Raw genomic sequence first — 57,671 nt, forward strand, 5'->3', positions numbered from 1 at the left:
ACCTTGCCGTACATCTTCTTCTCGCCGAATGCACCCCACTCGGTGAGGACCTTCTTCTCGGGGTCGCTGAGCAGCGGGAACGTCAGCTCGTCACGTTCAACGAACTTGGCGAGCTTGGCCGGTTTGTCGGGGGAGATGCCGATCACCGCGATACCGGCGTCGTTCAGCTCGGCGAGATTGTCGCGGAAGTCGCACGCCTGCTTCGTGCAGCCCGGGGTCATCGCGGCGGGGTAGAAGTAGATGATCACCTTGCGTCCGGCATAGTCGGACAACGAGACCGGGTTCTCCCCAGCGTCGAGAAGGGTGAAGGCGGGCGCCCTGTCACCGGGCGCCAACCGCGTCGTTTCAGCCATACAGGCAGGCTAGTGCATGCGCCGCGCGACACGTGCGAGCATACGATCGGGCCGTGTCCGGCGCGTAGCTCATCGCGAGGCGACCGATACCGTAGTCTGCAATGTGACCTGATCAGTGCACCGTGACCGGTGACCGTGACCAGTGACTATGACCGATGACTGCACTAGCGGCGCCTGGAGGATGACGTGGCCGATACCGAACGCATTGAGCAAGAGATCGCGGCGGCTCGCGAGGACCTGGCCAAGACCCTCGACGCTCTCGCGGTGCGGGCCAACCCGCAACGCCTTGCCGACGACGCCAAGTCCCGGGTGATCGCCGCCCTCAACTCCCCGGCCGTCAAGTACACCCTCATAGGCGCCGGCGTCGTGGTCACCGTCGTGGTCGTGAAGAAGGTCGTCACCTAGCTTCAGAATGGGTGAAACCGCAGGTCAGCGATACGATTTCACTTTTTCGCAAGCCTCCATGTAAGGTTTCATCTCGCAAGGCCGAGCGCCATTAGCTCAATTGGCAGAGCAGCTGACTCTTAATCAGCGGGTTCGGGGTTCGAGTCCCTGATGGCGCACCGAGGATAGCCCCTCACCTGGACAAACAGGTGAGGGGCTATCTCGTTGGCGGGGTCGACCCACGGCTTACCCACTGAAAACGATTCGCCGCACCCTACGGAAAACGATCTCGTGACGCGTCGCGTCGGGGCCCATCAGTCGGGGTTGACGTCGATGTGGGTGGTGCCGCCGTAAGTCGTGCCACCTTTGCCGGAGACTCCGCCGGCATTGGCCACGCCGAGGTGGATCAGGTCGCTGTCATCGACGTCACCAGACCAGACGATCGTCATGGTGCTCCGGGCGGCGTTGTACGCCCACGACGGTGGTCGGAACCCCGAAAGATGGAGCCCCGTGGAGTGATGGACTTCGGATCAGTTCATGTAGATGATCAACGAGGCGTGGCGAACGTTAGCTGATTGCTGCGGGAGCAGCAATCGAGGTGGCGGCTGCGCGCTCTTTGGCGGCGATGACCGCGCGTAGTTCGTCCATGGAGACGTCGGAGACGTCACGTCGGGTCACTTGCCATTCGTCGTGTTGTTCGATGACCACAGCGGTGGCCAGCCGCAGGAACGCTGCCGGGTTGGGGAAGATTTCGACGACGTCGGCGCCCTCTGCTAAATATGCGGATGATCCGAGGCTCATGGCATCTGTAGATCTGTCAGGCGGTCCGCGACAGCCACAGGCCGCGAATCTACTTCTGGCCCGCTTCCTGCTGATACGCGAGATCAGCGACACCCGCACTTGGAAGCCATCCGATTCGGACGCCCGGAGCTAACCGAACGCGCATCAGGGCTGCGCCGCCCCGGAGCTCGGGCACCGTGAATTCATTCTCTGCGACCTCGCGGTTGAGTGATCCGGCCATAAACCGACCGACAGCACTTCTGTCACCGGCAACGTCCTCCAACTCATCAGCATTCACTCCGAAGGTTGCGTGCGTGGACCTCACCCCACGCCACATGACGAACTCGGATTGAAGCTCGTGCGACACTGCCGAGAGTAGTGCGTCAGCAACATCGATCGCTTCGTCCGTAACCGAGTCGGGGTCGACAAGCGCGCGTTGCACTTGGGCATAGAACCGGTCCATTCCCTGCCAGCGGTTGAACGCACCACCGGCACGCCGTCGAGGACCGCACCGTGCTAGACCGGGTCGCCGTCGTCGAATGACATGGATGGAAGGTTGGCGGCCGAAGTCTCGTACAATTGAGCAGGTATCGGCATCCGGCGGGGTGGCGATGATTTTTTCGGCATAAGCACTGGTCATGGGAGTGAGCGGTCCTGTGGTGCCGGTGGTGGCGGAGTGAGAAGGTTGGAGTTGCAGATGAGCTTCGGGCGTTCCGGGACGACGGGTTCCGGTACAGTGCGGCGTTCGGGCGTGGTGTTGGTCACGATGATCACCGCGCTCGTCATGGTGTCGGCGGGTTGCTCGGACGATCCCAAGTACACGGACAAGGTGACCAGTTCGAGCCTTTTCGACGACATGCTCAAACCGGGCATCGAGGTGACCGAGGGCGCCAAGGCCAAGACGGTGGCCGATCAGTCGATCGGTATCTCGCCCGTCAGCCCGATCAGCGTCAAAGCCACCGAAGGCTCGGTCACCAAGGTACGCATCGACAAGGCCGACGGCTCACCCGTCAAAGGCAAAGTCGTCAACGGTGTGTGGACCATCAGCGAGCCGCTCGGCTACAGCAAGACCTACACCCTCAAGGCGGATGCTGTCGGCGTCGGCGGCACCAGCAGCAAGAGTGTCTCATTCACGACGAGCGCCCCCGATCTGCTCACGCAGGCGTACCTGACTCCGAGCCGCGGCGAGGAGGTGGGTGTCGCCCAGCCCGTCGCCGTCAAGTTCGACGAGGTCATCCCCAACCGCAAGGTCGCGCAGCGGTCCATCCACATCACCACCACTCCCCGTGTTGAGGGGGCCTTCTACTGGATCTCCGGTTCCGAGGTGCGTTGGCGCCCCAAGAACTACTGGAAGCCGGGTACCAAGGTGTCGGTCAAGGTCAACACCTACGGAGTCAACCTCGGTGACGGACTGTTCGGCCAGGAGAACGTGAGCACCAACTTCACCATCGGCCGCGAAATGCTCATCACCGCCGACGACAACACCAAGATGGTGACGTTCCGCAAGAACGGCGAGGTCATCAAGGAGATGCCGACGTCGATGGGCAAGCCCGGCGCCTATACCGACAACGGCATCTACATCGTCGCCGACAAACACGACCACATCGTGATGGACTCGTCGACCTATGGTGTTCCGGTCAGCTCCGCCGACGGCTACCGCACTCCGGTCGACTTCGCGACACGCATGTCCTATAGCGGCATCTTCTTCCACTCGGCACCCTGGTCGGTGTGGGCACAGGGCAACACCAACACCAGCCACGGTTGCCTCAACCTGAGCCCCGACAACGCCAAGTGGGTCATGGACAACACCTATCGTGGCGACCCGGTGGAGGTGCGCAACACCGCCGGCGGAACACTGCCCGGCACGGACGGTCTCGGCGACTGGAACATCCCGTGGAGCACGTGGTCCAAGGGCAACGCCTGACAGTCATCAGTACCGTTACGCGGTGGATCGGAGCCGACCACCGGCCGCTGATCCACCGCGTACGCGTTTCAGCGGACGACGAAGGTGCGGGTCGTGCCGGTGAACGGGGTCAGCTTTCCGGATGCGGCGCGCCAGTCGCCGTGATAGCGGATCCGGTAGCGGCCGGCGGCGTCGTCGGGGATCGTCCACTCGACGGTGATCACGGAAGTGTCGGTGCTGCCGCCCGGACGTGCCCAGCGCAGCGTCGTCGACCAGTCGTTGTCGTCGGCGACGGTGACCCATTCCGGACCGTCGGCGCGTTGCACGTCGAGGTAGGTGCCGCCGGTGTGGAAGTCGTTGTTCGGGTGGGCTCCGACGAACCGCACCGTCACCGTCCGGCCGGTCCGGTAGGCGGCACGGGGTGGGGTCAATACGTCGCCGAAGCGGTGGCCGGCGACCGGACGATCGGACGGAACGGGCGGCAGCAGGTCCGGCTGGAATCCTGACTTGTCGAGCGGCGCCGGGCCGCGGCCCAGATCACGTCCTGAGCGCAGCGCCGAACCCAACGCATCGAATTCCTGCAGGTAGGCGGGCAACGTGTAGCGACCGTACATCGTTTCACCGCCCTCGTACTGCTGGGCGTCGTACTCCTCGGGAGTGGTCACGTACTGCGTGTAGGCATTGGAATAGCCCTGAATCAGAACGTCGTCGACGGCCACCCGCATCGCGTCGGCGACGACCTTTCGCAGGCGTAACCCGGCCACGATCGTCATCTCGGCGGGCACCGCCACCAGCACGAGCTGACCGATCCGCATGATCTGCAGCGGGACCACATGAGGAACCCACGGCGATGGTGGCAACAGGCCAAGGGGAACCAGAATCAGCTTGGGGGACTGCATGTCTCGGATCCACGGTGCGATGGAGGGTTCGCTCGTCGCGCCGAACCGGTGAACAAGCGGATTCTTCGCGCCCTCCTGAAGGAACGCCAACTGGGAACGTGTGTTGTCCTCGGTGCTCGTGGCCGCAGCGGAAGCCCCGAACATCGCCGGAGTCGTCGCCGCGGGGCGACCGTCGGGGGTGAAATCTCCGCTCACACGTACCGCCGACATGTCGACGTAGCGGATCACCGCGTCGACGCCCCCACGGCCCATCGGTGTGGACCGTGAGTACGCGGCACGACCGGCGTCGTACTGGCGTCGGCCGATGATCTCGCAGTTGCGGGTGTGATCGTCGGTGGGACCCGACGGGCGCATCTTGATCAGGTTCAGGTTCGGCGTCATGTCACCGGCGTTGGTCTGCGGAAACGAGGCGATCACCCCGGGCTGGTCCTGTTCCCACAGGTAGCTCGCGTAGCCCTTGTTGTCGGCGGAGATCAGCCTGTTGGCGTCGGTCAGCGATGTGCCGTGGGTGGGAAACCACGTGATGGCGCCGATGTCGTTGCCGCCCTGCCGCAGCCGCAGCACCGTGACCTGCGGGTCGATCGCGTTCGGGAAATGGGCCCGGTCGGCCTTGGGATTCAGGTCGAACGCGCCACGTGAGCGGTTGCGGCTGGCGTTGTGCAGTTCGCCGCGGCCGATGCTGACGGTGCCAGGTGCGAGGTTGTCGTGGGCGGCCACGATCGCCCGGAACAAGCCGTCTACCTCGGCTTCGTAGGAGTTCTTCTTGAAACCGAACGCGGCGATGGAATATGCAAAATCCCAGGCGGTACCGCCGCACGAGTTGTGGTTGTGGGTGGCATTGAGGTTCACATTGCGCTCGGTGTACAGCCCCCCGAGACGTTTGCGCAGCCGGGGCATCAGACCCATGTGATGGGACTGGAAGATACAGGCGATATCGGCGTTGACGAAGACCACCCGCTCGCCCGTCGACGCATCGACGATCACGTAGGCGCGGGCCCAGCAGCGCTGCCGTAGTCCCTGTGTCACCTGCTCGGTGTCGGAGTAGCCCATCATTCCCTGGCCGGCGATCGCGCCGGTCATGTCCGCGCGTCCGCAGCCGACCAGGTAGCCGTCGGAGGTGGCGGCGGCCGGGGCCGGACCCAGAGCGGAGAACGTGCCGGCGGCGACGGCGCCGGCTGCGGTCCCCGCGATGACCGTCCTGCGGCTCACATCCATGGTGTGCGGTCCTTTCGTACACGGCGATTTGCCGTGAGGGTGATGCTCGGCCGGATTACCGACCTAGAGTGCGGCGAGCACTTCTCCGGCGGCACGCTTCCCGGACCGTACCGCGCCGTCCATATAGCCAGTCCAGTAGTCCGAGGTTTCCGTTCCGGCCCAGTGGATCGGCCCCACGCTCGCGCGCAGCGCTGCACCGTATCGGGTGAGGGTCCGCGGTGAGCTGACCGCGACCGGGCCACCCCGCGACCACGGTTCGAGGTCCCATTTGAACACGCCGTAGTCCAGCGGATCGCGGGCGTCGGGGCCGAAGTAGTCGGCGAAGTTCGCCACGCATTCACGCGCCAGCTGCGACATCGGAGCGTGATCGAGCCGTCGCATCGCGTCGGCGGAGATGAAACCCATCAGGATGTGGTGTCCCTCGGTGTGGCTCTCGAAAGTGACGTCGATGGGCCGGCCGTTGCCGAACACCTGTCCCGACATGCCCTTCTCCCGCCAGAACGGACGCTTGTACACGGCGGAGAACTTGGCGACGGACCCCATTCGGTAGCCCCTCTGCAATTCACGACGGGCTGCCGGCAGCCCGGGACGGAAGTCGATCTGGTCGCAGATGGCGGGCGACATCGCGACGACCACCTTGTGCCCGGTGAAGGTGCCCGCGTCCGAGTGCACGACGGCGTGGCCGGCGGTGGTGTCGATCGAGCGCACCGCGGCGTTGTAGACGATCCGCTCGTCCAGTGCAGCGGCCATCATGATCGGGATGCGCGCGGCGCCACCTACCAGCATCCGTTCCTGGGCGCCGCCGTCGGTGCTCAGCAGCCGCACCAGGGTGCCGGGGTTGTTCTCATCGCCGGAGGACGCGATGTAGTTGAGGTAGTACAGCGCCGACACCTCGTCCGGGCGGACCGACAGCGCCGCCGACATCGCGATCGAGGTCATGTTGCGTGCCATGTCGGACCGGGCGAATCGGTTGACGTACTGGGCCCAGGTGATCGAGTCCAGGTACTGGGCGTCCGGATGTTTCCACGGTTGGCCCACAGGAAACCCGGCGAGTGAGTCGGCGGTCGCGCGCAGCAGTGCCGGACCGGCCTCGGCGAGCGCCGGATGCAGCGGCAGCGGCACGTCGGCCGGCATCCGGAGAGCTGTTCCGCTGTGCCAGAACAGGCTGTCGCCGCGGTTGTAGGTGCGGATTGTGTCGATGCCGTGCTCGCGGGTGAGCGCGGCGATGTGGTTCTGGGTGGGTCCGATGAACTCTGCGCCCGCGTCGACCGTGGCGCCGAGTCCGGGAGTGGAGATGTTGTGGACACGGCCACCGGGCCGGGACCGGGCCTCCAGCACGACGACCGACGCGCCCGACCTGCGTAGGGTCGTCGCGGCGGCCAGCCCCGACAGTCCACCGCCGACAACGACGGCGTCGTAGGTGCGCGCGGTGGGCGAGGCCCCGGCCCGAGGGCCGGCGACTGTGCTCAGTCCTGCCGCCACACCTGTCGCCGCGAGCGTGCTACCGAGAAACCTTCGCCGCGACATCCCGCGTGCCCGCGCATCACTGTCCACCGCAGCCCCCATCGCGTTCGTTCACTCGTCCGCACACGATATCGGGACCGAACCGACCTGTCCGGCCGAATCTCACTGATAGTCGAGTCCCACAGCGGGCCGGTTGACCGGGCGGGCTCTACCATTGGCGACCGATGAGCAGACGTGTTTCCGATTCCGATCGATGTCCCTGTGGCTCCGGCGATGTGTTCGGCGAGTGCTGCGGTCCGCTGCTGGCCGGTTCCCGACGGGCGGGCACAGCGGAGGCGCTGATGCGGTCCCGGTTCGCCGCGTTCGCCGTCGGAAATGCCGGCTACCTGCTGGACAGTTGGCATCCGACGACCAGACCGCAGGTCCTGGACCTCGACGACACGCTCGACTGGTACCGTCTCGACGTCCATTCGGCCGGTGGGGGAACGCCGTTCGAGAGGACAGGTGAAGTGATGTTCACCGCGCACTATCGTGTCGACGGTGAACGTGCGAAGCTGCGCGAACACAGTCGTTTCGAGCGGGTCGACGGAGAATGGAAGTACCTCGACGCGCTCTGATCGACGGAAACGACAGCGGCTCGGCAACGGCGTTGCGGTTGTTACGGAGACAGGTTCGTCGCTGGGCTAGGCTGTGCGGTGCATCACAAACTCTGGGAGGTCAGGCGTTGGCGTCAATAGTGCTGGCGGACGTACGTACCGCGTGCGAGCGGCAAGTGGTGGCCGAATGGGCCGCGGCGAACCACCCCGATGCGCAGTTGCGCACGCTCGCCGAGGTCGATTTCGCCGCCACCGACGAAACCACCGAGCTGATTCCGGCACGCGTCGTGTGGTTGCCGCCGGTACGCAAGGGAGAACGCCGGGTGTCGGTGGCCGACGTCCTGGTGCTGTCCAATCCACGTAAGCCGCCCGCCTTCAGGCAGGAGTCGATCCGGAGGAAGTTCCCGGACCGGGTGCGTGTTGTTCAGGGGGCCGCGGCGAGCGTCGAGGATCTGCGGGTCCGCTATCAGCAGCAAACGGCCGAAGGGGAATCGTTCGATGCCTTCGTCGGGGTGCAGGCGTCGCTGGCGGCTGAGCGTGCCGAGCGGCAGGTGGTGGGTGATCGCTACAAGGTGCCGCGTCTGGTGGCCGAGCAGATAGGTTCGTCGGCCCGATTCCAGGCCAACGCGGCCAAACTCGCCGCCGAGCTGGGCCGTCCGGCCGCGGCGGTGGTCCGCGAGGCCACCGACAAGATGGGCACCTTCGTCGCCACCCAGAGCAGATTGATGGACGACGTGCTGTCCTCGATCCTCGGCCAGTTGCACGAACGTACCTGGACCGTGTCGGCGGACCTGGACACGATGGGCCACCTGCGCACGCTGAACAAGACCCACGGACTGGTGTTCCTGCCCTCACACCGCTCTTACGTCGATCCGTTCGTCCTGGCAGAGGTTCTACGCCGCTACGACTTCCCGCCCAACCTGGTTCTCGGTGGCGACAATTTGCAGCTGTGGCCGTTGTCGTCGATCGCGCGACGGGCGGGCACCATTTTTATCCGCCGCAAGTTCGGCTCCGACCCGGTGTACAAGTTCGCGATGCGCTCGTACCTGTCGTTCATCGTCGAGAAGCGGTTCAACCTCGTCTGGTACATCGAAGGCGGCCGCAGCCGCACCGGTAAGCTCCGCCCGCCCAAGCTCGGCCTGCTCTCGTACGTCGCCGACGCCGTCGCCCACGTCGACGATGCCGACGTGATGGTGGTACCCACCTCGATCGTCTACGACCAGTTGCACGAGATCGGCGCGATGGCCGCCGAAGCCGCCGGCGCCAAGAAGCGGCCCGAGGACCTGGGCTGGCTGCTGCGTTACGCCAAGCAGCAGCGTGAGTATCTCGGCAATGCGCGAGTGCGCTTCGGCGAGCCGTTCTCGTTGCGTCAGGCACTGGCCGACGCGGGGGAGGGCAAGGCACAGCTGGAAAAGGTCGCTTTCCGGGTGATGGACGAGATCAATTCCGCCACACCGATTTCCGCGACATCGCTGGCCGGTTTCGCGATCCTCGGTGCCGAGGACCGGGCGTACACGGCTGCCGAGATCGAGAAGATCCTCGCGCCGCTGCTGTCCTATATCGACCGCCGTGGCCTGCCCGGGCCCGACCCGAGCACGTGTCGCGGTCTCGGACTACTCAGCACCCTCGGCGAACTCACCGACGCCGGGGTGCTCACCCGCTTCGACGGCGGTACCGATCAGGTGTGGTCGATCACCCCCAACAATCATCCGATCGCCGCGTACTACCGCAACGGTGCGATCCACCACTTCGTCGACCGCGCGATCATCGAACTCGGGTTGCTTGCGGCCGACGACGGAATGTTCGATCTGGAGCGGGATGCGTTCCTGACGGCAGGGCAGGCCGAGGCGCTCCGGATCCGTGACCTGCTCAAGTTCGAGTTCTTCTTCCCGCCCAAGGATGAGTTCCTGCACCGCCTCGGTGCCGAACTCGACCTCATCGCCGCCGACTGGCGGACCGAACCGCCGACCGCCGAGCGTATCCATAAGACTCTGCTCGGGCACGCCGGCGAACTGTTCGCCCGGCGGACCCTGCAACCGTTCTTCGATGCCCAGCTCGTCGTGGCCAAACTGCTCGTGGCGGCGGGCGACAGTTCGGTCGACAAGGAGACGGTGCTCATCGAAAGTCTCGGGCTCGGGCGGCAGCTGGTGCTGCAAGGTGTTGTGCGGAGCAAGGATTCGGTGTCGAGAGAACTCTACGACGCGGCCTACCAGCTCGCCGAGAATCGAGGCCTGATCAGCCCCTCCGATACCGAGGATGTCGCCGAACGCAGGAAAGCGTGGCTGGCCGAGGTGGAGGGTATGAGACAGCGACTGGCGCGGATCGCCCAGATCGAGGCGGAGCAGGCGCGCCGCGCGGCCCGGACGGCGGCCGGCGAATGACCACGATCGCCGACCGCATCCGCGAGATCCGGGAGGCGCCCACCGGTAAGCAGGTAGCGGCGTTCTTCGACTACGACGGCACCCTCATCGAGGGGTTCTCAGCGGTGGCGATCGCCCGCGCGCGGGTCCGCAGCCTCGAATTCGGCCTGGGGGAGGCACTGGACTTCCTGCTGATCGGCCTGCGTGGCGTCGAGTCGGAGCAGGACTACGCCGAGGTACTGCGTGCCACCAAACCGACCTTCGCCGGCAAGTCGTACGCCGAGCTCCTCGATTTCGGTGCGACGCTGTTCAAGGAGGAGACCGCGGCCAAACTGCGGCCGCAGATGTGGCAACTGCTGCGGGTCCACCGCGAGATGGGGCACCGGATCGTCATCGCGTCGTCGGCCACGAGATTCCAGATCGAACCGATCGCCAAGGAGATCGACGCCGATCACGCCCTGGCCACCGACGTCGAGGTGATCGACGGCGTGGTGACCGGCGAGATCCTCGGCCGTCCGCTGTGGGGTCCGGGCAAGGCGGCTGCGGTGCGCCGCCTCGCGCACGAGCACGACCTCGACCTGTCGTCGTCGTTCGCCTACAGTGACGGCAACGAAGACGTGCCGTACCTGGAGTCGGTGGGCCACCCGGCGGCGATCTCCCCGCAGAACGGCCTGCGTGCGGTGGCCATCGAACGCGGCTGGCCGATCCTCGACATCACCAATCCCAGCCACAACAAGTGGGAGATGGCGGTGCGTACCGGCGCCTTCTACGGGTCGTTCCTGGTCGGTTCGGTGGCCGGCGCGCTGGGCGGTCTGCTCCGCGGCAACAGCGAGGAAGCCATCCAGGCAGGTGCCTCCACCGGCAATGATGTGGGCATGGCGCTGGCCGGGGTGAGCGTGAAAGTGCTTGACGGTGAGGACTATCTGACGTCGGCGCGGCCGTGCGTGTTCGTGTTCAACCACCAGTCCAAGCTCGATCTGCCGGTGCTGGTGCACCTGATCCGCAGTCACGCGACGGGTGTGGCGAAGAAGGAGGTCAAACAGGTTCCGCTGCTCGGGCCCATCCTCGACGCCGCCGGCCTGGTGTTCATCGACAGGGCCGACGCCGGCAAGGCGATCGAACAGCTTGAGCCCGCTGTCCGCAAGCTCCGCGAGGACGGCGCGAGCCTGGTGGTCGCGCCCGAGGGAACCCGTTCGGCCACACCACGTCTGGGGAAGTTCAAGAAGGGTCCGTTCCACATCGCGATGCAGGCGCAGGTGCCGGTGGTACCGATCGTGCTGCGCAACAGCGGAGAATTGATGTGGCGCGGAGACCAACTCATCAAACCCGGCACCGTCGAGGTGCGGGTGCTGCCGCCGGTGGACACGTCGTCGTGGACGGCCGAGACGATGGGTGAACACGCCGACGAGGTGCGGCAGATGTTCGTGAAGGCCCTTGCCGACTGGCCGGTAGAGGCCTTCGACGACGGCAGACTGACGAGGACTTCAGGGGTGTTCGATGAGTGACCAGGCGTCGGCGGGTCCGTACTCGCAACTGTCGGAATACGATCGGCCGCTGAATTTCGGTGCCGACGGCCAGATGAGCCCGATGGACACGCTGCTCTGGCGTGGTGACTCCGACCGTCACCATCGGGGCACGCTCAGCATGCTCGAGATCTACGACTGCGTACCGGACTGGGACCGACTGGTCGCCGCGCACGAGTGGGGTAGCCGGATGCTGCCCCGGCTGCGCCAGCGGGTGGTGGATTCCCCACTGGGAACGGGTATCCCGAGTTGGGTGGTCGACCCGGAGTTCGATCTGCACTACCACGTGCGCAGGCTGCGGCTGGCCGGGGACGGTTCGATCCGCGAACTGCTCACCACGTGCGAACAATTGGCGATGACCGCGCTCGATCCGGAACGGTCGCCCTGGGAGGTGTACCTGATCGACGGACTCCCCGACGGTAGGGGCGCCTATCTCCTGAAGGCCCACCAGGCACTCACCGGTGCGATGTCGTCGATTTCGATTCTCGCGCAACTACATTCACGACAGCGTGAGCCGCTGCCGGGTAAGCCCCAGCCGCCGGCGCCCACGCCGAGCACCACCGGTGCCGTCGACATCCTGGTGCGGCAACTGTCCCACGAGGTGCAGCGCGCCCCGCATCGTATCGACCTGGCGATCAGGGGTGCGATGGCGCTCGCCGACCCGCGTAAGGCACTGAGCCAGGTGCTGCGGTTCGGCCGTTCGGTGCCGCGAGTCGCCGGTCTGATCAGCCCGCCGGGATCGCCGCTGCTTGCCGAACGCAGCCTGTCGTGGCGTTTCGCGGCGGTCGAGGTGCCGTTCGCGGCCATAGAGGCAGCGAGCGCCGAGATCCGCGCGTCGGTCGATGAGGTGTACCTGGGCGGCCTGGTGAGCGGTCTGCGGCTCTACCATCAGCGTCTGGGCCAGCCGGTGGAGGCGATTCCCGTCGCCGTGCCGATCGTCGTGCGCGACCCGGACAATCCGAACGAGACCCGGGTATCGATCGGGCGACTGGCCGGACCCACCGGCATCGACGATCCGTTCGAGCGGGTCCTGACCGTGCGCGAACAGATCCGTGCCGCTCGCAACGAGCCCGCGGTCAACGCCTTCCACGACGTCGGTCCGATGCTGGCCTGGTTGCCGGGGCAGGTCGTGGGCCAGTTCAGCGGCGCCACCACCCGCAACGACCTGCAGGCCAGCAACGTCGGTGGTATCGAATGGGAGTCGTACGTCGCCGGGGCCAAGGTCGAGCGGATGTTCGCCTTCGGTCCGCTGCCCGGCTGCGCGATCATGGCCACGATGGTCACCTACAACGGCACCTCGTGCATCGGCATCAACTACGACGCCGCCGCCGTCACCGACCCGGAACTGTTCGCCGAATCGGTCGTCGACGGCTTCAACGAGGTGCTGGCCCTGTCCGACACCGTCGGCCGGATGACCCGCTTCACCTGATGCAGTACCTTGCCGGCGGTTCCGGATTTTCCGGAACTGTCGGCGAGATTGTCTGGGACAGCTACTCCGTTGTCCGATTTATCCGTATTCGGTAGACTCTTCGTCACCCTTGTACTGTGGGTGTTCCAGCCGGAGTCCATCCCGAGGTCGGTGATCCGATGGCAGCACAGAAACGAATACGTCACGGCGGGTCGCGGTTCGGCGACGCACCACCGGGTACAGAGGTGCAGAGACGACGACGGGTGTGGGCCAGGTGCCTGTCGGCCATGATGGCGGTGGTGATGATCACCACCGCGGCCGTGTGGATAGGTACCGAAGCGGCGAAGAATCCTGTCGAGGTCGGTTCCGGCGACGTCAAGGTCACCACGACCGCGCTCAATCCGGTCGACTACCCGGGCGCTCGTGCCCTCCTCTACGGCGCGCAGGTACGGCCGCGTCCGGTGCAACCCAACGCGTTCGACGTCTTCAAGGATTTCCCGGAGACCTCGACGGACGGGTTCATGAGTGACTTCAAGGATCCGGCGATCCACGTGGGCCGCTACGGCGATTTGCGGGCCAAGCGGACGATCGCCCTCGCCGGTGGTTCGCACGCCGAGATGTGGATCACCGCGCTGAACACCCTGGGCAAGCGGCACGGTTTCAAGGTCACCACCTACCTCAAGATGGGGTGCCCGCTGTCGGCGGACCCGAACCCGACGGTCGTGGGCAAACCGTACCCGCAGTGCGCCGACTGGAATCGGCGCGTGTGGGCCCGGATCATCAAGGACAAACCCGACGTCGTCTTCACCACCTCTACCCGGCCCCGCGACAGGGCGACGGGCGACTGGACACCGCCGGACTACGTACAGGTGTACGACAAGTTCCTGCGCGCAGGTATTCAAGTTGTGGGAGTGCGCGATTCACCGTGGCCGAAGTACCCCAACGGCCGCACCCTCGACACCCCGATCTGCCTCCAGAAGGGCGGCAACGCCCAGACGTGCGGCACGCCGCGCGCCCGTGTCCTGTCTCCGACCGACCCGGCGGCGCCGATGGCCAAGGCCCGGCGCAACTTCCACCAGATCGACCTCACGCGGGGCATCTGCACGGCCACCTTCTGCCCGGCGATCGTCGGCAACATCATCGTCTACAAGGACTGGCACCACCTGAGCGCCAGCTACATCCGCAGCCTCACCGACGAACTCGGAAACCGGATGGGTCCGGCACTGCGCTGGTGGTCGGTACGCTGACCACCAGGCAGCAGGCCTAAAAACGGAAGTCACGTGGCGATCTCCACGAGCAGGTCGGCCAGGTCGGACGTCCGGGACAGGAAGGGTGAGTGGGAGGCGGCGAACTCCGCCATGGAGTCGGCCGATGTCGCGAACTCTCGTTGCAGCTCCGGTGGGATCGCCCGATCCTCGGTGAGCACGACGTAGGTGGTCGGCGTCGATCGCCACGATGCCTGCGTGACGACGGGTGCCATGACCTGTTGCGACTGGGGCCGCAGTCGGCTCTCTGCCCACGCGGCCACGTCGGGCGTGCAGTCGGCGTAGAAGTGCCCGATTGCCTGGCCGTCCGGAACCACGAAGGTGCCGTCGTCCCGGAGACCGACGTAGGGCGGGGGTGGCCCCGGCGGAAGGTAGGAGACGTACGAGCGACCCGTGTCGGGCATGAACGCCCCGAGGTAGATCAACCGCTCGACGTGCGCTCCGAAGGATGCTTCCGCAGTCGCCGCTCCGCCGTAGGAATGCGCGACGACCACAACGGGGCCGTCGATCGCCGCGGCGGCTTCCGTGATCGCCGCCGCATCGTCCGCGTATCCGCCGAGGGCTGCCGGATCGTCGCCGACCGACGGGAGGTCCACGGCTACCGCGGTGCGGCCGCGTTCGCTCAGCGCCGTGATGAGTGGCCCGAAGCACCACGGGCCGTGCCATGAGCCGTGGACGAGCAAGAACGTCGCCGGATGTGTCATGCCTACTCCTGACGTCCAGTCGGATACTCTTGTCCAGAGTATCCGATACTATGATTCGGAGTAAATAGTGAAGTTGAACGCCACCTCCTATGCGGTCCTGGGTCACCTCGCGATGGGCCCCTGGAACATGTACGACCTCGCCGCCCAGATGCGCCGCAATGTGCACTACTTCTTCCCTCGCGCCGAGAGTCAGGTGTATGCCGAACCCAAGCGGCTGGTCGAGATGGGCCTGGCCACCGCGGAGGCCGAGGCGACAGGCAAGCGGTCGCGGACGGTCTACGCCATCACGGACGCCGGGCGCGATGAACTGCGACGCTGGCTGAGCGACGAATCCCGTCCGCCGCGGTTGGAATTCGAGGCGCTCCTGCGGGTGATCTTCGCGCCCTTCGGTGACCAGAACGACCTCGCGGCCGCCATCCGGCAGTCTCAGGACGGGGCCCGCGAGATCTTCACGCTGGGCGAACACATCTGCGACGAGTACCTCAGCGGTTCCGCGCCGTTGCAGCGATACGTCATCGCACGCTCGATGCTCCACGACTTCCTCTGGTCCTACGCCGAGTTCATCGACGCATGGGCCGAACGCAGCCTCGCGCGAATAGACGCGTGGAACGACGAGTCCGTCGCTGAGCAGCACCGTGCGGCTTTGGAGGCATATCGGGTCCACACACATCTGGCCAGGCCTGAGCCTGCTGACATACCGGTCCACGACTTCCACGGCGACTCCGTCGGGGATTCGATCAAAGGCCAGTCGTGACGACTGTCGAGACGTGGCTCAACTCCGGGTGCTCAGAGCAAGGATCAGATCCTTCTCATCGTTGGAGAGTTCCGACACTGCGAGCACTCCTGAAGGATGTCAGACTTACTACCCGCCCTCCCAAGCGTGATCCGCACACTTGCCATTCTCGCCCCAGGCGCCTATTGCATGGAACGCGAAAAGAACCGGCCCTGACTTGCGCTTCCGCAGGTCAGGGCCGGTTTTTGATTGGGGTGAGTGACGGGACTCGAACCCGCGACAGCCAGGATCACAACCTGGTGCTCTACCAACTGAACTACACTCACCATCGGCGTCGGAAACCAGGGCGTTGAGCACCGGGTTCCAGAGCCAGGAACATACTCTAGCGGGTGACCGGGCAGAAATGCCAATCGGTTATCGGGTGTCGTGTTTACGCAGGTCCGAGCGTTTTGACGATCGCGGCGAGCTCGTCGGTGTCGGGGCCGGGCTGCGGGACGAAGGCGGCGGCGCGGTAGTAGCGCAGCTCGTGGATCGACTCACGGATGTCGGCGAGGGCGCGGTGTGCGAGACCTTTCTCCGGCTGGCCGAAGTAGATCCGCGGATACCAGCGGCGGCACAGTTCTTTGATGGAGCTGACGTCGACCATCCGGTAATGCAGGTGGGTGTCGAGTTCGGGCATGTCGCGGGCGATGAAGCCGCGGTCGGTGGCGATCGAATTGCCGGCCAGGGGTACCGCGCCGGTGGTGGTGTATTTGCGTAGGTAGGCGAGGACCTGTTCCTGGGCCTGCTCGATCGTCACCGTCGACGCGCGCACCTCCTCGGTCAGCCCCGAGGCGGCGTGCATCTTGGTGACCACGTCCGGCATGGCGGCCAGATCCTCGTCGGAGGCGTGGATGACGACGTCGACGCCGTCGCCGAGAATGTTGAGGTCGCCGTCGGTGACCAGGGCCGCGATCTCGATCAACTTGTCCGATTCGAGGCGCAGCCCGGTCATCTCACAGTCGATCCATACGAGTTTGTCCTGCACACGTCGACCTTAGGGCATATCCGGCCGTGAGGGCCCGGGCGCTGCTGAACGCCGACCAACACGTGTGGTGTCCGCTCCGCGACGATTGGTGTGGTTCGGCATACCATCGTGAGGTCTGTGAACACCGCATCCGCCGATGAGAGGACCCACCGGTGACCGATCCGAACGAGGCCACACCTGTACCGGCAGGTGACGCGCCAAGCGCCGATCCCGGCGTCACGCCCGCTACGGCGGCCCAGGAGAGTCCTGCCCAGGCGAGTCCGGCCCAGAAGATCGCCGAGGGGTACGCGTTCAAAGGTGCGGCGCTCGAATTGGGCACGGTGATGGTCGACGGGCAGGTGGACTCGACCGCCAGGGTGCGGATCCCGTTGGCGATGATGAACCGGCACGGCATCATCGCCGGCGCCACCGGCACCGGCAAGACCAAGACCTTGCAGGCGATCGCCGAGCAACTCAGCTCCAACGGTGTGCCGGTGGTGATGGCCGACATCAAGGGCGACCTGTCGGGGCTGTCACGTCCGGGCGTGTCCAACGACCGGATCGTCGCGCGCGCACAGCAGACCGGCGACGACTGGGCCCCACAACAGAACCCGGTCGAGTTCGTCTCGCTGGGCGGGGAGGGGATCGGCGTCCCCATCCGGGCCACCATCACCTCGTTCGGCCCGATCCTGCTCAGCAAGGTGCTCAGCCTCAATGCCACCCAGGAATCGACGCTGGGCCTGATCTTCCACTGGGCCGACCAGAGGGGTCTGCCCCTGCTCGATCTCAAGGACCTGCGGGCGGTCATCGCCTACCTCACCAGCGACGAGGGTAAACCGGAACTCAAGGCGATCGGCGGGGTGTCGACGCAGACGGCCGGCGTGATCCTGCGGGCGCTGACCAACCTCGAACACGACGGCGGCGACACCTTCTTCGGTGAACCGGAGATCGAACCGGCCGACCTCATCCGGCTCAGCGCCGACGGCCGCGGCATCGTGACCCTCTTCGAACTCGGCGATCAGGCCGCTGGGCCCGCGCTGTTCTCGACATTCCTGATGTGGATTCTGGCCGACCTGTTCGAGTTCCTGCCCGAGGTCGGTGACATCGACAAACCCAAACTCGTGTTCATCTTCGACGAGTCGCACCTGCTGTTCAGTGGGGCGTCGAAGGCGTTCGTCGAGCAGGTGGTGCAGACGGTCAAACTGATCCGATCCAAGGGCGTCGGCGTGTTCTTCTGCTCCCAGCTGCCCACCGACATCCCGGACTCGGTGCGCTCACAGCTGGGCGCACGAATTCAGCACGCGTTGCGCGCATTCACCCCCGACGACCAGAAGGCACTCAAGACCACGGTCAAGACGTACCCGGTGTCGGACGTGTACAAGATCGACGAGGCCCTCACCTCCCTCGGTACCGGCGAGGCGATCGTGACGGTGTTGTCGGAGAAGGGTGCGCCGACCCCGGTGGCGTGGACCGTGATTCGCGCGCCGCGTTCATTGATGGATACGGTGGGCGAGGCGGGTATCAAGGCCGCAGCCACCGCGAGTCCGCTGTACGCCAAGTACGGTCAGGCGATCGACCGGGACTCGGCGTATGAGCGGCTCGCGGCCAAGGCGGTACCTCCGGAGGAACCCATGAGGAAGGCTCCCGCGCTGGTTCCCGCACCAGCCCCGGCGCCCGCGAAGAGAACGTCTCGCAAGAAGGAACCCGAGGAGAAGAGCGTCGTCACCGAGGTGTTGACGAGCAAACCGATGCAGAGCTTCCTGCGTTCGGCGGCATCGGCCGCGGGACGCGAGTTCAGCCGGGCCATCTTCGGGACCGGACGCAAGCGCCGACGGTAGCGACCGGGGCGAGCGGAGCGACGGGGGATGTCGGGGCGAGCGGAGCGACGGGGGATGTCGGGGCGAGCGGAGCGACGGGGGATATTACGGCTGCGTTTACGATGACGGCATGGCCATACCCGCACCGTCATCGTCCGCCCGCGCCGTCGTCACCGGCGCATCGTCCGGGATCGGCAGAGAGCTCGCACGGGCGCTGGCCGCGCGCGGGCATTCGCTGATCGTCGTCGCCCGGCGCGGTGAACTGCTCGAAGAGCTTGCTGCCGAACTGCGTTCGGATACGGTGGCCGTGGAGATCAGGGCCGTCGACCTGTCGGTGTCCGAGGCGGTGGAAGTCCTCGCGGCCGAACTCGCCGGTCGCGAGATCTCAATTCTGTGCAACAACGCGGGTATCGCAACGTTCGGGCCGGTCAGCGAACTCGACGCCGAGTACGAACGCGCACAGGTCCGGCTGAATGCGACCGCTGTGCACGACCTGACGCTGGCGGTGCTGCCGCAGATGGTGGAACGCGGTTCCGGCGGCATTCTGATGGTCGGGTCGGCGGCCGGCAACATGGCGATCCCCAATAACGCCACCTACGCCGCCACCAAGGCTTTCGTCAACACCTTCAGCGAATCCCTGCGCGGGGAGGTGGCCCGGCAGGGTGTGCACGTGACGTTACTGGCCCCGGGGCCGGTGCGTACCCACACACCGGCACCCGAGGACCAATCGATCGTCGACAAGATGGTCCCGGATTTCCTGTGGCACAACTCGGCGGCAGTTGCCGAGATGAGCCTGGATGCGCTGGACCGCAACAAGATGCGCGTGGTCCCCGGGATCCTGTCGAAGGGCATGTCGGTGGCCGGCGGCTATAGTCCCCGGGCGATCATCGCCCCCATCGTCGGCAGCTTCTACCGAAAACTCGGCGACGGATAGGCGTCAGCCGATGCCGGCGGCCACCTCGGTGCCCTGGCGGATGGCGCGTTTGGCGTCGAGTTCGGCGGCCACGTCGGCGCCGCCGATGATGTGGGTGCGCACACCGGCGACGGTCAGCGGATCCACCAGATCGCGTACCGATTCCTGGCCGGCGCAGATCACGATGTTGTCGACCTCCAACAGCCTTGTCTCGGTGACGTTTCCGTCGTCGTCACGGAAGCTCAGGTGCAGGCCGGCGTCGTCGATACGGTCGTAGGTGGCGCCCGAGATCTGTTCCACGCCTTTCATCTTGACGCTGGCCCGGTGCACCCAGCCCGACGTCTTGCCCAGGCCTTTACCTTGTCCGCCCGACTTGCGTTGCACGAGAAAGACTTCGCGGGTGGCGGGCAGCGGTCGGGGTTTGGTGACGAAACCGGGGCGCGACAGATCCTCGCTGACGCCCCATTCTTGTTCCCATTCCTTGAGGTTCAGGGTGGGGGATTCGTCGACGGTGAGGAATTCGGTGACGTCGAAACCGATTCCGCCCGCGCCGATCACTGCCACCCGCTTACCGATCTCACGGTGGCCGAGTACGGCGTCGGCGTACGACATGACCATCGGATGGTCGATGCCGGGAATGTCGGGGCGCCGCGGAGTCACTCCGGTGGCGATGACGACGTGATCGAAACGCTGCTCGATGATCTCGTCGGCGGTCACCCGCTTGCCGAGATGGACGGTCACACCCAGCACCTCGAGTTGCCGCGTGTAATAGCGGAGAGTCTCGCTGAATTCTTCTTTACCGGGAATCCTTGCGGCGATGGAGAACTGGCCGCCGATGGCCGATCCGGCCTCGAACAGGTCGACGCGGTGACCGCGCTGCGCGGCCGACACGGCGGCGGACAATCCGGCCGGTCCGGCACCGATCACCGCGATCCGCTTGGCGCGCCGGGTGGGGCCGAGCGTCAGCGTGGTTTCGCGGCCGGCTCGCGGATTGAGCAGGCAGGACACCTTCTTTCCGACGAACGCGTGATCGAGGCAGGCCTGATTGCAGGCGATGCACGTATTGATCTCGTCCGCGTGACCGGCTTTGGCCTTATTGGGTAGATCGGGATCGGCGAGCATGGGCCGGGCCATCGATACCGCGTCGACGCGACCGCGTTCGAGAATCTCCTCGGCCACCTCGGGAGTATTGATGCGGTTGCTGGCGATCAGTGGAATACTCACCTCGTCTCGGAGCCGTTCGGTGAATTTGACGAACGCGGCGCGGGGCACCGAGGTGACGATGGTGGGCACCTGCGCCTCGTGCCAGCCGATGTCGGTGTTGATCGCGTCGACGCCGTATTCCTCTGCTTTGCGGGCCATTTGGGCGATCTCGTCCCAGGTCTGGCCTTTGCGGACGAAGTCGGCGATGGACTGGCGCAGAATCACCGGGAAATCGCGGGGCACCTGGCGGCGGATTTCTTTGATGATCTCGACGAGGAATCGTTGCCGGTTCTCGGTGGAGCCGCCCCATTTGTCGGTGCGGTCGTTGGTGTGCGGGCACAGGAATTGATTGATGAGATAGCCCTCACCGCCCATGATCTCGACGGCGTCGTAGCCGGCGCGTCGGGCATTCTTGGCAGCCTGTCCGAAGGACCGGATGACGTGCCGGATGATCGGCTCGGTCATCCGGATGTGCTTGAACGGGTGAATGGGGGAGGGATCCGTGCCGGGAGCCACCTTGAACGGGGTGTATCCGTAGCGGCCGGCGTGGATCAGCTGCATTGCGATGCGGCCGTCGGCCTTGTGTACCGCGCGGGTGATCCGGCGATGCCGCTCGACGTCGATCCGGTTGGTGATCTTGCCCGCGAACGGCAGCAGCAGGCCGGTGCGTGAGACGCCGAATCCGCCGGTGACGATGAGCCCGACGCCTCCTCGTGCGCGTTCGGCGTAGTAGGCGCCGAGTTTGTCGGTGTCCCAGAGCCGATCTTCGAGACCGGTGTGCATCGAGCCCATGACGATCCGGTTGGGCAGGGTCAGGCCGCCGATGGCCAACGGTTCGAACAGTTTCGGGTAGTGCGGGTTGGGAGTCGTGGGGGCTGTCATGGCTCCGCCTTTCTGGGTTTACCTGTGATGGATGGCTGTCGTCGGGGGATCAGCCGTGGGAGAGTTCGCGTTCGAGGGCGGCGATGACCTCGTCGCACCACTCGACCTGACCCTGTTCGTTGCGGATTCCACCGCGCAGCACCAGATATTGGTGGAGCTTGCGGCCGGTCAGGTCGTCGGGTGCGGGGTAGTAGTCGGTTTCGAATCCGGTGAAGAGTGTGAGCAGCGCGAGGTGCTCGTCGCGGTGCTTCTTCATCTCGCCGATGATGGCGGCAAGGTCCCCGAATTCGGCGGCGCGGAGCTTGACACCGAGGTCACTGCGCAGGGGCGCGACGGGGGTGGGGCTGACTGCCCACTCAGCCAGCGCGCGGCGGCCCCGGTCCGAGAGCGTGTACACCTTCTTGTCGGGCCGGCCGTCCTGGGGCACCGCCTCGTAGGCGACCAGGCCGTCAGCGTGCAGCTTCTTGAGCGTGCGATAGATCTGCTGGTGGGTGGCCGACCAGAAATGGCCGATCGATCGCTCGAACTGACGGCCGATCTCGTAGCCGGTGCCGGGTCTTTCGGCCAGCGACACCATGATTGCGTGTTCGAGCGCCATGGCCACAACCTACCTGTGCACCTACGCACTATGCAACTACGCACATAAATACTGGATCATGTTTGCGTATACTTGTGATGTAGGGCACACTGCTATTGAACTTGAACTCAACTACGACTCGCGGCGCCCAGGGCGTCGAGAGGAGGTGTGGTGACCAACCCATTCGACGGTCAGGCGCTTGCGGACCTCGGCCGGTTCATCCAGGCGCAGCGAGAAATTGCCCAGGTTTCGGTGCGGTCTCTCGCCCGCGCGGCCGACGTGTCGGACTCCTATGTCAGCCAGTTGGAGAAGGGCAAGGAAATGGCGGCCTCGCTGCCGTCCGCGCAGGTGCTCACCGATCTCGCCAAGGGTCTCAACCTCTCTCCCGACGTGTTGATCCGGATGGCTACCTGGCTGCCCAATGCTCTCGCCGGTGACGACAAGGACGCGGTGGTCAACGCCATCTCCAAGGACAAGCGGCTCAAGGAAAGTCAGCGCAAGGCGCTCATCCAGCTGTACAAATCGATGGTCGAGGAAGATTAGCGACCACGAACACGCAGGCGATCAGGGAAACGAGGCCGCGGGATGTCCGACTATTTCGAACTCACCAATCAGTTGACCAATCAGTGGATCACCGCGATGCGCCACATCAAGGAGGCGTTGCCGACCCTGGACAAGGAGATCAACCTCGTCCCGCCCGGCTTCAACCTCGCCGACCTCAACGGCCGGTTCCCGACTCTGCCGGGGCTGCCGACCCCTCAGGAGGTCGTCGAGGCGAATTTTCAGGTCGCCAAACGCCTGCTGGAGGCGCAGCGGGATTTCACACTCGCGATCATCGATCATGCGACGCACGCCGATTCGGCCGAAACTCCAGATATCACAGCGGATTCCGGTTCCGCCTGACCCCGAGGTCATCGACGACGGTGGGATCGATGACCGCACCTTCCGATCAGGGCACGCGGCATGCGCGGGCCATCCATCAACCGAGGAAGAAGTTCCGATATGCCAAGTCTGTCCGACGCAATCAACAAGCACGCGGCCGAACGGCCCGACAACATCGCGCTGCGTGGCAGTGGCACCGAATTCACCTACAAGCAGGCCGCCGACGCGATCCTGGCCTACGCGGGAATGCTGCGTGAAAAGGGCGTGGAGGCCGACGACCGCGTGCTCTATATTGCGCCGACAGTTCCCGAGTTCGCGATCGCCTACTTCGGTATCAACGCGTGCGGGGCGGTCGTCCTCCCCGCGAATCCGCTGTGCACACCCACCGAGCTCGCCTATTACATCGAGGACGCCGGGTGCAAGCTCGTCATCGCGTGGGACGGGATCTCCGAGGCTGCGCGCACGGCTGCCGAGACCGCGGGCATCGAGTTCGTGGCGCTCGAATCCGGTGCCGCCGCGACGTCGGGTACACCCATCGACGCACCCGTCGACCGGGAAATCGATGACATCGCCTGCATTCTTTACACCTCCGGCACCACAGGCAGGCCCAAGGGCGCAGAGCTGACCGTCGGCAACCTGAAGTCCGCGGCCGGAATCTCGGGCAGGCTCGGTGAATACACCGACGCCGACGCGGTGGGCACCGCGTTGCCCCTGTTCCACGTCTTCGGCCAGGCGTCGGTGATGCTCGCGGCGATGGAGGCGGGCGCGCCGCTGAGCCTGATGGCGCGATTCCATCCCAAGGACTTCATCGACATGATCGTCAATGACGGCCTGACCGCGGTCGGTGGTGTGCCGACGATGTGGAACGCGATGCTGCATGTTCCGGGCGACGTGGAGCCCGGTGCCTTCGACAAGCTCAGGCTCGCCGTCTCCGGTGGTGCGTCGCTGCCGCTCGAAGTGATGCAGGCGTTCAAGCGGCGCTTCGGCTGCGCCATCCTCGAAGGCTACGGCCTCACCGAAACCTGCGGCCTGGCAACGTTCTCGCGTCCGGGCATCGCCGCACCGCAGGGCACAGTCGGTTTGGCGGTGTACGACTCCGAGCTCGAGGTTCGGGACGGCGAAGGCAATTCGGTTCCGGTCGGCGAGCGTGGCGAGGTCTTCGTCAAGGGACCGTTCGTCATGCGCGGCTACTGGAAGCGTCCCGACGCCACTGCTGAGACGCTCATCGACGGCTGGCTCAAGACCGGCGACATCGGTGAGCTCGACACCGAGGGCAACCTCCGGATCGTCGACCGCGCCAAGGATCTGATCATCCGCGGTGGATACAACGTGTACCCCAGCGAGATCGAGGAGACGCTCTATGCGCATCCGGGGATCGTCGAGGCTGCGGTCGTCGGCGTCCCCGACGCGCACTACGGCGAGGAGGTCGTGGCCGTGGTCGCACCGAAGCCGGACTCGGAGCTGACAGCCGAGGAGGTCACCGCATGGTGCACCGAACGGCTTGCGGCATATAAGTATCCGCGCGCGGTGGTCTTCGTCGATGAACTCCCGAAGGGGCCGTCCGGCAAGATCCTCAAGCGCGCGATCGACCGGGATCCGCTGATCGCGGCGGTCGACGAGTACCGGGCCGCCAAGGCTGCCGCCCGCGGCTGAAGTTCGGCGCTTGCTCTCTGTATATCTCTGACAGACAAGGATTTTCATGAAGCAACTGACCGGAATGGATGCCGCATTCCTGAATATCGAGACCGGGCCCGTCTACGGCCACACCAGCAGCGTCGCGATCTATGACTCGGAGAACGCCGCCGAGCGGCTCACCGCGGCCCGGCTGCGCGAACGGATGATGTCACGAATCCACCTGATTCCGGTGTTCCGGCGCAAGCTGGTGTCGGTGCCCCTGGATCTGGACCAGCCCTACTGGTGCGACGATCCCGACTTCGACATCAATGCCCACATCTACGATGTCGGCATCGCCGCACCCGGCAGCCGGGATCAGCTCAAGGAGCTGGCCTCACGGATCGTGGCCAAGCCGCTCGACCGCAGCCGGCCACTCTGGGAGATCGCGGTCGTCAACGGACTAGAGGACGGCCAGACAGCGGTGATCAGCACGGTGCATCACTCGCTGATCGACGGCGGGTCCAGCAACGACATCAATTCCGTTCTGCTCGACCGTGATCCGGATGCCGATCAGACCAATCCGCCGCCGCAGCCGTACAACCCCGAGCCGACGCCCGATCCGCTGAGCATGCTGACCTCGGCGATGACCGCCAACGCGTTGCGGCCGCTCAAAGCGGCGAAACTGCAGTGGGATGTGTTCACCGAGCTGGTGCAGAAGTCGCCGAATATCGCCAAGCTGGCGCCGTCGATGACCTCTTCCGCAGTCACCGGCACGGCCCACAACACGGTGTTCAATGCCAAGCCCACCAACCGCCGGATCTGGGAGCCGTTCCGTGTTTCGCTCGCCGAGGTGCGGCAGATCCGGAAGAGCACCGGCGCCACGGTCAACGACGTGGTGATGGCGATTTGTGCCGGTGGTTTGCGTAATTGGCTGTCCGCCAACGATTGTCTGCCGGACAAGCCGCTGACGGCCAGCATTCCGGTGTCGATCCGGGATGACTCCACCAAGGGTGCGCTCGGCAATCAGGTGTCGATGATCATCACCGAATTGCCCACCGATGTCGATGATCCGCTCGAACGGCTCAAGGCGGTCAACGAGGCGATGAAGTCGGCGAAGGAGATGCACGACGCACTCCCGATGGCGCAGATGATCGAGTTCGGTGATTTCGCCACCCCCGGTATGACCAGCATGGTGGCCCGCGCGTCGCAGCGGATCAGCATGGCCGGACAGGTGATGCCGAGCGTCACGATCTCGAATGTGCCTGGTCCGCAGTGGGCGATGTACCTGTGCGGCGCCAAGCTGCTGGAGAATTATCCGGTGTCGATGATCGTCGACGGGCAGGTCCTCAACATCACCCTGCTGAGCTACAACGGCAGCCTCGACTTCGGTATTGTGTCCTGCCCCAACGTGGTTCCCGATCTCAAGGGTGTCGCCGACGCGATCGTCGCCGATCACCAGGCGCTGCTGGCGGAGGCCACCAAGAAGAAGTAGCACAACCCCAGGTACGCGGTCGGCTTCACCCGGCCCGGCACACGGTATCGCCGCGCCGGGTAGGTCGGCCGTGTTCCGATCCGGGCGGTCGGCGTCGGATGCTCGTTGACTTCCCGTCTTCACTGAAAGGTCAACAACGATGAGTGAGATTCAGACTGTCCGCGGGCAGGTCGATTCCGCGGACCTCGGAGTCACCCTGATGCACGAACACGTGTTTGTGCTGACGGCCGACGTCCAGACGAACTATCCGGGCGAATGGGGCTCCGAAGAGGATCGGATCACCGACGCCGTCACAAAACTCCAGAAGGCCTACGACGCGGGGGTGCGGACCATCGTCGACCCGACGGTCGTGGGACTGGGGCGCTACATCCCGCGGATCCAGACGATCGCCGAACAGGTTCCGCTGAACATCGTGGTGGCCACGGGTGTGTACACGTACACCGAGGTGCCGTTCTTCTTCGACATCCGCGGCCCGGCGCTGAACGAGCTCGTGGGCGCGGAGGTGCCCGATCCGATGGTCGAGATGTTCATCGGTGACATCCGCGACGGCATCGCCGGCACCGGTGTCAAGGCGGGCATGCTCAAGTGCGCGATCGAGCATCAGGGTCTGACCCCTGGCGTCGAGCGGGTGATGCGTGCGGTCGCCAAGACCCACGTGGAAACCGGTGTTCCGATCACCGTGCACACCCACCCCGACACCAAGGCCGGACTGCACGTCAAGCAGGTGATGGTCGAGGAGGAGGGCGTCGACCCCGGACGAATCGTGTTGGGACACAGCGGCGACACCACCGACTGCGACCACCTCACCGAGCTCGCCGAGGCCGGTTTCATCCTCGGCTTCGACCGGTTCGGTATCAACACCGCCACCACCTTCGAGGCGCGCGCCGACACGCTCATCGAGATGGTGCGCCGCGGATACGCCGAACAGATCGTTGTCTCCCAGGACGCCTCCTGCTATATCGACTGGATTCAGCCAGAGGTGATGGCGTATCTGCCGCAGTGGCATTACACCCACCTCTTGGAGGACGTGTTCCCCTACGCCCTGGAACGTGGCGTCACGCAGGCGGACATCGACACCATGCTTGTCGACGTGCCGCGGCGGATTCTCTCAGGAGAGTAGTCGGCCGCCGGTGCCGGGCGGCCAAGCCACCGCCCGGTACCGGTCAGACTCGCGCTCCACCTCTGTATACCCCTAACAGACAGGGTTTCTCATGAAGCAACTATCGGGGCTCGACGCGTCCTTCCTGAATATAGAGACCGGGCCCGTATATGGACATGTCAGCAGTGTGGCGATCTACGACTCGGCCAACGCGGCCGAGCCGATCACGGCAGCGCGACTGCAGGAGCGGATGATGTCGCGCATCCATCTGCTGCCGGTGTTCCGACACAAACTCGTGACGGTGCCGCTGGATCTCGACCAGCCGTACTGGTGCGACGATCCGGACTTCGACATCAAGGCACACATCCACGATGTCGGCATCACAGCGCCCGGCACAATGGATCAACTCAAAGAGATCGTCTCGCGCATCGTGGCCAAACCACTCGACCGCTCGCGGCCGCTGTGGGAAATGGCCGTGATCAACGGGCTCGAGGGCGGCAAGACCGCAGTGGTCAGCACCGTGCACCATTCGCTGATCGATGGTGGCTCGGGCAACGACATCAACTCGATTCTCCTCGATCGGGATCCCGACGCCGACCAGAACAATCCGCCCCCGCAGCCGTGGACGCCCGAGCCCATACCGGATGCGTTGAGTCTGATGACCTCGGCAATGACGGCCAATGCGTTGCGACCGCTCAAGGCGGCCAAGTTGCAGTGGGACGTGTTCACCGAGTTGGTGCAGAAGTCGCCGAACATCGCCAAGCTGGCGCCGATGATGGCGTCGACCGCAGTCACCGGAACGGCTCACAACACAGTATTCAATGCCAAGCCCACCAATCGGCGGATCTGGGAACCGTTCCGCATTCCGCTCGCCGAGGTCCGCCAGATCAAGAAGGCGCTCGGTGCCACCGTCAACGACGTGGTGATGGCCGAGTGCGCCGGCGGACTGCGGACGTGGCTGAAAGCACACGACGCCCTGCCGGACAAGCCGCTGACGGCCAGCGTCCCGGTATCGATCCGCTCCGAATCGCAGAAGGGTGCGCTCGGCAACCAGGTGTCGATGATCTACACCGAACTGCCCACCGACGTGGACGATCCGCTCGAACGGCTCAAGGCCGTGAACGAGGCGATGAAGTCGGCGAAGGAGATGCACGACGCACTCCCGATGGCGCAGATGATCGAGTTCGGCGATTTCGCCACACCTGGTTTGACGAGCATGGTGGCCCGTGCTTCGCAGCGGTCCAACATGGCCGGCCAGGCCATGCCGAGCGTCACCATCTCCAACGTTCCGGGCGCACAGTGGCCGATGTATCTGTGCGGCGCGAAGATGCTGGAGTTCTACCCGGTGTCGATGATCGTTGACGGCCAGGTTCTCAACATCACGCTGCAGAGCTACAACGGCAGCCTCGACTTCGGGATCATATCGTGCCCGCACACCGTCCCGGATCTGAAGGGCATCGCCGACGCGATCCTCGCCGATCACCAGGCGCTGCTGGCCGAGGTCAAGAAGAAGCAGTAGACACTCGTTGTGACACAGCCACTTACCCGGCCCGGCAACACTGTTGCGGGGCCGGGTAAGTGGTGTCATGTTTGTCGATCAGGCCGTGAGCGTCAGGACGCCGAGGGTGATCAGCGCGGCCACCTTGACGATCTCGAAGCCGACATAGACAAGGTGGGCGTGGCTGCGCTGGGAGTGATCACCGCCCGCCAGCACCGCATCCGAACGTTTGGTCAGCGCCGGCCGGACTCCGACGATCTGGATGGCGAGGGCGACGACCGCGACGGCCAGTGCGATCCCGATGCCGGTGCCGGCGAACGAACCGACGAACACCGTCGCGATCAGCACCACAGCCCACACGGTTTCGACGCCGTTGAGCGCGCGAAACACCAAGCGCCCGATACCAAGCCCTAGGGGGATGGTGATTCCCGGCGCCCGGAACTTCAGCGGCGCCTCGATGAACGAGATCGCGCACACCATGCCCAGCCACACGAAGGTGACGGCCACGGCCAGTGCCTGGGCGCCGGACATCACGCCGCCCCGACGCGAACGAGTTCGGGACCGAAGGTCTCGTAGTGGATGTTGTTCTCCGGCATTCCGCGTTCGAGCAGCTGGGTGCGGATGGAGCTGAGGAACTCGGCCGGTCCGCACAGCAGTGCATGCGAATCATCGTGTACCGCAACCCCTTCCAGTGACATGTAGCCGGTGCGGACCTGCTCCGAGGCGCCGGGGACGTAACCCTCCTCGTACCACTGGGTCAACTGCGCGTTCGGCAGTTGCCCGACGAGCGCTGCGAGTTGGCCGCGATGCGGCTGCGAAGCACGTGAGCGGTCCGCGTGCAGGACGGTGATGGGACGTGAATCCTGCTGGGCGGCAAGAGCTGTCAGTACTCCGATCGCGGGTGTGCAGCCGATGCCCGCCGAGGCGATGAGCAACGGGGTGCCGTCGTCGGGGACCACGAGATCGCCGAACGGGGTGCTCACGTGCAGGGTGTCGCCCTCGAAGACCTGCTCGTGCAGGAATCCCGACACCTCGCCGACGTTCTTGATGCTGATCTGCCAGTCCGGCCTGTCGGTGCCGCCGGTGAGCGAGTACTGACGAATCTGGTGGGCGCCGTCGGCGAGCGGGACCTGGACCGAGATGTACTGTCCGGCATGGAATGACGGAAGCGGCGAACCGTCGGCGCCGGCCAGGGTCAGGGAGATGGTGTCGGGGGACTGGTACTGCCGTCCGGTCACCACCACGTCACGCCACACATCGCCGGGCACCACGCCGGCCTGTTTGTACAGCTCGTTCTCCTCCTCGATCAGCGCGTCGGCCATCTGCCAGTACAGGGCGTCCCACGCCTCGGCGACCTCCGGGGTCACTGCCTCACCGAGGACCTCGACGATGGCCTCGAACAGGTACTTGTGGACGATCTGGTATTGGTCTCGGGTGATACCCAGCGATGTGTGCTTGTGGGCGATGCGGTCGAGGATGAACTGCTGCCGGGCGCGGTCGGGGACCAGCTGCAGCTGGGCGTAGGCGGCGATGGAACCGGCCAGGGCCTGCGGCTGTGCGCCGGTCTTCTGGTGCGTCCGGTTGAACAGATTGTCGAGTAGGTCCGGGTGCGCGGCGAACATGCGCCCGTAGAAGTTCGGCGTGATCTCGGGGATCGCGGCACCGACCGCGGGCAGAGTCGCCTCGATGGTCTTCAGGTGCGGTTCGGACAGCATTGCTACTCCATTCTGTGCCGGGGGCTTTCCGGCTGTTTCGATTCCCCAGGCGGGTGACCTGGGGGTGAGTCCGTTCGGGGTCTATCGGATGCCGGCGGCGTCTTCAGTACCGGATGCGGTTGTCCGCGTAGGTGTTCCGATGCTGAGCAGGGTGATCCGGGCGGATGAGGAAGCGAGTTCGTCGATCGTGTGCGCATCGAGTGAGTCATAGAAGGCCCGCTGTGCCTGGGCGAGTGCGCCACGTAGCTTGCAGTTGCCCCGCAGTGGGCACGGTTGCGGCCCATCGCAGTCGACCACCTCGCCGTCGCCTTCGAGTTTGCTTGCGAGCCAACCCACTTGAGCGGTGCGTCCCAGTTCCGTGACCGCTATCCCGCCGGACCGGCCGCGCCGGGAGTGGATGACGCCGAGCTCGCTGAGCCGGCTGACGACCTTGGCCACATGGGTGTAGGGCACCGCCAGCTCCGCAGCGAGATCCCGGGAGGTGAGCGTGGTGTCCGCCGGGGCGGTGACCAGGCGCATCACGACCCGAAGTCCGATGTCGGTGAACCGGGTGAGTTGCATAAGACCAGGTAACAGAATTGGTATCTGTGATGTCAATTTAAAAGTGATCGGGGTCACGGTGCGTCGATGCAAGAGAGGGCCAAGGTCCCGTGACCCGGGGTCCGAGGGCTCAGCTCAGGATGCGGTCACCGGCTCGCAGCAGTGCGCTCGGCAGCTGCTTCCCGATCAACCGCTGGGCGAGTGCCGCCGCCGAAATGGCTTGTTCCAGATCCACATCCACCGAGACGTCGCTGTCGCGGAGCATGTATACGAGGTCCTCGGTCGCGATGTTTCCGCTGGCACCGGGGGCGAACGGGCATCCACCGAGCCCGCCGACGGACGCGTCGAGCCGATTCACTCCCGCCAGCACGGCGGCATAGGCGCTCGCCAGGCCGGTGCCGCGGGTGTTGTGGAAGTGACAGCCGAGCGGCAGTGCGCCGATCGCCGGACGCACCTGATCCAGGAGCGCGGTCACCCGACCCGGCGTTGTGGTTCCGATCGTGTCGGCGATGGCGATGCGGTCGGCACCCGCGTTCACCGCGGCTTCGACGATGCGCATGACCCGATCCGGTGGTGTGGGTCCGTCGAACGGGCAGTCCCAGGCGGTCGCGATGATCACTTCGACAGTGGCGCCCGCGTCGTGGGTGATCGCCGCGATCTCGTCGATGGCGGCAGTGGCGGCGGCACTGTCTCGGCCGACATTTGCCTGGCTGTGCGAATCAGCCGCGGACACAACATATTCGATCGAGTTCAGACCTGCGTCGAGCGCCCTGCGAGCCCCATTGGGGCTGGCGACCAGGGCGGAGAAGGCGACTTCGGGGAAGCGTTTGAGTTCCCGGGCGATGTCGGGTGCGTCGGCGAGGGCGGGCACCTTGCTCGGGGAGACGAAGGCGGTCGCCTCGACCTCGGTGACGCCAGTGGCCACGATGGCTTCGAGGAGTTCGATCTTGGCGTCCGTCGAGATCGGGTCCTCGATCTGTAGCCCGTCGCGCATCGCGACTTCGCGGATGGTCACATGCGTGGCGGTCACAGGATTCCGTCCTCGGTCAATTGGTCCAGCCGTTCGGGGGTGTAGCCGAGCAGATCGCGGTACACCTCGTCGTTGTGCTGTCCCATCGCGGCCGGCCCGGCGTTGCGCACAGCGCCCGGCGATTCGGAGAGTTTCGGAATGATGCCGGGCCCCTTGACATTCCGGTTCGCTCGCTCATCCCAGTGGTCGATGATCATCTCCCTGGCCACCAGTTGCGGGTCGTTCACCACCTCGGCGACGGTGTTGATGGGCCCGGCGATCACGCCGGCGGCCGACAATGTGTCGACGAGATCGGTGGGGGAATGCTGCGCTGCCCACGCGCCGATGATCTCGTCGAGCCGGTCCTGATTGCGTCCCCTCGCGACGTGGTCGACGTAGTCGGGATCGTCGGCCAGTTCGGGCCGCCCCATCGCCCCACACAATCTGCGGAAGACCGTGTCCTGGTTGGCCGCGATGACGATCCAGCTGCCGTCGGAGGACTGGTAGATGTTCGACGGCGCGATACCGTCGAGCCGGGTTCCGGATGGTCCACGGACCACACCACCGACGTCGTAGTCGGGAATCGTGGACTCCTGCACCGCAAGACACGCCTCGATGAGTGCGGTGTCGACGACCTGGCCGCGGCCGGTGACCGTCCGGCGGTAGAGCGCGGCGAGCGCTCCCTGCGCGGCGAACATACCGGCCAGCGTATCGCCGAGGGAGATCGCGAGCCTTGGCGGCGGACCGCCGGGAAAGCCGTTCATGTGGCGCAGCCCGCTCGCCGCCTCGGCGACGGAGGCGTAACCGGGTTTCTGGGCGTCCGGCCCGGTCTGCCCGTAACCGGACACCCGGACCAGGATGAGACCCGGATTGGTCTCGGACAGAACGTCATAGCCCAGATCCCACTTCTCCAGGGTGCCGGGCCGGAAGTTCTCGACGACGATGTCGGCCTCCTTCGCCAGATCCAGAAAGATCTGGCGCCCTTGCGGTTTACGGAGGTTGAGGGTGATCGACTTCTTGTTGCGTGCGTGCACGGTCCACAGAAAGCGGTGCCCGTCGAGTTCGGCCTGCCCCCACGTGCGGATCGGGTCGGGCTGGCCCGGCGCCTCGATCTTGATGACGTCGGCGCCCATGTCGCCGAGAAGCCGCCCGGCGAAGGGGCCGGAGATCAGTGTGCCGATCTCGATCACGCGAATGCCGTCGAGTGCGCCCGTAGTCAATGTGTGCTCCGTCCGTGCTGGTGCGGAAATTGGTGGTTCGAACGCTACAACACCGGCGAGCGTCGTCGTTCCACGCGCGTGATCGGGCTGTGGCTGCAACACTATGGCGATGACGACGCAGGGTGGGTTCTTCGGGTGGACGAAGGTGGATCAGGGTGCGGTCATCGCGCCCGATCAACGGTTGAGTTGGCCGCGGACGGTCAGTATCGGGTTGCAGCACATCGTCGCGATGTTCGGTGCGACGTTCCTGGTTCCGGTGCTCACCGGGTTCTCGCCGGCGACGACGCTGTTTTTCAGCGGCATCGGCACCCTGCTGTTCCTGATCATCACCCGCAACCGGATGCCCAGTTACCTGGGATCGAGCTTCGCGATCATCGCGCCGGTGCTTGCCGCGACCGCGTCGGACGGTCCGGCGGCGGCGCTCGGCGGACTCGTCGTGGCGGGTGCGTTGCTCGCGATCATCGGTGTGATCGCGCACTTTGCGGGCATCAGCTGGATCGAGGCGCTGATGCCGCCGATCGTGACCGGTGCGATCGTCGCGCTGATCGGTTTCAACCTGGCGCCGGCGGCCAAGAACAACTACGAGCAGGGGGCGGTGACCGCAACCATCGTGCTGGTGCTGCTGGTGTTGTCGGTGGTGCTGTTCAAGGGTCTGCTCGGGCGGCTGGCGATCTTCCTGAGTGTGGTGCTCGGATACCTGATCGCCTGGTGGCGCGATGAGATCGACACCAGTGCCATCGGTGATGCCAAGTGGATCGGTCTTCCCGACTTCCAGGGGCCGAGCTTTCACCTGTCGGTACTGCCGATGTTCTTGCCGGTGGTGCTGGTGCTGGTCGTGGAGAATATCGGTCACGTCAAGTCGCTTACCGCGATGACCGGCATCAACTACGACCGCAGCGTCGGCCGGGCGCTGTTCGCCGACGGCGTGTCGACGATGCTGGCCGGCAGCGGCGGTGGTTCGGCCACCACTACTTATGCCGAGAACATCGGAGTCATGGCGGCCACCAAGGTGTACTCGACCGCCGCCTACTGGGTGGCCGGTATCGGCGCAATCCTGCTCGGCCTCTCGCCCAAGATCGGCGCGACCATCGCCGCGATCCCGCCCGGTGTACTCGGCGGCGTTACCACCGCGCTGTACGGCCTCGTCGGCATCCTCGGTATTCACATCTGGGTGAGCAACAAGGTCGATTTCTCCAAGCCGATCAACCAGTTCACCGCCGCCATCGCCCTCATCATCGGCATAGCCGACTACTCGTGGAAGATCGGCGACCTCCAGTTCGGCGGCATCGCCCTCGGCGCCATCGCCGCGCTCGCGATCTACCACTCGATGAAGTTCATCGGCGGCCTGCGCGGCACCGTCGAACCCGAGAGTCCGGCGAAGTCGGAGCCGGTGCTGTGAGCCCGCAGTGTGTCCGTGTCGCTCAAGGTGACCCTGATAGTGGAGGATTGCCTACCCTATTTGGCGATGCGTAACATTGTCCGGCGTGAAACTTGACAGGTCAGCGACCACAGCGGGTGGCTGTGCGGGAATCGTCCGGGCGGGCACGCGTGCCGCAGTTCTCTTCAGGTCGTCGACGTCGGTGCGGCCGTCATGGTGACGACGACGGCACCGGCTGACGACACCGCATCGCCGGCGACCCGGCGTCTGTTCGGCTGGTGGGTGGCAGCCATCACCGCGATCGCCGCCGTGGCGGTGGGCCGCGGAATCGGCACGTCGTTGTGGGGCGACGAGACCATCACCGCAAGCACTGTGTCGCGGAGCTTCACCGACACCGTCGCGGTCCTCGGAAACGCCGACGGCGGGTTCGCCGGATACTCGCTGTTCATGAACCGGTGGGTCGCGCTGGGCGGCACCTCCGAGTTCTGGCTGCGATTGCCGTCGCTGCTGGCCGTTCTCGGGACGATCGTGCTGGCAGCGGTCCTCGGACGGTGGCTTGCCGGGCCCGTCGCCGGGATCGTGGCGGCGGTGCTTCTCGCCCTGCACCTCCAGTTGACCAGCAACTACGCGCTCGAAGCCCGCCCGTACGCCCTTACGGTTCTTGCGGTGACAGCCGTCGCTGCGCTTCTGTACCGGTCGAGTTCACGTGGCTTCACCACGAGGACCCTTGTCGCGATCGGGGTTCTGGTGGCCGTGGCGATCAGCCTGCACACTCTCTCGGTGGTCGCTGTCGCCGCCATGGTGCTGTGGCTGATATCGGCGACGAAGGCGACCACCTGGAATCGTTCGCTGGCCGTCACGGCATCGGTGATGGTGGTGATCGATGCGGCGGTTCTGCTCGTGATGGTATCTCTTGCCGCGCGCTTCACAGATCTGCAGATGTGGCTGACACAACCGACGATCGGCGAGGTATTCGTGTATTCGCGGATGGTCGCAGGAGTGCCGGCGTTGGGATTTCTACTGGCCAGCGTAGGTGTGTTCGCCGCTGCGGGCGCCCGCAGGTGGACTGCGTTGCGAGTGGGCAGCACGGACCTGTGGACACTCGTGCTGTGGGCTGTGGGTCCGCTCGTGGTGCTGACTGTCGGCGGCTGGCTGTACAAGCCGATGTTGACGCTGAGATACGTTCTGTCCTCGGCGGTGGCGTGGGCGCTGCTCGCGGGTGTGGCCGTTGCGGTGGCGTGGGAACTGATCGCTGGCCGCAAGGTCGGCCGGATCGTGTTCGCGTGCGGGTTGGCCGCTATCGCGGTCGTGGCCGGCAGTCTGAGTCCGGTCGCAAAGATCGAGGATCCTCGGGGAGCGGCGGAGTGGATAGCGCACGACTATCAGCCGGGGGATGCGATCATCTACTCGCCGAGCTGGTGTGAACCGGCAGTCCGCTGGTATCTGAGTGAGTCGCCGGACTCGGCCGTGCTTCCCGACGGAGGCCCGGTCAACCTCGCCGCCGGGGAAAAGTCGGCACGCGATGCCGATTCGTTCTGGACGCCCTCAAGGCCCGATCTCGTCGGCCTTGTGAAATCCTCGGGCATCGACGGGGAGTTCGAGCGGCTTGTCGCCGGTCGCGCTCGGATCTGGCTGGTTTCGATCCCCGCCAGAGAGGACGAAGGCTGGGACCCGATCCCCGAGGTGGGTGTCCCACTCGGCCGCGCGCTGAGCAGTAGCTGGACGGACGCCCGGAGTAAGGACTTCGGCGCCATGAAGGTCACCCTCTACACCCGGCCGTCGCGCTGACCGTCACCGGACGGGTCGAGTGGGCACCTGCGCGAACCGGAGCTGATCACGATTGACGCAGGTTATGCAATTAGATAATTTGGACTGGTGGATGGGGTCAAGCCGGTTGAGTGGCGCGGAGACAGTAGCGATGTCATCCGTTCTCTGAGTGAGGACCTGCGCGATGATCTCGGGTACATGCTGCACCAGGTGCAAACGGACCGGACACCGTCGGACTTCCGGCCGATGCCCACCGTCGGTGCCGGCGTGTATGAGTTGCGTGCGAGCGATAGTGACGGCATCGCGCGCTTGATGTACATCGCCAAGTTCGCCGAGGCTGTGTACGTGCTGCACGTTTTCCAGAAGAAGACGCAGAAGACACCGCAGAAGGACATCGACAAGGCGGCCAAACGCCTACGAGATTTGATGAGGGAACGCAATGGCTAAGAGTGTGTGGCACGACCTGTACCCGGATGATCCGGGCAAGGTCGCGCAGATGGAAACCCGCGCCAATCTGATGATGGCGATCGGTGACCGCATCCGCGAACAGGGATGGAACGGCCGCGAAACCGCCCAGCGGCTCGGGATCACCGCCCCGCAGGCATCGGACCTGATGAACGGGAAGGTGTCGAAGTTCAGCGTCGACGCGTTGGTGAGATTCCTTGAGCCGCTGGGCCTGGCGATCCATGTGGACCGCATACCAGCTTGAGGGCTGTGCGGCGATTGCCGACCAGTCGGAGGCGGGAAAGACCGTGATCCATCACTTTTGAGGACTATTCGAGTACGTGATGGTCCAGGCCGTCCCGAACGGCGGCGTAACACCTGGCAAATAGTGCCCCCAGCAGGACTCGAACCTGCGACCTAGGGATTAGAAGGCCCTTGCTCTATCCACCTGAGCTATGGAGGCGCGTGCCTCACGTCACGTGCGACGTAGGGCGACAACCGGACAGAGTATAGCCGGACCTACAGTGGTCGCATGAACCGCGCGTCGTCGACAGCCCCGACCACGCCCGGCCGGGACGAGATGCGCGACGAGCGCGGTGTCGTGGCCGGGCTGTGCTGGATGGTCGGGTGGGTGGCCGCGATCGTCGCGGTGGTGGTCACGTCCGCGAGTGCGGCGTCGGCGATCAAGCTGGCCGGCGTTCCCGATCCGGGCTGGATCACCACGTACGGCTTGCCGGTGGTGGGCGGCGTGGGTCAGCTCAGCGCCGCGATCGCGCTGGGGTCGGCGGTGCTCGCGGCGTTCTTCGTACCCGCGCAGGCCGACGGGATCTTCGACATCGGTGGCTACCGGGCGATGCGGATCAGCGCTGTGGCCTCGCTCGTCTGGGGTGTGTGTGCGCTGCTCGGTGTGCCGTTGGCCATCTCAGATGTGAGTGGTGAGACTTTCGCCGAGTCGATCAAACCGGCCAACCTGACCCACGCCTACGGCCAGGTCGCGGGTGCGCAGACGTGGCTGTGGACGGCGATCTTCGCGCTGCTGGCAGCGGTATTGGCCCGCGTCGTGTGGCGGTGGGGCTGGTCCGTCGGCGTCATCGTGCTCGTGACGCTGAGCCTGATGCCGCCGGCGCTGGCCGGGCATTCCTCGTCCGGCGGTGGCCACGACCTGGCCACCAACAGCCTGATCCTGCACATCGTGGCCGCTGCGGTGTGGGCCGGTGGCCTGTTCGCCGTCCTCGCCTATGCGCTGGCGCGGGGCCGGTGGCGGATGCTCGCGGTCCGCAGATTCTCGCGGGTCGCGTTCTGGTGCGTACTGGTCGTCGGGGCCTCCGGCGTGATCAACGCGGTGACGCGGGTGCCGATCGGCGACCTGCTCGACACCACCTACGGGCGGCTGATCCTATGGAAGGTCGCGGCGTTCGCCGTCCTCGGAGCGCTCGGTGCCTGGCATCGGCGCAGGACGATCGCCGAACTCGAGACAAGCGCCGACGACGAGCCCGACGCGCCGTGGTGGAAGTCGTTGTTCGTCCGGTTCGGCGTGGTCGAACTCGTGGTGTTCGCAGCCACCTTCGGCCTGGCCGCCGGGTTGTCACGAACACCGCCGCCGGTCGACACCGCCTCCATCAGCCCGGTGGAACTCAAGATCGGCTACCCGATCACCGAACCGCCGAGCTTTGCGCGACTCATGCTCGACTGGCGTTTCGACCTGATCTTCGGCACCCTCGCGATCATCCTGGCCGTGGTGTACCTGCGCGGAGTGGTGCGGTTGCGCCGCCGCGGCGACGAGTGGCCGATCGGCCGGACCATCGCCTGGGTGCTGGGCTGTGTCCTGCTCCTGCTGGCTACCTCGTCGGGGCTGGGCCGCTACTCGCCGGCGATGTTCAGCATCCACATGATCTCGCACATGATGATGTCGATGATGGTGCCGGTACTGCTGGTCTTGGGCGGGCCGGTCACCCTGGCGTTGCGGGCATTGGCACCCGCAGGCAAGGACAATCCGGCTGGACCACGGGAATGGATTCTCACCGGTATTCACAGTCCGTGGGGTCGGATCGCCACACATCCGGCCGTCGCCGCGGTGGTCTTTGTCGGCAGCTTCTACGTCCTCTATCTGGGTGGCCTGTTCGAGACCGTCATCGACTACCATGCGGCGCATCTGCTGATGAACCTGCATTTCCTGGTCAGCGGGTACGTCTTCTACTGGCTGGCCATCGGCATCGACCCCGCCCCGCGGCAGGTGAGTCCGGTGGCCAAACTGGGCATCGTATGGGGATCGCTGCCGTTCCACGCGTTCTTCGGGGTGGCGCTGATGATGACCAGTTCGGTGATCGCCGAACAGTACTACCGCAGCCTGCTGCTGCCGTGGCGCTACGACCTCTACGACGACCAGCGCGTCGGTGGCGGCATCGCGTGGGCGGCGGGCGAGATCCCGCTCGTGGTGATCATGCTGGCGTTGCTGGTGCAGTGGCAGCGTAGCGACGAACGCGCCGCGCGCCGCTACGACCGGCAGGCAGACCGTGATCACGACGCCGACCTCGAGGACTACAACGAGATGCTCAAGTCGCTGGGCGGTCGCCGAAGGTAGCGGTCGGTTCGGGGTGTTGGTGGTGCCGCCACCCCGGGTCGCGGTGTTGGCGACTAGACTGGTCGGAGTTTTGCGGCGCGGCGTGCCCGTACTGGTGTGACACGCCGGAGTCGTCGCCAAAAGTGTTGCTAGAGAGGCTGATACGTGGCTGAGAAGTTCATTTACACCATGAAGCGGGTGCGAAAGGCGCACGGCGACAAGGTCATCCTCGATGACGTCACCATGTCGTTCTACCCGGGAGCCAAGATCGGCGTCGTCGGTCCCAACGGCGCCGGCAAGTCATCGATCCTCAAGATCATGGCCGGAATCGATCAGCCGTCCAACGGTGAGGCCTTCCTCGATCCCGAATCCACCGTCGGCATCCTGCTGCAGGAACCGCCCCTCAACGAGGAGAAGACGGTCAAGGAGAACGTCGAGGAGGGCATGGGCGAGATCAAGGTCAAGCTCGACCGCTTCAACGAGGTCGCCGAGCTGATGGCCACCGACTACTCCGACGAACTCATGGAGGAGATGGGCAAACTCCAGGAGGATCTCGACAACGCCGACGCCTGGGACCTCGATTCCCAGCTCGAACAGGCGATGGACGCCCTGCGCTGCCCGCCCGCGGACTCACCCGTCACCCACCTGTCAGGTGGTGAACGCCGCCGCGTCGCGCTGTGCAAACTCCTGCTGAGCAAACCCGACCTGCTGCTGCTCGACGAGCCGACCAACCACCTCGACGCCGAGTCCGTGCTGTGGCTCGAACAGTTCCTCGCGAGCTACCCCGGTGCGGTGCTGGCCGTCACCCACGACCGGTACTTCCTCGATCACGTCGCCGAGTGGATCTGTGAGGTCGACCGCGGCAAGCTGATCCCGTATCAGGGCAACTACTCCACCTACCTGGAGAAGAAGGCCGAACGCCTCGAAGTGCAGGGCAAGAAGGACCAGAAGCTGCAGAAGCGGCTCAAGGAAGAACTCGCCTGGGTGCGTTCGGGAGCCAAGGCCCGCCAGACCAAGAACAAGGCCCGTCTGCAGCGGTACGAGGAGATGGCGGCCGAGGCGGAGAAGACGCGCAAGCTCGACTTCGAGGAGATCCAGATCCCCACCCCGCCGCGTCTGGGCGACGTGGTGGTGGAGACGAGCCACCTCGACAAGGGTTTCGACGGCCGCGTACTCATCAAGGATCTGTCGTTCACGTTGCCGCGCAACGGCATTGTCGGCGTGATCGGTCCCAACGGCGTCGGCAAGACCACGCTGTTCAAGACGATCGTCGGCCTCGAGGAGCCCGACTCGGGCAACGTGAAGGTGGGCGAGACGGTCAAGCTCAGCTACGTCGATCAGAGCCGGGCCAACATCGATCCCAAGAAGACGGTGTGGGAGGTCGTCTCCGACGGCCTGGACTACATCGAGGTCGGCCAGAACGAGATGCCCTCGCGCGCCTATGTGAGTGCCTTCGGCTTCAAGGGCCCTGATCAGCAGAAGCGTTCCGAGGTGCTCTCCGGTGGTGAACGCAACCGGCTCAACCTGGCTCTCACCCTCAAAGAGGGCGGCAATCTGATCCTGCTCGACGAACCGACCAACGACCTCGACGTCGAGACCCTCGGATCGCTGGAGAACGCGCTGGAGACGTTCCCCGGCTGCGCCGTAGTGATCTCCCACGACCGCTGGTTCCTCGATCGCACCTGCACCCACATCCTGGCCTGGGAAGGCAATGTGGAAGAGGGACAATGGTTCTGGTTCGAGGGCAACTTCGAGGCGTATGAGGCCAACAAGGTCGAGCGGCTCGGCGCCGACGCGGCCCGGCCGCACCGGGTGACCCACCGCAAACTGACCCGCGACTGACGTCGCTTTTCGGGGCCGTGTCCGCTGCGAGCGGGCACGGCCCCGAAAAGTTTCATCGGTGTTAACGGACCCGACACCCGACGCCTGCCCTGGGCGTTAGCATCGGGAATCGGGGAGCGGATCAGGAGATTCCGGGTCCCGACGCCCCGCCGGTGAGGGTGGTATCCGTGCCGCAGATGACGGTGGATGTGGACCAGGTTGTGCCGAGATATCTCGGTGTGCGAACAGGTGAGCCGGGAGGAACGGGGCCTGCGGGCGACCCGGCCGCCCACGACCGTGTGCGCAGGCATATCGAGGTCGCCGGACGCAGAGAACCGGGTACGACGACGGTGGAGGTGACCTCCACCGCGTCAGGCAACCTGGAGATCGTCATCGTGGCCGACGATATGCCGCTGCTGGTGGAGGCGGTCCTGGCGACCGTGGAGTCGTGGGCGCTGACGGTCGACGGCATCGATCACCCGGTGATGCCGGTCGTCCGCGACGACGCCGGCGTACTGACCGAGGTCGGTGAGGGGCCATCGGCCATCAGCGAGTCGTGGATCTACGTGCGGGCACTGGCCGCCAAGACGGGTATCGACGCATCCGGATTCCGCGACGGACTGATCCCGGTGATTGCCCGGGTCGCCGACGTCCACCGGGATTTCGAACAGACGCGGACCACGCTGACCGACTGCGCCGACGGATTCGCGAACGCACCGATCGACGCGGCCGAACGCGACGAATACGTGCGTCTGCTGAAATGGTTTGCGGGCCCGCAGCTTACGTTGCTGGGCCATGAATTCGCCCCGGCCGGCGCCGAGGGCGTCGGCGACCGGCTCGGCGTCTGGCGTGCAGACGGAATCGCTGCACCCGGTCACGCCGCTGCATCGCGGACACCGGTGATCTCCCGGGTGTACCTGCGTACCGGTATTCAGCGTTCGGCATACCCTGTGCTACTTCAGGTTCCGGTGTTCACGCCCGACGGTGCCCCCGCCGGCGAACACCGGTTCCTCGGCAACTTCACCACCTGGGGCCGACATCAGTCGATCCTCGACATCCCGGTGATCGGCCCCAAGGTCGACGACGTCCTGAGCGTCGCCGGCGTGGACGCCGATTCGTATGCGGGGCAATCGATCATCGAACTGTTGCAGAATTACCCACTGGTGGAATTGTTCTGGCTCAGCGCCGCCGACCTGGCGCGCCGCAGCGAGGAGATGCTCGACGCGGTGGATTCGCGTTCGCTGCGGTGGTTCGTCCGGGCCACGCCGGGCGCGCGTACCGCCTCGGTGCTGGTGTACCTACCGCGGGACAGGTATACGACGGCGTCACGGCTGAGTCTGCAGGACGAGATCGCCACCCGGTTGCAGGCCACCGACCTCGAATACACCGCGCGCGTCAGCGAACTGCCGCTGGCGCTGCTGCAATTGCTGGTCCGGGTCGATGACGAGGCGATCGCCGGACTCGGTTCTCTCGAACCCGGTTCGACCGCCCATGCCGAGATCCAGCAAGCCCTGCGCGACCGTATCCGCAGTTGGGACGACCGGGTGCGGGAGGCGGCGCCGGCGGCGGTGGCCGAATTGCTGCGGGTGCCGTCGGCGACCTTGGGGGCGGACGACGGCGCGGACACGTTGCTCGCGTTGGTTTCGGCGCTGTCTGAGGACTACAAGGAAAGCCGCACTCCGGAGGATGCGGTTGTCGACCTCGCGCATGTCGTGGGCCTGGAACCCGGCGGGATGACGGTGACCATGCGCCGGTGCGCCGCCGACTCGGCACGATGGACTTTCACGCTGTACCTGTGCGGGAAGTCGGTGAGTCTGACGGATGTCCTTCCGGTGCTGCAAAGCCTCGGCGTCGCCGTACTCGACGAACACCCGTACGGACTCGACCGGCACGACGGCGTGCGGTGCTGGGCCTACGAGTTCGGGGTGAGCCTCGCGCCGGGGATCACCATCGATCCCGACAGCGACGAGGCCGGCCTGACCCTACGGTTCACCGACGCGTTCCGGGCTCTGTGGCAGGGCGAGGCCGAGGTGGACGCCTTCAACGCGCTCATCGTGCGGTGCGGACTGGACTGGCGGGCTGTGGCCATCTTGCGTGCCTGCTACCGGTACCTGAGGCAGATCGGATTCGGTTACAGCACAGCGCATTCGGCAACCGTCCTGGGAGATGAGCGGGCCGTCACCCTGGGGCTGGTGTCGGTCTTCGAGGCATCGTTCGATCCGGCTATGGCCGACGACGGGCGCCGCGGCGACGCGGTGGCCGGGCTGCGCCGTGACATCGGTGCGGTCATCGGACTCGACGCCGACCGGATCGTCTCCGCCTTCGCCGCGACCATGCTGGCGGTGGTCCGCACCAATGTGTACGTCACCGACCGGTTGGTGCCGGGCGCGGTGATGTCGTTCAAACTCGACACGCAGAACATTCCGCAGGCCCCCGAACCTCGGCCCGTGCACGAGATCTTCGTGTACTCGCCACGCGTGGAGGGCGTGCACCTGCGCTTCGGTGCGGTGGCCCGCGGCGGGCTGCGCTGGTCCGATCGCCGGGAGGACTTCCGTACCGAGATCCTCGGGCTGGTCAAGGCACAATCGGTGAAGAATGCGGTGATCGTGCCGCTGGGAGCCAAAGGCGGCTTCGTGCTCAAACGGCCGCCGGTGCCCACCGGAGACGCCGCCGCAGACCGGGACGCCCTGCGCGAGGAGGGCGTGAAATGCTACCGGCAGTTCATCTCGGGACTGCTCGATGTCACCGACAACATCGACACGGCGACCGGCGCGGTGGTGCCCGCGCGATCGGTCGTGCGCCGCGACGGTGACGACACCTATCTGGTAGTGGCCGCAGACAAGGGCACCGCCGCGTTCTCCGACATCGCCAATGGTGTTGCCGCGCAATACGGTTTCTGGCTCGGCGACGCATTCGCCTCGGGCGGTTCGGCCGGCTACGACCACAAGGCGATGGGCATCACGGCCCGCGGCGCGTGGGAATCGGTCAAACGGCATTTCCGCGAGATCGGAATCGACACCCAGACACAGGATTTCACTGTCGTCGGGGTCGGTGACATGAGCGGTGACGTGTTCGGTAACGGGATGCTGCTGTCCGGGCACATCCGGCTGGTGGCCGCCTTCGATCATCGGCACATCTTCGTCGACCCAAATCCCGATGCGGCACAGTCATTCATCGAACGCAAGCGGTTGTTCGATCTGCCCCGGTCATCATGGGCGGAGTACGACCTGGCGCTGATCGGTGAGGGCGGCGGGGTGTGGCCGCGTGACCAGAAGGCCATACCGATCAGCCCGCAGATGGCGACCGCGCTCGGCATCGACCCGGCCGTCGACGTCCTGTCGCCGCCCGAACTTATGCGGGCGATCCTGCTCGCACCGGTGGATCTGCTGTGGAACGGCGGCATCGGCACGTACATCAAGGCGTCGACCGAATCCAATCCCGAGGTCGGTGACAAGGCCAACGACAGCATCCGGGTCGACGGCAACGAGGTCCGCGCCACCGTCGTCGGCGAAGGTGGAAACCTGGGCGTCACCGAACTCGGCCGCATCGAGTTCGACCTCGCCGGCGGCCGCATCAACACCGACGCCATGGACAATTCAGCCGGAGTCGACTGCTCCGACCACGAAGTCAACATCAAGGTCCTGCTCGACACCGCCGTCGGATCGGGCAAACTTCCAGCCGGACAACGTGACTCGTTGCTGAGCTCGATGACCGACGAGGTGGCCGAACTCGTGCTGGCCGACAACATCGCGCAGAACGCCGAACTCGGCTTCTCCCGCGCCTACGCGCTCGAGCGCGTGGAGGTGCACGCACGTATGCTCGCCTCACTCGCCGAACGCGGCGTCGACCTGCGCCTGGAGTCCCTGCCCACAGCTGCGGCCCTGCGCAAACGAGTTCACGGTGAGACCGGGCGTGCACTGACCTCACCCGAACTGGCAACGATGATGGCCCACGTGAAACTGCTCGCCAAGTCGGACCTGCTGGCCGGTGACCTCGTCGACAACGACGTCTTCGACGACCGCCTGGCCCGGTACTTTCCCGAACCGCTACGCAGCGCCTACGCCGACGAACTCCGCACACACCGGCTGCGGCGGGAGATCGTGGCCACCACCCTGGTCAACGAAGTGGTCGCACATGTCGGGGTCACCCACCTGTTCCGGCTGACAGAAGGTGCGGCGGTGGGCGCCGAAGACGGTGTGCGCGCCTTCGTGGTGGTCAACAAGGTGTTCGGGATGCGGGAGGTGTTCGACAGCATCTCCGCGGCGCCGGTTGACGTGAAGACCGTCGACGAGATGCTGAGCTACACGCGGCGCCTGATGTTCCGGGCATCGCGCTGGTTGCTGGCCGGGCGTCCCCAGCCACTGGCCGTCGCATCCGAGATCACCCGGTACGCAACGCGGGTCGCCCAGCTCTCGCCGCTTCTGCCCGGCTGGTTCGGGGCGAGTTCTGCCCGTGACGTGGACGAGCGCACCGCGGCCTATCGCGACGCCGGGGTGCCCGAGGAGATCGCGCATCAAGCCGCGATCAGTCTGCATCGCTTCTGCCTGCTCGACATCATCGACGCGGCCGAGATCTCTGAAAAGCCTGTCGCCGAGGTCGGCGCGCTCTACTTCGCGGTCATGGAACACTTCGGCATCGAGCGACTGCTCACCGCGGTCAGCGAACTCGACCACGGAGACCGCTGGCATGCCCTGGCGCGCTTGGCATTACGTGACGACATGCACGCCACGCTGCGGGCGGTCACCCAGCAGGTCCTCGAGCACGGTGCACCGGGGGAGTCGCCCGCCGATATGATCAACGAGTGGTCGCACTCACAATCGTCCCGGCTGGCGCGGGTGCGGTCGATGCTCGTCGAGATCGAGGAGTCGGGAACACTCGATCTCGCGACGCTGTCGGTGGCCACTCGTCAGCTGCGTAGCCTGCTGCGCTGAGCGTGGGGGTGTACGCGCCTCGCCACGCCGCCGCGACCTGCACGTAGGGTGGCATGGGAATGTGCCGGTCACCGGTACACCGCAGGCGACGATCGTGACGAGAGGACCGCACGTGCAGGTTGTGGAGGACGAGGGCACCAAGACAGAGCACGGCTACCTGGTGAAGGTGCCGGTGCGCTGGTCGGACATGGACGTCTACCAGCACATCAATCACGCCCGGATGGTCACCCTGCTGGAAGAGGCGCGCATCCCGTGGTTGTTCTACGACGGCCGGCCCACGGTGACGCTGCGCTCGGGTTGTGTGGTCGCCGACCTGCACGTGAAGTACCAGATGCAGCTCCGGCACGACGAGGGGCCGCTTGAGGTGACGATGTTCACTCAGCAGGTGCGGGCCGTCGACTTCACCGTTGGATACGAGGTTCGCCCCAAGGGCGGGGCACCAGATTCCAAGCCGGCGATCGTGGCCTCCACACAGCTGGTCGCTTTCGACGTAGATACCCAGCGTCTGCGCCGGCTCACTCCGGAGGAGAAGGCGTACCTGCTCGAGTTCGCGAGATGATCGGACACGGCGCCGAACGCTGGGTACAGGCGGCGAGTGCCTCCGACCGCGCCGATGCGCTGGCGTTCGTCGCGCGAGCAGCCAGGATGAATGAGGCCGCCGTGATCCGGTTACAGGGGCGACCCGACGGACGGCTCGGCCTGTGGACCCACACCGGTTTCGACGTGCTCGCCACGCGGTCGATCGTCGGGGGCTCGGCGCCGGCCGACATCGTCTGCGACGCCGAACAACTGCGCACGGTGCTGGCGGTGGCCGACGCCGGTACCCGGGTCGATCCCGGCTTCACGTTCGCAAGTGCCTGGAAGGGGGCGCTGCCACCGGCGTCCGGCTACGTCCACGTCGACGACGTGCCCGCCCGGTCGGTGGTCGAACTCGCCCGCAGTGGAGCCAAGCTGGCCCGTACCGAGGGCAGCGCGCACGGGCCCGCGACAGGGCTGCTCGACCAGGTCGTCCTCGAGGCTTCAGCACTCGACGGACGACAGCCGGTGGCTATCATCCTGCGATCGGTCTTCGCGCTGACCGCCATGGGATTCATCCGTGACGCCGACGGCCGCGAGGTCACCGATACCTCGGAACTGACCAGGATCGCCGACGACGAGCCGGTGCGGGTGCGGGCGTCGCCGGCCTGGATCCGGATCGACGCCCGCTACGGGTCGGTCTACCAGCGCCGCACTCGGGATCTGACCGTCACCGCTCTGTGACGGCTGCGTCCTCTGCCGGCACGTCGCGGGATCACACGAGCCAGGCCGCAGATCTCGCCGGTAGCAGACCGTCGGTGAGTGGGTAGCTCGACAGCAGCACCGTACCCGGCGGCAACTCCACCGGTTGGTCGGTGGTGTTGAGTGCGCAGATCAGATGGCCCTCGGACCGGCGGAACGCCAGGCAGCCGTCCGGGGCGCCATACCATTCGACCGTCGAACCCGTGAATTCCTTACGGGTATAACGCAACTCGATCGCCCTGCGGTACAGCGACAGCGTAGATCCCGCATCTTCGAGCTGCGTTTCCACCGTGAACGGGGCCCACGAATCCGGCATCGGCAGCCACGTGTCGGCGGCGGCACTGAAACCATAGGGAGGTTCGGTGCCTTCCCACGGGATCGGCACCCGGCAGTTGTCGCGGCCCCGTTCGGTGTGGCCCGATCGTTCCCACACAGGATCCTGCAGGGCTTCGTCCGGGAGGTCGGCGTTCGGCAGTCCGAGCTCGGCACCGTTATAGATGAAGATCGATCCCGGCAACGCCAACTCGACCAGCGCCATCGCCCGGGCGGCCAGAATGCCGTCGGCGAGCGCCACCTCCGGATCGGCCCCGTCGGGATCTGTGGTGTCTGGTGTGTAGCGGCTGACCTCCCTGTCGACATCGTGATTGGACAGGGTCCACGTCGGGACGCCGTTGACGCTCAGCACCGCCTCCAGCGAGTTCTCGATCGCCGCCCGGACCGACTCCGCTGTGAATTCGGCCTTGGCGAGCCGGAAATTGAACCCCAGATGCAGTTCGTCGGGCCGCAGGTACTCGGCGAATCGCTCGTTGTCCTCGACCCAGATCTCACCCACGTTGGCCGCACCCGGATAGTCGTCCATCACCCGGCGGATCTTGCGGTGGATCGCGTGCACCGCATAGTTGTTGAAGCGCGGATCGTCGTCGTTGTTCTCCAGCAGGCGAGTGGCATCCAGATCCATGTCGGGCAGATCCTCGGGCTTGGCCATGCCGTGCGCCACGTCGATCCGGAAACCGTCGACGCCGCGGTCGAGCCAGAACCGCAGGGTCTTCTCCAGGTCGTCGAAAACCTCCGGATTCTCCCAGTTCAGGTCGGGCTGTTCGGGGGCGAAGATGTGCATGTACCACTGGCCCGGCGAGCCGTCGGCCTCGGTGACGCGGTGCCAGGCGGGGCCACCGAACACGCTGAGCCAGTTGTTGGGTGGTTCGTCGCCGCCTTCGCCGCGCCCGTCGCGGAAGATGTAGCGCGCCCGCTCGGGGCTTCCCGGACCCGCGGCCAGCGCTGCCCGGAACCATTCGTGCTGATCGCTGGTGTGATTGGGTACCAGGTCCATGGTCACCCGGATGTCACGGGCGTGTGCCTCGGCGATCAGGTTGTCGAACAACGCGATGCTGCCGAAAACCGGGTCGATATCGCGGGGATCGGACACGTCGTATCCGTGATCGGCCATGGGGGAGCACATGATCGGGCTCAGCCAGATGGCGTCCACACCCAGCAGTTCCAGGTATCCAAGCCTGCTGATGACGCCGACGAGATCGCCGACGCCGTCGCCGTTGGCATCGGAGAACGACCGCGGATAGATCTGATAAAAGATCGCATTGCGCCACCACGTGGTGTCCGAAGTATCGAGCTGCGTGGCATCGGACGGGGCGACAGGAGGCTTCGGGGAGACAGGAGGCTTCGGGGAGGGCGCCTCGGGCTCTGGCGCGGGTGTCGCGGCCTCGAGAGAGGGTGCAGTAGCCGGCTCGACGTCCTCGGCGTGTTCCTCCTCGGCGTGTTCCTCGGGCTCGTCCTCGGCGTGGTCCTCGACGTGTTCCCCGGGCTCGACCGCTTCCTCAGAATCGGTCGTTTCCGCCGTTTCCGCCGTTTCCGCAGGTTCGGCATCTTCCGCGAGTTCGGCATCGTCGTTTTGGGCCTCGTCGACCACGGCCGGGTCCTCGGGGTCGTCCGGGGCCTCAGGGTCTTCGGCGCTGTCCGGGTCGTCGGCCGGCTCGGCGCTCGTGGTGGCCTCGGTGTGCTCGACGTCGTCCTGACCCGCCGCGTCCTCCTGCTCGGGTTCGCCGGTCTCGTCCGGCGCCGCGTCACCGCCGGTGCCCGTAGCCGGAGTTTCGTCGGAGGGGTCGAACGGGGGTCCGGCCGGGGCGTCAGGGGATGTCTGGTCGCTCACCATCGTAATTTTGCCCTAATTGCGTCGCCGGTCCTAAACCTACCTCGGGTTCGGTTGCGTTCGTGTCGTGACAATCTCCGGACAAAGTGTCAGGAATCTCGGCCGTGTGGAACTCAGAACGTCGAGTTGACCATCATCTGCGCGGCCATCTCCACGTACTCGGTCAATGCCTGCCGGTGGGCGGCATCGAGGGTCGAATCCTCGATCGAGGAGATCGCCGTGTGCATGCACCGCAACCAGGCGTCCTTCTCGATCGGGCCGATCCGGTAGGGGTTGTGGCGCATTCTCAGACGCGGATGGCCGCGCTGATCGGAGTACGTGCGGGGACCTCCCCAATACTGTTCGAGAAACATGCGCAGTCGCTGTTGCGCGGGGCCGAGATCTTCCTCGGGATACATCGGTCGCAGAACCTCGTCACGCGCGACTTCCTCGTAGAAGCGTGCGGCGATGCGGTCGAATGTGTCGCTGCCGCCCACCGCGTCGTAGAAGGTCTGCTGGGCCGGTGCCGGCCCGGGGCTGTCGGAACTCACATGGACCATTGTCGCGGCCGACGGGCACAGCATCAAACAACACCCGCCGATCGACCGGCGGTGGCGAGATTATTTCCCGTGCGTCCGGTGCACAACCGTGGTCAACTGGTCACGTCAGGATCTTGACCTGGGAGGCACCATGACGCGACACGCGCACCACAGCCCGCGAGGCGGTGCCGAGCGCGAGACCGGCACGCGGGCACGTGTGACCGTGCTGCCCGGTGCCGGAGAGATCCGCGCTATGCCCGATGAGAGCGGCCGCGGTGCACCGTTCTGGAGCAGGCGACGGGTCCTGCTGCTCAACGCCACCTTCGAGCCGCTCACGGCCGTCACCATCAGGCGGGCGATCGTGCTGGTGCTGCGTGATCGCGCCGACGTGGTGCATGCCGACGCCGCCGGTAACAGCGTTCACTCGGCCGGCATGGCGATGCCGGTTCCCACCGTGATCCGGTTGCGTACCTATGTCCGGGTTCCGTACCGGGCGTCGGTTCCGCTGACCCGGGCCGCGCTCATGCATCGTGACCAGTTCCGGTGCGGGTACTGCGGGACGAAGGCCACCACCATCGACCACATCATGCCGCGCAGCCGCGGTGGTGGGCACAGCTGGGAGAACTGCGTGGCGTGCTGTGCGAACTGTAACCATCGCAAGGCCGACAAGCTGCTCAGCGAACTCGGCTGGACCCTGCGCGTGGCGCCGGCCGCGCCCAAGGGCCGGCATTGGCGGCTGCTCGCAACCGTCAAGGTCATCGATCCCGACTGGGTCCAGTACATCGACGCCGGTGCCGCCTGAGGGTGCGGAAGGCGGCGCCGACATCGCGGTCTACGACACTGCGTAGGGGTAAGTGCCCGCCGGGCGGCCGGGTGGTCTAAATTGATCACCAATAGGTGCACCACACTGATCGGAAGGGTGACATGGAAGACCTGATCGTCCCAATCGGAGTGCCCATCACAATCCTCGTCGTGCTGTCTGTAGTGGCGTGCGTGGTGTCGATGACGTTCTCCGGCGGGCTGAAGTACCCCAAGGTGCAGATCTACACCCTTGACCAGAAGTGGACGCACAAGCCGCTGCTGTTCAGCGCCACCGATATCGCGCCGATGACGGCCGAGCGGCACGCGGAGTCCGACGACGTAAACGGAGGTACGGCAAGTGGCAAGTGGTGACGTAGCCCATAACGCGGGCGATCTGGCGACCGCATCGAGCGCACTGCCGATGGGAACGGTCGTCACCAACAGCGGCCGGGTGTCGGCCACCCGGTTCCCGGGTGACGCGCCCACCACACCGCCGTTCAGCCACGACGACCTGATCGCTCTCGACGACGCGCTGAAGGAATCCAGCGAGGTCGCGCACGTGCGATTCTCGGTGTTCATCGGTGACTTGGGCGCCGACGCGGTCGCCGACGCCAAGGCCATCCTCGGGAAGGCTCCCGAGCCGTACAACGGTGCGCTCATCGCGGTCTCGCCCAACACCAAGGACGTCGTCGTCGTGTCCGGTAAGGATGTCGCCGACCGCGTCAACGACCGAGTCGCCCAGCTCGGTGTGTCCGCGGCGATCACCAGCATTCGGCAGGGCAACCTGATCGATGGATTGGTCGCGGCGCTGCACGTGATGGCCACCGCGGCCGCGGGTTCCTGACGTACCGGCATAACTCAGCAGATCGGCCGCTCACCCTCGCGGGGTGAGCGGCCGATCTGCTGTTCGGGGTGGGCGTCAGGACTTGGCCGTCGCGTCCCGCGGTGCCGACTGCTCGTCCTCGCCGGCAGGCAGGTGCAGTTGGTCCTCGTCGAGCATGTCCGCCTCGTTGAACGGATTGCGGCCGCTGAGCACGTCGTCGACACGGGCCTTGTCGATCGTCGAGGTCCAGGTGCCGATCAGGATGGTGGCGACGGCGTTGCCGGAGAAGTTGGTCACCGCGCGGGCCTCGGACATGAATCGGTCGATGCCGACGATCAGACCGACACCGTCGAGCATCTCGGGGCGGTGCGCTTGCAGTCCGCCGGCGAGGGTGGCCAGACCCGCGCCGCTCACCCCGGCCGCGCCCTTGGACGCGATGATCATGAACACCAGCAGACCGATCTGCTCGCCGATGGACAGCGGATCGCCCATGGCGTCGGCGATGAAGATCGATGCCATCGTCAGGTAGATGGCCGTTCCGTCGAGGTTGAACGAATAGCCGGTGGGCACAACCACACCCACCGTCGACTGGCTGACCCCGACGTGTTCCATCTTGGCGATCAGGCGGGGGAGCGCCGACTCCGACGACGAGGTCGCGAAGATCAGCAGGTACTCGCGGGCCAGATAGCGCACCAGCTTGAAGATGGACACCCCGGTGAAGGTCCGCAGGATGACGCCGAGCACACCGAAGACGAAGATCAGGCAGGTGATGTAGAAGCCGAGCATCAGCATCAGCAACTGTCCGACGGCCTTCCAGCCGGTCTGGCCGACGACACCGGCGATCGCGCCGAACGCACCGATCGGCGCGACCCACAGGATCATCGTAAGCACCTTGAACACCAGCTTCTGCAGGTAGGCGATCGAGTTGAGGATCGGTTCGCCGACGCGGCCCATGCCCTGGATCGCGAAACCCACCAGCAGGGCCACGAACAGGGCCTGCAGCACGCTGCCCTCGGTGAGCGCGGAGAACATCGACGTGGGAATGATGCTCTGGATGAACTCGATCGTCCCGCCGGACTCATGTGCCTTGTCGGCCAGTTCGGCGCCCTTGCCGGGGTCCGACTCGATGTCCAGGCCCGAGCCGGGTTTGATCAGGTTGCCCACGACGAGCCCGATGGCCAGCGCGAGCGTGGACATCGCCAGGAAGTACACGAACGCGAGCCCGCCGACCTTGCCGACGGTGGCCGCCTGGCGCACCGACCCGATGCCCAGCACGATGGTGCAGAAGATGACCGGGGCGATCATCATCTTGATCAGGTCCACGAACATGGTGCCCAGGAAGGCGATGTCCTTGCCGACCCCCGGTGCCGCCAGCCCGACGATCACACCGCCGACGACGGCCGCGATGACCGCCAGATACAGCCAGTGCGTCCGGTCGCGTTTGGTGACGATCCGTTCGGGTGACGGTGCGGGCACGGATTCCTCGTTATCCGATCTGAACGTCATGTGCTGCCTTTCCTCTGTGGTTCCGCTGCTGTGGTTTCTGGTGTGACACCGCACGCTCCGACGTATGTGACGGTATGAATTGTGGGGGATGTCCGTGACTCGGGTCACGGTTCTGTTCATTTCGTTCACTTCGCATTAACAGCGACGGGAAAGGGGCTGTGTGCGCAGGCTGATACCGCGGACGCTGGCCGGCCAGTCGGTCGCGCTCGTACTGCTCGGGGTGATCGTGATCGTCGTGGGGGCGGGCACGCTGGCCGTCGTCGATGCGCGTTCCGATGCCGACAGCATGGCCCGCAAAGAGGTCACTGCCATCGCCGTGAGTGTGGCGGAGATGCCGGCCACTGCCGAGGCATTGTCGGCTGCGCGGCCGTCGGCGATCCTGCAGGAGATCACCGAACGCATCCGCCGTAAGAGCGGGGTCGCGTTCATCACGATCATGGGTCCGGACGGCACCCGGTTCACCCACACCAACCCCGACAGAATCGGTGAGAAGTACCTCGGGAGCACAGCGCAGGCGTTGGCCGGGCTTATCTACACCGAGACCTACACCGGAACACTGGGCCCCTCCATCCGTACCATCGCCCCGGTGCACGGCGACGATGGGACGGTCGTCGGTATGGTGGCCGTCGGAATCACGCAGCAGACCCTCGCTCAAGGGTGGCGTTCGCAGCTTCCGCTGATCGTCGCGGTGGCGCTGGCGGCGCTCCTGGCAGCGGTCGCGGGGCTGGCGTTGATCAGGCGGCGGCTGCTGCGGGCGACGGGCGGTCTGGCACCCCGCGACCTGCGGATCATGTACGAGCACCACGACGCGGTGCTGCACGCGGTGCACGAGGGCCTGGTGGTGATCGAGGACGGGCGAATAGTGCTCAGTAACGACGAGGCGCGGCGGCTGCTCGGTGAGCCGGAACCGGACCTGACCGACGCGCCGGAGTTTCTGAGGGAGAACGGACTGATCCTCGACGACGAACTGGTCGCCCATCGAGGCCGGATACTTCTGGTGAACCGGGCCCAGGTGCCCGGTACGCATGCCTCCGCGGTGGTGACCGTCCGCGACCGCACCGAACTGTCCGAGGCGATGGGTGAACTCGACTCGATGACGCGGTTCGCCGAGGCTCTGAGGTCGCAGGCGCACGAGTCGGCCAACCGGATGCACACCATTGTCGCGATGATCGAGATGGGGCGGGCCGGCGACGCATCGCGGATGGCGACCACCGAACTGGAACTGTCCCAGCATCTGATCGACACCATGACAGAGGCGGTGAGCGAACCTGCGCTGGTGGCGCTTCTGCTGGGCAAGAGCGCACAGGCCGCCGAGCGTGGCATCGCCCTGACCTTGACCGAGGATTCGCAACTCGACGATTCCGCGACCGCGGTGTTGTCGCCGCGTGACATGGTCACGGTGGTGGGCAACCTCGTCGACAACGCGCTCGACGCCGCCGATCCGGACGATCCCTGGGTGGAGGTGTCGGTCGCCGGAGACCGGTCGGGGGTGACGATCGTCGTGGCCGACAGCGGCCCCGGAATGGATCCGGAGACCTTCGTGGCGGCCCGACAGCGGGGATTCTCCACCAAGTCCGGCGGCGACGCCCGGGGCCGGGGCCTCGGTCTGGCGCTGGTAGTGCAGGTGGTTGCCGCACACGACGGTGAACTGCGTGCCGAGAACACCTACGGATCGGTGGTCAGCGTCGTGATACCGGCGCCGACGATGGCAGCGGCCACGGGGTCCGGAGGCGCACGATGATCCGGGTCATGATCGTGGAGGACGACCCGCTGATCGCCGCCGCACACCGCGAATACCTTGACAGGATAGGCGGATTCGAGGTGATCGCGGCTGTCACGACGGCGCAGCAGGCGATGCGCACGGCGTCGGAGGCCGCTCGCGCCTGTACCCCGATCGCGCTGACCCTGCTCGATCTCGGGCTGCCCGACGCCAGCGGAATCGACCTCGCGGCAGCCCTGTCGGGTGTCCGGCCCGGCCCGGACATCATCGCGATCACCGCCCAGCGAGACCTCGCCAGTGTGCGCAGCGCGATGTCGCACGGGGTGCTGCTGTACCTGCTGAAACCGTTCACGTTCGCGGGTTTCCAGGAGAAGATCCAGCAGTATCTGCGCTATCGCGACGCACTCGGCTCCGGGATGGACGCGGTCAGCCAGCGGGACGTGGACCGGGCCCTGGCGGTGTTGCGCACCGCCGACGGCCGCAGTACCGCCCGCAAGGGTGCCGCACCCGGCACCGAGGACGCTGTGGGCCGCGCCGTCCGCGACTCCGACGACGGCCTCACCGCATCGGAAGTCGCTGTGGCCGTGGGTAGTTCACGAGTCACAGCGTGGCGCTACCTCGAACGGCTCGCCGACGACGGCACCGTCGCCCGGATTACCGAATACGGCAACACCGGCCGGCCTCAGATCCGCTACCGTTGGCGGCGCTGACTTCGATTGTCCCCGTTCAGAACTGGTCAGCCCAGTCCTGTCCTTCGGAGATCGCGCCCATCGTGGACTGGCCGTCGAGTGCTTCGCGGATGATGTCGGCGTGCCCACTGTGGTGGGCGTACTCGCGGATCTTGTTGAGCACGATGGTGCGTACCGTCGACCATTCCCGCTCCGGTGCCCACGGTGCCGTCGGCAGCGGAATCATCTCGTCCAGGCTGCTCACGCCGACGACAGCCGCATCGAAAGCCTCTACCGCGGCGTCGAACTCGGCCAGAGCACCCTCGAAGGTCTCGTCGGGGAGCAGGTCGTAGTCGTGGGCGAGTGCCGCCATGTCGATCGCGGCGTTCTCGTCGCGCCCGATGATTTGCTCGGTGCTGCCCCGGGTGCCCGAGGCCAGATGCTTGACGAGACCGCCGAGCGTCAAAGTACTGACAGTGGTGCGTTGTCGTGCTTGTTCCTCGGTCAGGTTGCGCACGGTGATCCGGAACAGGTTGCGCTGATCGGTGAGGATGGTCAGCAGCTCGCGCTTTTCTCCGGTGACATCGGGGACGGTGACTGCGGTATAGAGGCCCATCGGATTCTCGTTTCGTCGGTTCGGTCCATGACCTCTCCGACGCTACGACCCATAGCGGACACCTTCGGTCCGTGTTACCTGGCAGTCTCGGCGATCGGGGTGATATACCTCGATCGCCGAGACCTCGGAGGCTCAGCTCGCGTCGAAGGCCTGGTTGCGTAGGGAACGGGCGACGCCGTCGCGGCCCTCGGAGATCAGCCGGCGCAGCGCCGACGGGTGTTCTCCGGTGAGGAAAGCGTCGGCGGCGGCGATGGCTTCGTCGTTGATCGCCCAACTCGGGTATAGACCCAGGACGACGGTCTGGGCGACCTCGCTGGAGCGACGCTCCCAGATGTCGGGGATGGCGGCGAAGTACTTGGCGACGTACTCGCCGAGCAGTCCGCCCTGACCCGAACGGGCGAAGCCCTCGATCAGGGTGCGGGTGTAGATGTTGGCCAGAGCGTCGTTCTCAGTGGCCTGAGTCCACGTGTGCGCCTTGGCTTCCGGCAGCGGACGCGATGCGCGGGCGGCCGCGGCCTGACGGGTGCCGGCGGCGGTGTTGTCGCGCTGCTCCTCGGCGTCGATGACCGGCGTGGACTCCGGGTCGGGGTCGATCGCACCGGCGGTCGCCAAGGCGCGCACCAGCTTCCACCGCAGATCGGTGTCGACCTTCAGCTTGGCCAAGCCGTGCGTGCCGGGGTCGTCACCGTCGAGAAGTCCACGGACGAGCGGGATCTGGTCGTCGTTCAGGCGTCCTGCGAGCAGCGTGTTGACGAAGGCGAGCTGATGGTCGGAGCCGGCGTCGGATGCCTGGGCCAGTTCCAGCACGCGGGCGGAGAACTCCGGCCAGCCCGTCGCATCCGCCCACGAGGGATCGGCGTACGAGTCGAGGGCGGTGGTGGTTTGCAACAGAACCCGCTGCACCACACCGATTTCCGATTCGGCGGCGATACCCGCCGACACCAGCGCCACGAAGTCGCGAGCCTTCATCTCGGCCTGGCGGGTCATCTCCCACGCCGCCGACCAGATCAGCGTGCGCGGCATCGAGTCCGCGATGTCGGCGACCCGTGAGGTGGCCGTCGCCAGCGATTCGGGATCCAGGCGCACCGACGCGTAGGTCAGGTCGCCGTCGTTGAGAAGGACCAGAGCGCCGCGCGAGATCCCGACGAGACCGGGCACCTCGGTGGTCGCACCTTCCACGTCGAGTTCGACACTGTGGGTCTGTTCGAGTTTGCCCGAGCCGTTGTCGTCGTAGATGCCCACCCGCAGCCGGTGCACGCGGGTCTCACCCGCACCGGGCTGCGCGCCCTCCTGCACGACGGCGAAACGCGTGAACTTCCCCTCCGCGTCGACGTCGAAATCGGGGCGGATCACGTTGATACCGGTGGTCCGCAGCCACTGACTGCCCCAGTCCGACAGATCTCGTCCAGACGAATGTTCCAGTGCCGCAAGAAGATTCGAGAAAGTGGCGTTTCCGAACTTGTGGGCGTCGAAGTAGTCGCGCAATCCGGCCAGGAACGGCTCGAGACCCACGTAGGCGACGAGTTGCTTGAGTACCGACGCGCCCTTGGCGTAGGTGATGCCGTCGAAGTTGACCTCCACCGCGGCGATATCGGGGATGTCGGCGGCCACCGGATGCGTCG

49 protein-coding genes, 3 tRNA genes and 1 pseudogene (1 of these 53 running past the window's edge) are annotated in these 57,671 nt (G+C 65.7%); 31 read left to right on the plus strand and 22 right to left on the minus strand.

Annotation, left to right across the window (positions count from 1 at the left end):
• On the minus strand, window positions 1–353 hold a 353-nt coding region (gene bcp / locus KDB67_RS21490), incomplete at its 3' end, for a thioredoxin-dependent thiol peroxidase (protein ID WP_291020449.1).
• Window positions 354–539: 186 nt separating this feature from the next.
• Between bcp and KDB67_RS21495 the strand changes: the two genes are divergently transcribed.
• Both KDB67_RS21495 and KDB67_RS21500 read left to right on the plus strand, forming a co-directional pair.
• Window positions 540–758 (plus strand): DUF3618 domain-containing protein, encoded by a 219-nt coding sequence (locus KDB67_RS21495; RefSeq protein ID WP_291020451.1) that lies wholly within the window; start codon window positions 540–542, stop codon window positions 756–758.
• Between the two features lie 85 nt (window positions 759–843).
• Window positions 844–916, plus strand: a tRNA-Lys gene (locus tag KDB67_RS21500).
• A gap of 135 nt (window positions 917–1,051) precedes the next feature.
• Here the strand turns inward: KDB67_RS21500 and KDB67_RS21505 are convergent.
• The 3 genes and pseudogenes from KDB67_RS21505 to KDB67_RS21515 all read right to left on the minus strand — a co-directional run bounded on the left by KDB67_RS21505 (window position 1,052) and on the right by KDB67_RS21515 (window position 2,157).
• Entirely contained in the window at window positions 1,052–1,186 is a 135-nt protein-coding gene (locus KDB67_RS21505; RefSeq protein ID WP_291020453.1) for a hypothetical protein, read from the minus strand.
• 118 nt (window positions 1,187–1,304) lie between these two features.
• Window positions 1,305–1,502 (minus strand): annotated as a pseudogene (locus KDB67_RS21510) (transposase); the annotation flags it as partial.
• A gap of 85 nt (window positions 1,503–1,587) precedes the next feature.
• A complete protein-coding gene (locus KDB67_RS21515) occupies window positions 1,588–2,157 on the minus strand; it encodes a hypothetical protein (RefSeq protein ID WP_291020455.1) in 570 nt (189 codons plus the stop codon).
• Between the two features lie 57 nt (window positions 2,158–2,214).
• On the opposite strand from KDB67_RS21515, the gene KDB67_RS21520 reads away from it, so the two are divergent.
• Complete coding sequence (locus tag KDB67_RS21520; RefSeq protein WP_291020457.1) at window positions 2,215–3,441, plus strand: Ig-like domain-containing protein; 1,227 nt, start codon at window positions 2,215–2,217, stop codon at window positions 3,439–3,441.
• A gap of 68 nt (window positions 3,442–3,509) precedes the next feature.
• On the opposite strand, the gene KDB67_RS21525 is transcribed toward KDB67_RS21520, so the two are convergent.
• Complete coding sequence (locus KDB67_RS21525; RefSeq protein ID WP_291020459.1) at window positions 3,510–5,534, minus strand: neutral/alkaline ceramidase; 2,025 nt, start codon at window positions 5,532–5,534, stop codon at window positions 3,510–3,512.
• Window positions 5,535–5,597: 63 nt separating this feature from the next.
• Window positions 5,598–7,100 carry an FAD-dependent oxidoreductase gene (locus KDB67_RS21530; RefSeq protein WP_291020461.1) on the minus strand — a complete coding sequence of 501 codons (1,503 nt, stop codon included), beginning with the start codon at window positions 7,098–7,100 and terminating at the stop codon, window positions 5,598–5,600.
• 122 nt (window positions 7,101–7,222) lie between these two features.
• Here KDB67_RS21530 and KDB67_RS21535 point away from each other — a divergent pair, with 122 nt between their 5' ends.
• From KDB67_RS21535 to KDB67_RS21555, 5 genes are all read left to right on the plus strand, one after another.
• The gene (locus KDB67_RS21535; protein ID WP_291020463.1) at window positions 7,223–7,615 is read left to right on the plus strand and encodes a YchJ family metal-binding protein; all 393 of its coding nucleotides are present in this window, start codon (window positions 7,223–7,225) and stop codon (window positions 7,613–7,615) included.
• A 107-nt stretch (window positions 7,616–7,722) separates the two neighbouring features.
• Window positions 7,723–9,975 carry a glycerol-3-phosphate 1-O-acyltransferase gene (locus KDB67_RS21540; RefSeq protein ID WP_291020465.1) on the plus strand — a complete coding sequence of 751 codons (2,253 nt, stop codon included), beginning with the start codon at window positions 7,723–7,725 and terminating at the stop codon, window positions 9,973–9,975.
• Window positions 9,972–11,459 (plus strand): HAD-IB family hydrolase, encoded by a 1,488-nt coding sequence (locus KDB67_RS21545; RefSeq protein ID WP_291020467.1) that lies wholly within the window; start codon window positions 9,972–9,974, stop codon window positions 11,457–11,459. Before KDB67_RS21540 ends, KDB67_RS21545 begins: the two co-directional genes overlap by 4 nt.
• A complete protein-coding gene (locus KDB67_RS21550; RefSeq protein ID WP_291020469.1) occupies window positions 11,452–12,906 on the plus strand; it encodes a wax ester/triacylglycerol synthase domain-containing protein in 1,455 nt (484 codons plus the stop codon). The genes KDB67_RS21545 and KDB67_RS21550 overlap by 8 nt, the downstream gene beginning before the upstream one ends.
• A gap of 116 nt (window positions 12,907–13,022) precedes the next feature.
• Entirely contained in the window at window positions 13,023–14,132 is a 1,110-nt protein-coding gene (locus tag KDB67_RS21555) for an SGNH hydrolase domain-containing protein (protein ID WP_324383473.1), read from the plus strand.
• A 29-nt stretch (window positions 14,133–14,161) separates the two neighbouring features.
• On the opposite strand, the gene KDB67_RS21560 is transcribed toward KDB67_RS21555, so the two are convergent.
• Window positions 14,162–14,854 carry an alpha/beta hydrolase gene (locus KDB67_RS21560; protein WP_291020471.1) on the minus strand — a complete coding sequence of 231 codons (693 nt, stop codon included), beginning with the start codon at window positions 14,852–14,854 and terminating at the stop codon, window positions 14,162–14,164.
• 67 nt (window positions 14,855–14,921) lie between these two features.
• Here KDB67_RS21560 and KDB67_RS21565 point away from each other — a divergent pair, with 67 nt between their 5' ends.
• A complete protein-coding gene (locus KDB67_RS21565) occupies window positions 14,922–15,608 on the plus strand; it encodes a helix-turn-helix transcriptional regulator (RefSeq protein ID WP_291020473.1) in 687 nt (228 codons plus the stop codon).
• Window positions 15,609–15,837: 229 nt separating this feature from the next.
• Here KDB67_RS21565 and KDB67_RS21570 read toward each other — a convergent pair.
• A tRNA-His gene (locus tag KDB67_RS21570) sits at window positions 15,838–15,913 on the minus strand.
• Between the two features lie 104 nt (window positions 15,914–16,017).
• Window positions 16,018–16,614 carry an oligoribonuclease gene (gene orn / locus KDB67_RS21575; RefSeq protein ID WP_291020475.1) on the minus strand — a complete coding sequence of 199 codons (597 nt, stop codon included), beginning with the start codon at window positions 16,612–16,614 and terminating at the stop codon, window positions 16,018–16,020.
• A 272-nt stretch (window positions 16,615–16,886) separates the two neighbouring features.
• Between orn and KDB67_RS21580 the strand changes: the two genes are divergently transcribed.
• The gene (locus tag KDB67_RS21580; protein WP_291020607.1) at window positions 16,887–18,431 is read left to right on the plus strand and encodes a helicase HerA-like domain-containing protein; all 1,545 of its coding nucleotides are present in this window, start codon (window positions 16,887–16,889) and stop codon (window positions 18,429–18,431) included.
• A gap of 109 nt (window positions 18,432–18,540) precedes the next feature.
• On the plus strand, window positions 18,541–19,344 hold the full coding sequence (gene cmrA, locus KDB67_RS21585; RefSeq protein WP_291020477.1) for a mycolate reductase: 804 nt from the start codon (window positions 18,541–18,543) through the stop codon (window positions 19,342–19,344).
• Window positions 19,345–19,347: 3 nt separating this feature from the next.
• On the opposite strand, the gene KDB67_RS21590 is transcribed toward cmrA, so the two are convergent.
• Together KDB67_RS21590 and KDB67_RS21595 are read right to left on the minus strand one after the other, a co-directional pair.
• Window positions 19,348–21,408, minus strand: coding sequence for an NADPH-dependent 2,4-dienoyl-CoA reductase (locus tag KDB67_RS21590; RefSeq protein ID WP_291020479.1), 2,061 nt, complete (start codon window positions 21,406–21,408; stop codon window positions 19,348–19,350).
• 49 nt (window positions 21,409–21,457) lie between these two features.
• The gene (locus KDB67_RS21595; RefSeq protein ID WP_291020481.1) at window positions 21,458–22,006 is read right to left on the minus strand and encodes a PadR family transcriptional regulator; all 549 of its coding nucleotides are present in this window, start codon (window positions 22,004–22,006) and stop codon (window positions 21,458–21,460) included.
• Window positions 22,007–22,156: 150 nt separating this feature from the next.
• Here KDB67_RS21595 and KDB67_RS21600 point away from each other — a divergent pair, with 150 nt between their 5' ends.
• From KDB67_RS21600 to KDB67_RS21625, 6 genes are all read left to right on the plus strand, one after another.
• The gene (locus KDB67_RS21600) at window positions 22,157–22,528 is read left to right on the plus strand and encodes a helix-turn-helix transcriptional regulator (protein WP_291020483.1); all 372 of its coding nucleotides are present in this window, start codon (window positions 22,157–22,159) and stop codon (window positions 22,526–22,528) included.
• A 42-nt stretch (window positions 22,529–22,570) separates the two neighbouring features.
• Entirely contained in the window at window positions 22,571–22,888 is a 318-nt protein-coding gene (locus KDB67_RS21605) for a hypothetical protein (RefSeq protein ID WP_291020485.1), read from the plus strand.
• A gap of 99 nt (window positions 22,889–22,987) precedes the next feature.
• A complete protein-coding gene (locus KDB67_RS21610) occupies window positions 22,988–24,520 on the plus strand; it encodes an AMP-binding protein (RefSeq protein ID WP_291020487.1) in 1,533 nt (510 codons plus the stop codon).
• Window positions 24,521–24,566: 46 nt separating this feature from the next.
• The gene (locus KDB67_RS21615; RefSeq protein ID WP_291020489.1) at window positions 24,567–25,973 is read left to right on the plus strand and encodes a wax ester/triacylglycerol synthase family O-acyltransferase; all 1,407 of its coding nucleotides are present in this window, start codon (window positions 24,567–24,569) and stop codon (window positions 25,971–25,973) included.
• Window positions 25,974–26,112: 139 nt separating this feature from the next.
• Window positions 26,113–27,093: a phosphotriesterase-related protein gene (locus tag KDB67_RS21620; RefSeq protein WP_291020493.1), complete on the plus strand. Its 981-nt coding sequence runs from the start codon at window positions 26,113–26,115 to the stop codon at window positions 27,091–27,093.
• Window positions 27,094–27,184: 91 nt separating this feature from the next.
• On the plus strand, window positions 27,185–28,591 hold the full coding sequence (locus tag KDB67_RS21625; RefSeq protein ID WP_291020495.1) for a wax ester/triacylglycerol synthase family O-acyltransferase: 1,407 nt from the start codon (window positions 27,185–27,187) through the stop codon (window positions 28,589–28,591).
• A 78-nt stretch (window positions 28,592–28,669) separates the two neighbouring features.
• On the opposite strand, the gene KDB67_RS21630 is transcribed toward KDB67_RS21625, so the two are convergent.
• The 5 genes from KDB67_RS21630 to KDB67_RS21650 form a co-directional block, all read right to left on the minus strand.
• On the minus strand, window positions 28,670–29,101 hold the full coding sequence (locus KDB67_RS21630; RefSeq protein WP_291020497.1) for a hypothetical protein: 432 nt from the start codon (window positions 29,099–29,101) through the stop codon (window positions 28,670–28,672).
• Window positions 29,101–30,285 carry a globin domain-containing protein gene (locus tag KDB67_RS21635; RefSeq protein WP_291020499.1) on the minus strand — a complete coding sequence of 395 codons (1,185 nt, stop codon included), beginning with the start codon at window positions 30,283–30,285 and terminating at the stop codon, window positions 29,101–29,103. The genes KDB67_RS21630 and KDB67_RS21635 overlap by 1 nt, the downstream gene beginning before the upstream one ends.
• A gap of 81 nt (window positions 30,286–30,366) precedes the next feature.
• The gene (locus KDB67_RS21640) at window positions 30,367–30,846 is read right to left on the minus strand and encodes an Rrf2 family transcriptional regulator (RefSeq protein WP_291020501.1); all 480 of its coding nucleotides are present in this window, start codon (window positions 30,844–30,846) and stop codon (window positions 30,367–30,369) included.
• Between the two features lie 109 nt (window positions 30,847–30,955).
• Window positions 30,956–31,855, minus strand: coding sequence for a hydroxymethylglutaryl-CoA lyase (locus KDB67_RS21645; protein WP_291020503.1), 900 nt, complete (start codon window positions 31,853–31,855; stop codon window positions 30,956–30,958).
• Window positions 31,852–33,054: a CoA transferase gene (locus KDB67_RS21650; RefSeq protein ID WP_291020505.1), complete on the minus strand. Its 1,203-nt coding sequence runs from the start codon at window positions 33,052–33,054 to the stop codon at window positions 31,852–31,854. The genes KDB67_RS21645 and KDB67_RS21650 overlap by 4 nt, the downstream gene beginning before the upstream one ends.
• Window positions 33,055–33,163: 109 nt before the next feature.
• Between KDB67_RS21650 and KDB67_RS21655 the strand changes: the two genes are divergently transcribed.
• The 4 genes from KDB67_RS21655 (at window position 33,164) to KDB67_RS21670 (ending at window position 36,908) form a co-directional block, all read left to right on the plus strand.
• The gene (locus KDB67_RS21655; RefSeq protein WP_291020507.1) at window positions 33,164–34,453 is read left to right on the plus strand and encodes a solute carrier family 23 protein; all 1,290 of its coding nucleotides are present in this window, start codon (window positions 33,164–33,166) and stop codon (window positions 34,451–34,453) included.
• Window positions 34,454–34,645: 192 nt separating this feature from the next.
• On the plus strand, window positions 34,646–36,220 hold the full coding sequence (locus tag KDB67_RS21660) for a glycosyltransferase family 39 protein (RefSeq protein ID WP_291020509.1): 1,575 nt from the start codon (window positions 34,646–34,648) through the stop codon (window positions 36,218–36,220).
• 87 nt (window positions 36,221–36,307) lie between these two features.
• Window positions 36,308–36,646, plus strand: a complete 339-nt coding sequence (locus KDB67_RS21665; RefSeq protein WP_291020510.1) for a type II toxin-antitoxin system RelE/ParE family toxin — start codon at window positions 36,308–36,310, stop codon at window positions 36,644–36,646.
• Window positions 36,639–36,908 carry a helix-turn-helix transcriptional regulator gene (locus KDB67_RS21670; RefSeq protein WP_291020512.1) on the plus strand — a complete coding sequence of 90 codons (270 nt, stop codon included), beginning with the start codon at window positions 36,639–36,641 and terminating at the stop codon, window positions 36,906–36,908. Before KDB67_RS21665 ends, KDB67_RS21670 begins: the two co-directional genes overlap by 8 nt.
• A gap of 124 nt (window positions 36,909–37,032) precedes the next feature.
• On the opposite strand, the gene KDB67_RS21675 is transcribed toward KDB67_RS21670, so the two are convergent.
• Window positions 37,033–37,106: transfer RNA gene (locus KDB67_RS21675), tRNA-Arg, on the minus strand.
• Between the two features lie 69 nt (window positions 37,107–37,175).
• Between KDB67_RS21675 and KDB67_RS21680 the strand changes: the two genes are divergently transcribed.
• The 5 genes from KDB67_RS21680 to KDB67_RS21700 all read left to right on the plus strand — a co-directional run bounded on the left by KDB67_RS21680 (window position 37,176) and on the right by KDB67_RS21700 (window position 47,215).
• Entirely contained in the window at window positions 37,176–39,224 is a 2,049-nt protein-coding gene (locus tag KDB67_RS21680) for a cytochrome c oxidase assembly protein (protein WP_291020514.1), read from the plus strand.
• A gap of 144 nt (window positions 39,225–39,368) precedes the next feature.
• Window positions 39,369–41,045, plus strand: coding sequence for an energy-dependent translational throttle protein EttA (ettA, locus tag KDB67_RS21685; protein WP_291020516.1), 1,677 nt, complete (start codon window positions 39,369–39,371; stop codon window positions 41,043–41,045).
• A 176-nt stretch (window positions 41,046–41,221) separates the two neighbouring features.
• Window positions 41,222–45,955 (plus strand): NAD-glutamate dehydrogenase, encoded by a 4,734-nt coding sequence (locus tag KDB67_RS21690; protein WP_291020609.1) that lies wholly within the window; start codon window positions 41,222–41,224, stop codon window positions 45,953–45,955.
• Window positions 45,956–46,049: 94 nt separating this feature from the next.
• Complete coding sequence (locus KDB67_RS21695; RefSeq protein ID WP_291020519.1) at window positions 46,050–46,514, plus strand: thioesterase family protein; 465 nt, start codon at window positions 46,050–46,052, stop codon at window positions 46,512–46,514.
• Window positions 46,511–47,215 carry a hypothetical protein gene (locus KDB67_RS21700; protein ID WP_291020521.1) on the plus strand — a complete coding sequence of 235 codons (705 nt, stop codon included), beginning with the start codon at window positions 46,511–46,513 and terminating at the stop codon, window positions 47,213–47,215. Before KDB67_RS21695 ends, KDB67_RS21700 begins: the two co-directional genes overlap by 4 nt.
• Window positions 47,216–47,246: 31 nt before the next feature.
• On the opposite strand, the gene KDB67_RS21705 is transcribed toward KDB67_RS21700, so the two are convergent.
• Window positions 47,247–49,397: an alpha-amylase family glycosyl hydrolase gene (locus KDB67_RS21705; RefSeq protein WP_291020523.1), complete on the minus strand. Its 2,151-nt coding sequence runs from the start codon at window positions 49,395–49,397 to the stop codon at window positions 47,247–47,249.
• A 113-nt stretch (window positions 49,398–49,510) separates the two neighbouring features.
• Complete coding sequence (locus tag KDB67_RS21710) at window positions 49,511–49,936, minus strand: globin (RefSeq protein WP_291020611.1); 426 nt, start codon at window positions 49,934–49,936, stop codon at window positions 49,511–49,513.
• 232 nt (window positions 49,937–50,168) lie between these two features.
• Between KDB67_RS21710 and KDB67_RS21715 the strand changes: the two genes are divergently transcribed.
• From KDB67_RS21715 to KDB67_RS21725, 3 genes are all read left to right on the plus strand, one after another.
• Complete coding sequence (locus tag KDB67_RS21715) at window positions 50,169–50,717, plus strand: HNH endonuclease (protein ID WP_291020613.1); 549 nt, start codon at window positions 50,169–50,171, stop codon at window positions 50,715–50,717.
• Between the two features lie 122 nt (window positions 50,718–50,839).
• Window positions 50,840–51,088: a hypothetical protein gene (locus KDB67_RS21720; RefSeq protein WP_291020525.1), complete on the plus strand. Its 249-nt coding sequence runs from the start codon at window positions 50,840–50,842 to the stop codon at window positions 51,086–51,088.
• Window positions 51,075–51,560: a DUF5130 domain-containing protein gene (locus KDB67_RS21725; RefSeq protein WP_291020527.1), complete on the plus strand. Its 486-nt coding sequence runs from the start codon at window positions 51,075–51,077 to the stop codon at window positions 51,558–51,560. The genes KDB67_RS21720 and KDB67_RS21725 overlap by 14 nt, the downstream gene beginning before the upstream one ends.
• Before the next feature lie 75 nt (window positions 51,561–51,635).
• Here the strand turns inward: KDB67_RS21725 and KDB67_RS21730 are convergent, their stop codons facing one another.
• A complete protein-coding gene (locus KDB67_RS21730; RefSeq protein WP_291020528.1) occupies window positions 51,636–53,045 on the minus strand; it encodes a cation:dicarboxylase symporter family transporter in 1,410 nt (469 codons plus the stop codon).
• A gap of 160 nt (window positions 53,046–53,205) precedes the next feature.
• On the opposite strand from KDB67_RS21730, the gene KDB67_RS21735 reads away from it, so the two are divergent.
• Window positions 53,206–54,786 carry an ATP-binding protein gene (locus KDB67_RS21735; protein ID WP_291020530.1) on the plus strand — a complete coding sequence of 527 codons (1,581 nt, stop codon included), beginning with the start codon at window positions 53,206–53,208 and terminating at the stop codon, window positions 54,784–54,786.
• Entirely contained in the window at window positions 54,783–55,475 is a 693-nt protein-coding gene (locus tag KDB67_RS21740; RefSeq protein ID WP_291020531.1) for a response regulator, read from the plus strand. Before KDB67_RS21735 ends, KDB67_RS21740 begins: the two co-directional genes overlap by 4 nt.
• Window positions 55,476–55,491: 16 nt before the next feature.
• Here the strand turns inward: KDB67_RS21740 and KDB67_RS21745 are convergent, their stop codons facing one another.
• Complete coding sequence (locus KDB67_RS21745) at window positions 55,492–56,049, minus strand: DinB family protein (RefSeq protein ID WP_291020532.1); 558 nt, start codon at window positions 56,047–56,049, stop codon at window positions 55,492–55,494.
• 132 nt (window positions 56,050–56,181) lie between these two features.
• Window positions 56,182–57,671, minus strand: partial view of an aminopeptidase N gene (gene pepN, locus KDB67_RS21750; RefSeq protein ID WP_291020534.1) — the 3' portion only. 1,084 nt of this gene lie beyond the right edge of the window; 1,490 of the gene's 2,574 nt are visible here — the last part of the coding sequence; the start codon falls outside the window, past its right edge — the gene reads right to left on this strand; the stop codon is at window positions 56,182–56,184.

The organism is Gordonia sp. (in: high G+C Gram-positive bacteria), assembly GCF_020438995.1.
Classification (GTDB): domain Bacteria; phylum Actinomycetota; class Actinomycetes; order Mycobacteriales; family Mycobacteriaceae; genus Gordonia.

What these genes read in the sequence shown, in the direction of transcription:
- KDB67_RS21595 (WP_291020481.1), bottom strand. Translation starts at nt 22,006, where the DNA reads ATGGCGCTCGAACACGCAATCATGGTGTCGCTGGCCGAAAGACCCGGC.
- KDB67_RS21710 (WP_291020611.1), bottom strand. Translation starts at nt 49,936, where the DNA reads ATGGTCCATGTGAGTTCCGACAGCCCCGGGCCGGCACCGGCCCAGCAG.
- KDB67_RS21680 (WP_291020514.1), top strand. Translation starts at nt 37,176, where the DNA reads ATGAACCGCGCGTCGTCGACAGCCCCGACCACGCCCGGCCGGGACGAG.
- KDB67_RS21720 (WP_291020525.1), top strand. Translation starts at nt 50,840, where the DNA reads ATGGAAGACCTGATCGTCCCAATCGGAGTGCCCATCACAATCCTCGTC.
- KDB67_RS21590 (WP_291020479.1), bottom strand. Translation starts at nt 21,408, where the DNA reads ATGACAGCCCCCACGACTCCCAACCCGCACTACCCGAAACTGTTCGAA.
- KDB67_RS21560 (WP_291020471.1), bottom strand. Translation starts at nt 14,854, where the DNA reads ATGACACATCCGGCGACGTTCTTGCTCGTCCACGGCTCATGGCACGGC.
- KDB67_RS21655 (WP_291020507.1), top strand. Translation starts at nt 33,164, where the DNA reads ATGACGACGCAGGGTGGGTTCTTCGGGTGGACGAAGGTGGATCAGGGT.
- KDB67_RS21690 (WP_291020609.1), top strand. Translation starts at nt 41,222, where the DNA reads ATGACGGTGGATGTGGACCAGGTTGTGCCGAGATATCTCGGTGTGCGA.
- KDB67_RS21505 (WP_291020453.1), bottom strand. Translation starts at nt 1,186, where the DNA reads ATGACGATCGTCTGGTCTGGTGACGTCGATGACAGCGACCTGATCCAC.
- cmrA (WP_291020477.1), top strand. Translation starts at nt 18,541, where the DNA reads ATGGCCATACCCGCACCGTCATCGTCCGCCCGCGCCGTCGTCACCGGC.
- KDB67_RS21620 (WP_291020493.1), top strand. Translation starts at nt 26,113, where the DNA reads ATGAGTGAGATTCAGACTGTCCGCGGGCAGGTCGATTCCGCGGACCTC.
- KDB67_RS21630 (WP_291020497.1), bottom strand. Translation starts at nt 29,101, where the DNA reads ATGTCCGGCGCCCAGGCACTGGCCGTGGCCGTCACCTTCGTGTGGCTG.
- KDB67_RS21640 (WP_291020501.1), bottom strand. Translation starts at nt 30,846, where the DNA reads ATGCAACTCACCCGGTTCACCGACATCGGACTTCGGGTCGTGATGCGC.
- KDB67_RS21745 (WP_291020532.1), bottom strand. Translation starts at nt 56,049, where the DNA reads ATGGGCCTCTATACCGCAGTCACCGTCCCCGATGTCACCGGAGAAAAG.
- KDB67_RS21660 (WP_291020509.1), top strand. Translation starts at nt 34,646, where the DNA reads ATGGTGACGACGACGGCACCGGCTGACGACACCGCATCGCCGGCGACC.
- KDB67_RS21525 (WP_291020459.1), bottom strand. Translation starts at nt 5,534, where the DNA reads ATGGATGTGAGCCGCAGGACGGTCATCGCGGGGACCGCAGCCGGCGCC.
- KDB67_RS21605 (WP_291020485.1), top strand. Translation starts at nt 22,571, where the DNA reads ATGTCCGACTATTTCGAACTCACCAATCAGTTGACCAATCAGTGGATC.
- KDB67_RS21670 (WP_291020512.1), top strand. Translation starts at nt 36,639, where the DNA reads ATGGCTAAGAGTGTGTGGCACGACCTGTACCCGGATGATCCGGGCAAG.
- KDB67_RS21550 (WP_291020469.1), top strand. Translation starts at nt 11,452, where the DNA reads ATGAGTGACCAGGCGTCGGCGGGTCCGTACTCGCAACTGTCGGAATAC.
- KDB67_RS21700 (WP_291020521.1), top strand. Translation starts at nt 46,511, where the DNA reads ATGATCGGACACGGCGCCGAACGCTGGGTACAGGCGGCGAGTGCCTCC.
- KDB67_RS21530 (WP_291020461.1), bottom strand. Translation starts at nt 7,100, where the DNA reads ATGGGGGCTGCGGTGGACAGTGATGCGCGGGCACGCGGGATGTCGCGG.
- KDB67_RS21515 (WP_291020455.1), bottom strand. Translation starts at nt 2,157, where the DNA reads ATGACCAGTGCTTATGCCGAAAAAATCATCGCCACCCCGCCGGATGCC.
- KDB67_RS21615 (WP_291020489.1), top strand. Translation starts at nt 24,567, where the DNA reads ATGAAGCAACTGACCGGAATGGATGCCGCATTCCTGAATATCGAGACC.
- KDB67_RS21635 (WP_291020499.1), bottom strand. Translation starts at nt 30,285, where the DNA reads ATGCTGTCCGAACCGCACCTGAAGACCATCGAGGCGACTCTGCCCGCG.
- KDB67_RS21740 (WP_291020531.1), top strand. Translation starts at nt 54,783, where the DNA reads ATGATCCGGGTCATGATCGTGGAGGACGACCCGCTGATCGCCGCCGCA.
- KDB67_RS21730 (WP_291020528.1), bottom strand. Translation starts at nt 53,045, where the DNA reads ATGACGTTCAGATCGGATAACGAGGAATCCGTGCCCGCACCGTCACCC.
- KDB67_RS21545 (WP_291020467.1), top strand. Translation starts at nt 9,972, where the DNA reads ATGACCACGATCGCCGACCGCATCCGCGAGATCCGGGAGGCGCCCACC.
- KDB67_RS21535 (WP_291020463.1), top strand. Translation starts at nt 7,223, where the DNA reads ATGAGCAGACGTGTTTCCGATTCCGATCGATGTCCCTGTGGCTCCGGC.
- KDB67_RS21625 (WP_291020495.1), top strand. Translation starts at nt 27,185, where the DNA reads ATGAAGCAACTATCGGGGCTCGACGCGTCCTTCCTGAATATAGAGACC.
- KDB67_RS21715 (WP_291020613.1), top strand. Translation starts at nt 50,169, where the DNA reads ATGCCCGATGAGAGCGGCCGCGGTGCACCGTTCTGGAGCAGGCGACGG.
- KDB67_RS21610 (WP_291020487.1), top strand. Translation starts at nt 22,988, where the DNA reads ATGCCAAGTCTGTCCGACGCAATCAACAAGCACGCGGCCGAACGGCCC.
- KDB67_RS21520 (WP_291020457.1), top strand. Translation starts at nt 2,215, where the DNA reads ATGAGCTTCGGGCGTTCCGGGACGACGGGTTCCGGTACAGTGCGGCGT.